The following is a 56805-nucleotide window of genomic DNA, read 5'->3' as shown; positions in this document are numbered from 1 at the left end:
GGCGGCGTAGGTACGCGTCAAATCCGCCGCGTAGCCGTTGTACTCAGCCCCGGCGTCGAGCAGGAAACTGCGCATTTCGGCTGGCGGTTGGTGGTCAAGCTTGGTGTAATGCAGCACCGCCGCGTGCTCATTCAATGCCACGATGTTGTCATAAGGCACGTCAGTGTCGCGATGGCCGGTCGCCGTAAGGTAGGCAAGGTTGATGTCGAACTCGCTCATGCCGGACAAAAAGGCTTCCTGCGCGGCGCGATGACCACTGACCGCCACCTTTTGCGCTTCACGCATACAGGCAATTTCATAGTCAGTTTTATAAGCGCGGTGGTAGTGCAGGTAGTCCAGCACGGCTTTCGGGTTGACGTTATCTGCCGCCACGCCCAGATTAATCGCCCGCTGCGGGCTTGAGCCAATGTAAGCTACGCGCTTCAAATCAGCAGGAAGTTGGTTTTTGATGTCGTCGGCTTTGGCCAGCGGCGACAGCGACACTTCGTGCGTCCAGAAAGAGTCAGGCAGAGGCTCTACCTTGTGCCAGTAGTCCACCGGCGAGTAAAACCAAAGTTTTGGTGCATTAACTCCATCGACCCACAGCCAGCAGTTCGGCACTTTGGTGACCGGCACCCAGGCTTTGAATTGCGGGTTCACTTTGAACGGATAGCTGTGGTCATCGAGGAAGGTCGTTATTAGATCACCGGAGTGAATTAATAACGCATCAAGTTGATTACGTTGCAGTATTTCACGCGCACGTTGCTGTAGCGTGGCAATATGTTCTTTGTAAAGCGTAGTAAGCGATTCCATCAAACGGTCCTTTTTTCCTGCAAAACGATGGCGCATCTTATCACAGCCGCGCACAGGTCGTAGCCCCGGAAGGTTTGTGATCCCTCCAGCAAATTACACTCATCTCATTTGCAAATTATTAACATAAAAACCACACTCCATTCATCTGGTCATACCAGATCATCCCAGATGATTCAGGAGAGACACATGCTCTACCAAGGCGAAACATTACACCTGCACTGGCTCCAAGACGGCATTGCCGAGCTGGTGTTTGATGCTCCAGGCTCTGTTAACAAGCTCGACACCCGCACCGTGGCTAGCCTCGGCGAAGCCATTAGCGTGCTTGAGAAGCAAACTGATCTGAAAGCTCTGCTGCTCAGTTCGGCCAAACCGGCGTTTATTGTCGGGGCTGACATTACTGAGTTCCTTTCCCTGTTCAATGCTCCAGCCGAAAAACTGCATCAGTGGCTTAATTTTGCCAATAGCATCTTTAATCGTCTGGAAGATCTTAACGTTCCGACGCTTTCCGCTATTACTGGCTATGCGCTGGGCGGCGGCTGCGAATGCGTGCTGGCGACGGATTTCCGTATCGCCACGCCGGACGCCCGTATCGGCCTGCCGGAAACTCGCTTAGGCATTATGCCGGGCTTTGGTGGTTCAGTGCGCATGCCGCGCCTGCTGGGTGCCGACAGCGCGCTGGAAATTATCGCCGCCGGTAAAGACATCAGTGGCAAAGACGCATTAAAAGTCGGATTGGTCGATGCCGTGGTGGAAGCCGAAAAACTGCGCGACGCCGGGCTGAACATGCTCAAGCAAGCCATTGCCGGCAAGCTCGACTGGCAGGGCCGCCGCGACGTGAAGCGCCAGCCGCTGAAACTCAGCCAGATTGAAGCCACCATGAGCTTCAGCGTGGCCAAAAGCATGGTGCTGCAAACCGCAGGCAAACACTACCCTGCGCCAATGACCGCGGTGAAAACCATTGAAGCCGCGGCCAAGCTTGGCCGCGACGAAGCCCTGGAACTGGAAACCGCCAGCTTTGTTCCCCTCGCGCAATCCAAAGAGGCCCGCGCGCTGGTTGGGATCTTCCTCAATGACCAATTCATCAAAGGCAAAGCCAAGAAATTGGCGAGCGAAAGTGAGAAAACCACGCAGGCTGCGGTACTGGGTGCTGGGATCATGGGCGGCGGCATTGCCTATCAGTCAGCCCTGAAAGGCGTGCCGGTCATTATGAAAGACATTAATGATAAGTCGCTGACGTTGGGAATGAATGAAGCGGCCAAGCTACTGAATAAACAGCTGGAACGCGGCAAACTCGACGGCCTGAAGATGGCGAAAGTGCTTTCTACTATTCAGCCAACCCTGAGCTACAGCGGCATCGAACGCGCCAAAGTGGTGGTTGAAGCCGTGGTCGAGAATCCAAAAATCAAATCTGCGGTACTGGCCGAGGCAGAAGCCCTGCTCGACAGCGACGCCGTGCTGGCGTCCAACACCTCGACTATCCCTATTGACCAGTTAGCCACGGCGCTGAAACGCCCGGAAAACTTCTGCGGCATGCACTTCTTCAACCCGGTGCACCGTATGCCGCTGGTTGAAATCGTCCGTGGGGCCAAAACCTCCGAGAAAACGCTGTCGCGCATCGTCTCTTATGCTCTGAGCATGGGTAAAACGCCAATTGTGGTGAATGACTGCCCGGGCTTCTTCGTCAACCGCGTGCTGTTCCCTTACTTCGCAGGCTTCAGCCTGCTGCTGCGCGACGGCGCGGACTTCCGCCAAATCGACAAAGTGATGGAGAAGCAGTTCGGCTGGCCGATGGGCCCGGCTTACCTGCTCGACGTGGTGGGTATTGATACCGCGCACCACGCCCAGGCCGTAATGGCGGCAGGCTTCCCGGACAGAATGGCGAAAGACTATCGCGATGCGATCGACGTGCTGTTTGATAACCAGCGCTTTGGGCAGAAAAACCAGCTGGGCTTCTATCGCTACAGCGAAGACAGCAAAGGCAAGCCGCGCAAAGAGAATGACGAGCAGGTGGATAAGCTGCTGGCGGGCCAAAAAGCCGAGTTCGCGCCGGATGACATTATCGCCCGCATGATGATCCCGATGATCAACGAAGTGGTGCGCTGCCTGGAAGAAGGCATTGTCGCCAGCCCGGCCGAGGCCGATATGGCGCTGGTGTACGGCATCGGCTTCCCTCCGTTCCACGGCGGCGCGTTCCGCTATTTGGACACGCTGGGCACCGCCGCGTACCTGAAACTCGCCGAACAATATTCGCATCTGGGTGCGCTGTATCAGGTGCCAGAGGGTTTACGCGCTAAAGCGAAAACCAATGACACTTACTATCCGGTCGCAACTCCGCTGGAAGACTTCAGCACCGGCACTCAGGCATAAGGACCGAAATCATGGAAAACGTAGTCATTGTTGATGCAGTCCGCACCCCGATGGGCCGCTCCAAAGGCGGGGCGTTTCGCAACGTGCGCGCTGAGGACCTGTCCGCGCACCTGATGCGCGCCATCGTGAGCCGCAATGCGGCGCTCGACCCGAAAGAAATTGATGATATTTACTGGGGCTGCGTCCAGCAGACGCTGGAACAAGGCTTCAATATTGCCCGTAACGCCGCGCTGCTGGCGGAGATCCCGCGCAATGTGCCCGCTACCACGGTGAACCGCCTGTGCGGATCTTCCATGCAGGCGCTGCACGACGCGGCACGCGCCATTATGGTGGGCGATGCACAGGTCGGCCTGATTGGCGGCGTTGAGCACATGGGCCACGTGCCGATGAACCACGGGGTAGATTTCCATCCGGGCCTGAGCCGCACCGTCGCCAAAGCGGCAGGAATGATGGGGCTGACCGCCGAAATGCTGGCGAAAATGCACAATATCAGCCGCGAAATGCAGGATGAGTTTGCCGCACGCTCTCACCAGCGCGCGCACGCGGCGACCGTAGCCGGGCACTTCGCCAATGAAATCATTGCCACCGACGGCCATGACGCCGACGGCGTGCTGACCAGCTATAGCTATGATGAAGTGATCCGCCCGGAAACCACGGTAGCAACCCTGTCTACACTGCGCCCGGCGTTCGACCCGGTGAATGGCACCGTGACGGCAGGCAGTTCGTCGGCGCTGTCCGATGGCGCTTCGGCGATGCTTATCATGAGCGAGTCCAAGGCCAAGTCTCTGGGTTTACAGGCTCGCGCGCGCATCAAGTCGATGGCGGTGGTCGGCTGCGACCCTTCAATCATGGGTTACGGCCCGGTTCCGGCAACGCGTTTGGCATTGAAACGTGCCGGATTGAGCGTGCAGGACATCGGCCTGTTCGAGCTGAATGAGGCATTCGCCGCGCAGGCTCTGCCATGCATGAAGGATCTGGGCTTGCTGGAAACCATGGAAGAGCGCGTGAACCTCAACGGCGGCGCGATTGCCCTCGGCCACCCGCTAGGCTGCTCCGGCTCGCGTATCTCCACCACCCTGCTCAACCTGATGGAACGCAAAGACGTGCAGTTCGGCGTCGCCACCATGTGTATCGGTTTGGGTCAGGGGATCGCCACGGTATTCGAAAGAGTCTGATAATCTGATGAAAAGCAAAAAGCGGGCAATAGCCCGCTTTTTTAATGACGATTTGATGCTCATTCCTGTTGTATCAATGCGGCAACTGAGTGAACCCCAGGAGCTTACACAAGTAAGTGACTGGGGTGAGCGAAGGCAGCCAACGCCGAGACAGCGCGAAGGATGACTCAATCGCTTTCCCTAAATCATTCGTGTTGTATCAAGGCGGCAACTGAGTGAACCCCAGAAGCTTACATTAGTAAGTGACTGGGGTAAGCGAAGGCAGCCAACGCCGAGACAGCGCGAAGGATGAAGGGAAATTAGATGAAGGAGAAAGCGTCTCCAAACATCCGGTCTTCCTGCGCTGCGCGCTCGGCAACAAAACGCTCGCGAGCGATTTTCGCCATTTCAAAACGTCCGGCAATGTAGATATCGTGACCCGCCAGCGAGGAGAAGTCCTGTAAAACGGCGCTCAGGACGGTGCCGCTTCGGCCCTGCCAACCTGCTTCCGGCTGCTCGACCACCGGGATCACTTTCAGATTCGGGTGATTCACGCTCAGCGCTTCCAGCTCGCCCAAGTCATAAAGATGCTTCAGCTCGCGGCCACCCCAGTAGATGGAGATATCGCGGTTTGGCTGCTGCTCGAGCGCGGCGACCAGAATGGAGCGCGCATAAGAGAAGCCCGTGCCACCGGCAATCAGCACCAGCGGACGCTCGCCGTCTTCACGCAGCCAGGCATCACCGTGGGGAATATCCACGGTAATAGATTTCTCTTTCAGGATGCGATCCATTACTGCCATGGCATACAAATTCAGCTCGGAGGCACCGATGTGTAACTCGATATCGCTCCCCTCGCCCGGCGTAGAAGCCAGAGAGAACGGGCGCTTGTCGCGCTCGTCCATCACCACCATCAGATACTGACCGGCACGGAAAGAAAAAGGCGTTTCCGGCGATAACCGAACCCGATACACAGTATCAGTAATGGCCTCAACCGAGGTGACTTTACAGCTCAATGTGGTCATGCATTCCCTCTGTGGGTCATTTTGCAAAGCGTTAGGGCGCGGCGAGAGTGATCACCAAGCCGCAACCTGCGTTATTTTTTAGGCTTAGGCGCTTTATGCGCGTATTTCTCGTCAGCGAAAATACCCAAGTCATCCCAAATCGCGTCTACTCGCGCAGTCACTGCGGGATCTTTCACAATCGGACGTCCCCACTCGCGCTGCGTCTCACCCGGCCATTTGTTAGTGGCATCAAGCCCCATCTTGGAGCCGAGCCCGGAAACCGGAGACGCAAAGTCGAGGTAGTCGATTGGCGTATTTTCTACGAGCACCGTGTCGCGCGCAGGGTCCATCCGCGTAGTGATTGCCCAGATAACATCATTCCAGTCACGAGCATTCACATCGTCATCACAGACGATAACAAACTTGGTGTACATAAACTGACGCAAGAATGACCAAACACCCATCATGACGCGCTTGGCATGGCCTGCGTACTGTTTCTTCATCGTAACGACAGCAAGGCGGTAAGAGCAACCCTCTGGCGGCAGATAAAAATCAACAATTTCTGGGAACTGCTTTTTCAGAATGGGCACGAAGACTTCGTTTAGCGCCACACCCAGTACTGCTGGCTCATCCGGCGGACGGCCGGTATAAGTCGAATGGTAAATCGGGTTTTTACGCTGCGTGATGTGCGTGATCGTAAAGACCGGGAAGCTGTCTACTTCATTATAGTAGCCCGTGTGGTCGCCATAAGGCCCTTCGGGTGCCGTTTCGGCCGGGTCGATAAAGCCTTCAAGCACGATTTCAGCACTGGCGGGCACTTCGAGATCGTTGGAAATACACTTCACGACTTCGGTTTTATTGCCGCGCAGCAAGCCCGCAAAGGCATATTCTGACAGGGTATCTGGCACTGGCGTGACCGCACCGAGAATGGTGGCCGGGTCGGCACCCAAGGCGACGGAAACCGGGAAACGCTGCCCCGGATTCTGCTGGCACCACTCTTGGAAGTCTAACGCGCCGCCTCGATGGGACAGCCAGCGCATAATGACTTTGTTCTTGCCCAGCACCTGCTGGCGATAAATACCCAAGTTCTGGCGCTGCTTGTGCGGGCCGCGAGTGACCGTCAGGCCCCAGGTGATCAGCGGCGCGGCATCTTCTGGCCAGCAGTGCATAACCGGAATGCGCGTCAAATCAACGTCATCCCCTTCCCAAACCTGTTCCTGACAAGGTGCTGAGTGCAGCACCTTGGTCGGCATATTCATCACTTGTTTGAATTTGGGCATTTTGTCGTAGAAATCGCGGAAGCCGCGCGGCGGCTCAGGCTCTTTCAGAAACGCCAATAATTCACCGACTTCGCGCAACGCACTGACATCCTCCTGCCCCATCCCTAACGCGACGCGCTCGGGGGTGCCGAAAAGGTTGCACAGCACCGGCATGTCGTAGCCTTTAGGATTTTCAAACAGTAATGCAGGGCCACCGGCACGCAGGGTGCGGTCTGCAATTTCAGTCATTTCCAGATAGGTATCGACAGGCTGAGTAATGCGTTTCAGCTCGCCTCGCTTTTCAAGTAACGAGATGAAGTCTCGTAAATCACGGTATTTCATGCTGATTTTTATCGCCAAATTGAAGGAGAGCATTATAGAGCCTCTCCAGGGTTGTTGCTGCCTTTTTGTTATCAGTAGGTAAAAAGTAATAACAAAAAGGCAGTGTAACCGTCAGTCAGCAAGCTGGCTAAACTGACGGTGCGAAAATTTCATGCGCCTAGCCTATTAGAGACATTCAAATGGAACCAGTGCGCTAAGTGCCTTGGTGTCCTGATATTCCTGCGTCTCGTGGCCATGGCGGAAGACTTTAAAGCCCTGACCTTTGGCGCTGAAATAGCTCAGTTGATCACCCGACACGTGTAGCAGGCTGCCTTCACGCAGCGCCACCACGGACTCACTTGGGTTTACCGCGCAGAACTCGGCAAGACGCTCGTCGCGCGTCTCGCCCATGTGACCACTTAGGTGGGCATCTATGTAGTGCGGATTGATTTGCACCGGAAACAGGCCCAGCGCGGGCAGCACGACGGAGTTGCTGACGGGCATATCATTAGTGGTGCGAATGCTTGGCGTAGCCACGTTGCAGCCCGCACTCCAGCCAATGTAAGGCACATTGCGCTCACGCACGGCGCGCTGGATCGGCACGATCAGGCTGTTGGCGTGCAGCATATGGTTCAGCATCCAGGTATTCCCGCCGCTAATCAAAATGCATTCGGCGCTGGCGATAGCCTCTGCGGGGGAATCAGCGTGATGAATACTTTGCACTTGGATACCCAGCGCCTGCTCGAGATCTTGCGCTCGGGCGTCGTAATCGCTGCGGATTAAGGCGTAAGGGATAAGGATGGCTGAGGAACTCTTGCGGGCTTTCAACATCGCCTGAATGTGTTCGCTAGCGTAACCTAACAGGGTTGACTCATCTGAAAGCTTACCGTTACTCAGCAAAAACAACTCCATGATGCTTCTCCGTATTGTCATTTGATTCAGAATGTAGAGACCAGATCTCGCGAGTTGGCGAGGCATCTGTCTATCGCTAGCCACTTTTGCTATGCTTCATGGCTAAGTTTGAAGGCGTATGAAACTATGGAATCCTGGTACTTATTATATTGCAAACGCGGTCAGCTTCTGCGCGCTAAAGAACATTTAGAGCGCCAACAGGTTAACTGTTTAACTCCAATGATCACACTGGAAAAAATGGTGCGTGGCCGCCGTACTCCGGTCAGTGAACCCCTGTTTCCAAACTACATGTTCATCGAGTTTGACCCAGAGAGCATCCATACCACGACCATTAGCGCCACGCGCGGCGTTAGCCACTTTGTTCGTTTTGGCAACCGACTGGCGACGGTACACCCCGAGGTTATCAAACAGCTGATGACCCAGCCTATGCCGGATGTGCAGGACCCTGATACCCCTCACCCCGGTGACGTGGTGGTTATCACCGAAGGGATGTTCGAAGGTCTTGAAGCCATTTATACCGAACCGGACGGCGAAGCCCGCTCGCACCTCCTGTTGAATTTGATTAACCAGCAAGTGAAGCAAAGTTTAGATAACAAACACTTCCAAAAACTCTAACCAGCTCAAAGGCGCATGATTGCGCCTTTGCCGCGATCACAGGCCAAACAGGCCGCGCGCATTACTCTCGGTTTTCTCCGCCAGCCACGCTGGATCCTCTCCGCGCCACGTCGCGACCTGCTTAATGATATGCGGTAAGAACGCTGGCTCATTGCGGCGGTTCTTCGGCTTTTCGGGCATATCACGAGGTAATAGATAGGGCGCGTCGGTTTCCAGTAATAGCCGGTCAGCAGGAATGCAGCCGAGCATGTCGCGCAGTTCCAAACCGCGCCGCTCGTCGCACACCCAGCCCGTGATGCCGATATACAGCCCCAGCGATAGATAGAGCTCCAGCTCTTGCTGGCTGCCGGTAAAGCAGTGAACCACCGCGCCGGGAATTTTTCCCAGCCAAGGGGTTAACAGCTCAGCAAAGCGTGGATGGGCATCGCGGCAATGCAGAAACAGCGGCATGCTCAGCTCCGCGGCTAAAGCCAACTGGGCGCTAAAGGCAGACTCCTGCTGGTCGGCCGGGGAGAAGTTACGGTTGAAGTCCAAACCACACTCACCCAAGGCGACCACCTGCGGCTTAGCGGCAAGCTCCCTTACGGCTTCTTCAGTTTGGATGTTCCATTCACTGGCCTGATGGGGATGAACCCCCGCCGTCGACCAGCAAAAGTCAGGATACTGCGCGGCAAGCCGTTGAGCCTCAAGGCTCTCTTCGGCCGATGTCCCGGTGATTAACATCCCAGAAAGCCCAGCCTGTCTTGCTCGCGCAACGACATCATGGCGGTCTTTATCAAACTGATTGCTGGTCAGGTTTACGCCTATCTCAAACATATAACGTCCTAAAAAAGAAACCGCCCTGCTGGGCGGTTTTTTACTTCAATGATTCTGTTACGACGCTGAGTCTTGCTCATCATCTTCGACGTCTGAACGACGGCGTTTACCCACATAGAAACGGGCAAAGAACACGCCGATTTCAAACAGCAGGTACATCGGGATCGCCAGCAGCGTTTGCGAGAAAACGTCCGGTGGCGTCAGCAACATACCGACAACGAAAGCACCTACCAGCACATACGGACGCTTTTTCTTCAGATCTTCCGGCGTGGTCACGCCGCTCCAGCACAGCAACACGATAGCAATCGGCACTTCAAACGACACGCCGAAGGCCATAAACAGCGCCATGACGAAATCGAGATAGTTGTTGATGTCGGTCGCTATCTGCACGCCGGCCGGGGCCGTTTTCGCAAAGAAAGCGAAAGCCAGTGGGAAGACGATGAAGTAGGCGAAAGCCATACCGAGATAGAAGAGCGCGGAGCTGGAAAACAGCAGCGGCATCATCAGGCGGCGTTCATGCTTGTAAAGAGCCGGCGCAACAAAGCCCCACACCTGATACAAGATGAAAGGGGCAGACACGAACACCGACACAATCATCGTCAATTTTATTGGCGTGAAGAATGGCGATGCCACGTCGGTGGCAATCATGCTGGCGCCCAGCGGCATCTGTTTGATCAGCGGAGCAGAAACCAGATAGTAAATGTCGTTAGCAAAGTAGGCCAACGCCAAGAACACCACCAGAATACAGATGATGGAGTTCAGCAGACGCTTACGCAGTTCTATCAGATGGCTGATAAGCGGTTGGGTATCTTCAACAGCCATGTTTTAACGTTCGCCTGTAGATTGAGTTGAAGGAGCCGGTTTAACCGTGGCGGCCACTTCTTCAGTAGCGACTGGGGTTTCAACCGTTTTTGGCTTATCCGCAGGGGCTTCTGGTGAAGCTTCTGGCGCGTGAGCCGCCTGATGTTCAGCAGCTTGCGCGGCATGCGCCGCCTCAGCCTGTTGCACAGGTTTATGCGAGGCTACGGCAGCTTCAACGGCATTGCTTGGAGCCTGTGCCGGAGCAGAAGCCATGTGTTCCGCCGTCGCAGGTGAGATACCTTCGTCATGTAGCGCTTCTGCTTCCTGAACAGCCGGATTGTGAATGGTATTGCCTGCGGACTTAGCAGCCTCGATAGATTGCTCCAGCTCGCTCTTTTCCGTGGCGAAAGAGCGTTTCATTGACTCAGCGGCTTCTTTCAGCTCATCCATTGAGGCTTTGATTTCTGGCGTCAGATTCTTAAGACCGGCTTCTTCAGCTTTCTTAAGGCTATCCTGCAATTCCTGAAGTTTCAGTTCTTGCGATAACTCATTCTGTACAGAGGCGGCCATGGCGCGCAGTGCGCGGATCCAGCCAGCGACTGTTCTGACGGCCACTGGTAAACGTTCCGGCCCCAGTACTACCAGGCCAATCACCAATACCAGTAACAGTTCACTAAATCCAATGTCGAACACGGCTTATACCTGCTCTTTGTTTTGGCTCTTGGTCTCTTCTGCTTTAACTTCCGGTTTTACCTCGATAGGTTTTGCCGTGAAGTCAGCATCAGCACTCTTTATATCGCTCTCTTTTTGCGCTTTGGTGGTGGTGTCATCGTCATTCATGGCTTTCTTAAAGCCTTTGATTGAAGACCCCAGGTCCGAGCCCAAGCCACGCAGTTTTTTGGTACCGAACAGAAGTACCACGATCACCGCGATGATCAGAAGTTGTGTAATGCTAATACCGCCCATTTTCTTCACCTCAATATGAAGGGAACTACATCCATTACCGCCAGAGGCGGCGCTTAATTTCACAATCGAAGAGTTACCGCGCGCGAAACTCAGTTAGCGGCTGCGTCTCCAGCCGATAATCCATGAAACGACTCCTGCGGCGATAAGCCAGGCAGGATAAACCTCTACTTTACCTAGCAACAGCGCAGTACCGCTAAGCAGCAGGGTGGCACCAATACCCAAAAGATATCTTGATTGCCCCTGCCTCACTCCCTGTTGTTGCATCTGCGTAGAGAGTTTTTCGAGGTTGAACTGCAAAAGCTTGTGCTGCTGAAGGCTTTGGTACACCAGATCTGGAAGTTCAGGCATTTTTTCTATCCAGAATGGCGCTTTCTCTTTGAACGCTCGCAGCATGGCGGGTAAACCCACCTGGTCTTTAACCCAACTTTCAAGGAAGGGTTTTGCCGTGGTCCAAAGATCGAGCTGAGGATAAAGCTGACGCCCTAAGCCTTCAACATACAGCAGTGTTTTTTGCAGAAGAACCAGCTGCGGCTGTACTTCCATATTAAAGCGGCGTGCCGTGTTAAACAGGTTTAACAAGACATTACCGAAAGAGATTTCCGCCAGCGGCTTCTCGAAGATAGGTTCACAAACGGTACGAATAGCGAACTCGAACTCTTCGACATTGGTATCACGAGGAACCCAGCCAGAATCGACATGTAACTCTGCCACTTTACGGTAGTCGCGGTTAAAGAACGCGATAAAGTTCTCAGCCAGATAACGTTTGTCATCTTTGTTCAAAGAACCAACTATGCCGCAATCAATGCCTATGTAGCAAGGGTCTTCCGGCGTGTCGTAGCTGACGAAAATGTTACCGGGATGCATATCAGCATGGAAGAAACTGTCGCGGAAAACTTGGGTAAAGAAGACCTGCACGCCGCGTTCTGCCAGCAGTTTCATATTGGTACCCTGCTTTTCTAACGCAGCAACGTCAGAAACCGGGATACCGTAAATACGCTCCATGACCATCAGGCGCTCGCTGCAATAATCCGGATAGACTTCCGGTACATAGAGCATCGGGCTGCCGCTGAAATTTCGGCGCAGTTGAATGGCGTTAGCCGACTCGCGCAGCAGGTTCAACTCATCCAGCAGCGTCTTTTCATATTCACGCACCACTTCACGCGGTTTAAGGCGACGGCCATCAGGCAGCAGGACCGGCACCCAGCCTGCCAAGCGAGACATCAGGCGAATATCGGCCTTAATGATTGGCAAGATATCCGGGCGAATCACTTTCAGCACCACCGGCTTGCCATTCTCTTTCAGCGTGGCGGTGTGCACTTGGGCAATAGAGGCTGATGCCAGAGGAGTTTGGTCGAAATCGTCGAACCAATTTTCCAGCGGGCCACCCAAGGCCACCTCAATTTGCTTACGGGCCAAGGCACCGTCGAATGGCGCAACGTGGTCTTGCAATAGCGCCAGTTGGTCAGCGATATGAGGAGGGAAGAGGTCGCGGCGAGTCGAGAGCATTTGGCCGAACTTGATCCAAACCGGGCCAAGCTGCTCCAACGCCATACGCAGACGCGTGCCCAGCGGCTTATCTTTGTGGCGATGGGGCAGCCAGAAGAACAGGTATCTGCCTAAACGTAACGGCAGCGTGAGGCGAATCTTGGGGATTAGCTCATCCAGGCCGTAAGTCAGAAACATGCGAATGATCAGGTACAGGCGTCGCATTTCACCTGGAGTCATAGTTTGTCCTCCAGTTTTTCGAAACGTTTATCCAGCGCGTCCAGTTCGCGGGTTAATGCAGAGACTTCTTCACTAAACCAGACGACTTCTAACGGGCCGGGCGCCAGCTTCCACTCTTCCGTCAAGGTCTGAGCAACATAGCTTTGCTGCTGCTTAACGCCATGACGCAGAAAACGTAAACCACCGCTGATAGCTTGCGAAATGCCCTGAGCCGCAACATCCCCCAGATAAGGAGCCAGCAGCTCGGCAGGCTCCCACTCGACCAGTTCAAACAACGCAGAAAATTGCTGCACGACGGAGATATCACCTTCAACGATAAGCTCGCCGCTGCGCATGAGAGGAGAAAGCTGCTGTCTGTCGCACAGTTTTTGCAGGACGGAGAGCTTTGTTGACACGGTGCAATCCGCCTCGCCGTCCCACTGCCCGAGCACATCGATTTTCTGCTCGCTGAACACGAAGGTCAGCGGAGCATTCAGCTCTTGCAGCTCAATTCGCAGCACTTTTCCTACTAAGCGAGTGCGTGCAGCCTTCAGCCCACGCTCTCTGAACAGCAGATAATTCAGCGAGGTTTCAATCCCAGCGGTCAGTAACGGCGTCAACAACATCGGCTTATCCATCTTAGAACTTGAAACCACGGTGCAGAGCTACGATGCCGCCAGTCATGTTGCTGTAGGTCACATTCTCGAAACCGGCATCCGCCATCATCCCTTTCAGAGTTTCCTGATCAGGGTGCATACGGATGGATTCGGCCAGATAGCGATAGCTCTCTTCGTCCTGAGCAACCCATCCGCCAATACGCGGTAAAATATGGAAAGAGTAGGTGTCATAGGCTTTGCTCAATGGGGCCAGCAGGGGCTTGGAGAATTCCAGCACCAGCAGACGGCCACCCGGCTTCAGCACGCGGAACATCGAGCGCAGAGCTTTTTCTTTTTCGGTAACGTTACGCAAGCCGAAAGAGATGGTGATGCAGTCAAAGTAGTTGTCTGGGAACGGCAAGGCTTCGGCGTTGGCCTGCACGTAATTGACGTTACCGACGATGCCCAGATTGCGCAGCTTCTCACGGCCCATTTTCAGCATAGAGTCATTGATATCAGCCAAAACGACTTCGCCCTGCTCGCCCACTAAGCGCGAGAACTTGGCCGTCAGATCGCCGGTACCGCCAGCTAAATCCAACACGCGCTGGCCGCGACGAACACCGCTGCTATCAATGGTGAAACGCTTCCAGATACGGTGGATGCCGAAGGACATCAGGTCATTCATCAAGTCATATTTAGCGGCAACGGAGTGAAAGACCTCTGCGACCATTTCTGCTTTTTCATCTTTGGCTACGGTACGAAAACCGAAATGGGTGGTTTCCTGCGTCTGCTTTTCCATATTTTATGCCCGCTTATTCAGTCAAACTATTGGGGAAAGTGTACCAGAACCCCAAGGAAAGCCCCATCACCGATGCTGATAGAAAAGCCAAAGATATTCACTAATCGCATCCTTGGCTAATAGCAGTGAGTGAAGCCGTTATTCGCGCGCCGGGAAGTTCTCCTCCGGCTGCTGGTCTGAACGACTCAATGGAAGATTGTTTTCGTCATCGGCCAGCGGCTCGTCGAGAGCCTCCGTGGCTTCTGGCTCATGCTCAGAAACAGCCTGTTCAGCCAGAGAAGGGCTGATGGGGCGCTTAACTTCCACACCCAGGGTACGGAAACTTTCCACCTGCCCGACCAGATTGCCCCTGCCCTGCGCCAATTTATTCATAGCCAGTCGATAACTGCCCTGCGCTTTCTCAAGGCTTTGACCAATAGACTCCATGTCATCAACAAATAGCCGAAGTTTGTCATAAAGCTTGGCGGCGCGGTCGGCGATGCGTTTGGCATTCTGACTTTGATGCTCGTAGCGCCACAGGTTGCTGATGGTGCGCAGGGCCACCAGCAGGGTGGTTGGGCTGACCAGCATAATATTGTGCTTGAGCGCCTCGCTGATAAGCTCCGGCTCGCGGTCAATCGCCAGCAGGAACGCCGGCTCCACCGGGATAAACATCAAGACATAATCCAGACTGCGTAGCCCCGGCAGCTGCTGATAATCTTTACGGCCCAGGAGGCGAATGTGCCCGCGCACCGAAGCAATATGCTCGTTCAGGGCGATTTCACGCTCGGTGTCGTCCTGACTGTTGAAGTAGCGCTCATAGGCTACCAGCGTCATTTTGGCGTCAATCACCACGTCTTTGTTTTGCGGCAAACGGACAATCACGTCCGGCTGCATGCGGCTGTTGGTATCAACCTGCACGCTGACCTGCGTTTGGTACTCATAGCCTTCGCGCAGGCCAGAGGCTTCGAGCACCCGGCTGAGTACCACTTCCCCCCAGTTACCTTGCGTTTTATTGTCGCCTTTCAAGGCCTTGGTGAGGTTGATAGCTTCGCGCGCCATCTGCTCATTCAGCTGCTGGAGATTGCGAATTTCATGGGAAAGGGTATGGCGCTCGCGCGCTTCCTGCCCAAAGCTATCCTGCACCTGACGGCGGAACCCATCGAGCTGTTCGCGCAGGGGCAGCAGAAGCTTATCGAGGCTCTGCTTGTTTTGCTCGTCGGCCCGACGCCCATTGTGTTCAAAGATACGGTTAGCCAGATTTTCAAACTGACTGGTGAGGCGTTGTTCACTGTTGATCAGCAAACGCTGTTTATCTTCCGCGGCCATGCGGGTTTCATCCAGACGGGTAGAAACTTCGCGCAGCTCCGCCTCTTGGGCGCTGTTAATCTCGCGCTGGGCGCGTAGCTCCTGATTGAGCTGTTCACACTCACTTTGCCAGTGAGCCAGCCCTTGCAGCTTTTCACGGTTAGCCGCGACTTGGCTATGCAGTTGGCGAAGCTCAAGCTCGGCCTCGCGCTGTTGCTGCTGCGACTGCTGGCGCTCGACTTTCAGCTGGTCGATCTCCGCCTTTTGCTGGTCAACGGTTTGCTGAATCAGCCGACGCTGAGTCTCATGCTCACTTTGATTCTTTTGTTGGCGCAAACTGGCAATCAGCCAGCCTAATAGCAAGCCCGCCAAAGCCCCGCCCACGAGGTATAAAATGCTGATATCCACGCGCTCTCCATCTCAATCGATTCTTGCGGTCAAGGTAATGTCACACTGTATGCATGTCCAGCACATTATGCATCAGTGAGAAGCTTTGCGAGGCGTCTCGCAAGAGTGGATTTATCCCACTCTTCCCTCTTGTGCCGCAGCATTCCCGACGGCAGGATTAGAACCAGTGACTGAGCCACTGGATGCCAAAAGCGCCCGGCGCCAGCACGCCAAAGGCCCAAATCAGTGCTGATGAAATGTTGGCGATTTGGAAATAACGTTGCGGCATGCCGCAAATTCCCGCCACCAGCGGCACCACGGCGCGCAGTGGTCCGAAGAAGCGGCCAATAAAGGCCCCCGGCATACCCCACTTTTCAAAGAAGGCGTGCCCGCGTACCAGCATTTGCGGGTGTTTGGAGAAGGGCCAGAAGTTGCCGACGCGATCCTGAAAATGCGCGCCAACCCAATACGAGAGCCAATCGCCGAAGAAAGCACCGGCGGCCGCAGCTGCCCAAATCGGCCAGAATGGGATGCCGCTTTCGCCAATCAGCGCCCCAAGCCCGAGCAAAATCACCGTGGCAGGCAAAAGCAGTGAGAGGAAGGCCAATGACTCACCGAATGCCAGAAAGAAGACAATGGGTATGGCCCACGGCTCGTGCGCCCGAACAAACTCAGTAGTGAGGTGGATTACGTCATTAATGGTCAAAGGGCTTCCTTGTGAGTATCGTCAGGCAATATCAATAATATCAGCAAAATAGAGGCAGTTACTCGAGATAACGATCGCGCAGGTTCTGGCGCAACTCAGCCGTTAATCCGTACTCTTTCTCTAACCAAAGGTCGGTTGAGCCATAGAGGTCATCAATGGATTTTAACGCCGTGTCCATAAACGCTTCCCGCACGGAGAGGACATAACCGAACTTCTCCAGCGCCTTGTCATTCAGTTTTATCGACATTTTGTTGAGCATGTAGGTGCGGAAAGGCGCGAGGGTGGTTTCTGTCAGCAGATAATCTTCCAGCACCGTGTTGCGATCGGCCCCCAGCGCGAACAGCACCAGCGCCGAGCCTATGCCCGTGCGATCTTTACCCACGGCGCAGTGCTGAACAATCGCGCCGCCGTTTGGCTGGGTCAGCAGGGTTGCCAACTGCTGATAAGCCGGATTATTAAAAGGCAAGCGACGATACAGCTCGAGCATAAAGGTTTCAGGGTCGAAGGCGTCGATGGTCTGCTGGGTCAAATGTTCGAGGTTGGCGCTCACTTCGTGACTCAGAGGGTTGGCGGGCGCGTGGTGATACTGGACACCTTGCCAAAGCACGTCGGGCTTGGCCGCCACTTCGTCGGCGTCGCGATAGTCGAGAATATGGGCCACCGGCACCTTGCTTAAGAAGTCGCAATCTTTCGGCGTGAGTGAGTCGAGGGAGCCTGAACGATAGAGCCAGCCGCGCTTGATGCGTCGGCCATCGGCAGCCGTGTTGCCGCCAAGTTCGCGAAAGTTAATGCCTCCCTCAAGAGGAGTCAGCGAAGGATGAAGCAGGATAGTTGCTGTCATAACAGGCCCTTTTGTTGGAATTTTTCTTCCCAGACCTTAACAGATTCGGTTTATAAGATAAAAAAATGGGCCGCCGAAGCAGCCCATAGAAATGTTACATTTCGCTTAGATCAGGCGACGTGCAGCTTCAACAACGATTTTAACCGCGTGGCTCTCGGTCTTTTTCATGGTTTCAGCATTTGGGATCTCTTGCTGAGTACGGTTGACGATAACGCCCGCCACCATACCGGCACGTAAGCCCTGACTTGCACACATGGTCAGCAAGGTGGCTGATTCCATTTCGTAGTTCATCACGCCCATCTCCTGCCACTCTTTCATCGACTCTTTAAAGCGACGAACCACGCGGCCGGAGTAGGTGTCGTAACGTTCCTGACCCGGATAGAAGGTGTCAGAAGAAGCCGTCACGCCAATGTGAGGTTCAGCGCCCACTTCTTTGGCTGCTGCCACCAGCGCAGTGGTACAGGCGAAATCAGCCACCGCTGGGAATTCCATTGGTGCAAAGTGCAGGCTCGCGCCATCAAGACGGACAGCCGCGGTAGTCACCAGTACGTCACCGACATTGATGTGTGGCTGAATGGCACCCGTAGTCCCGACACGCAGGAAAGTACGGATACCCAGTTGGGCCAACTCTTCAACCGCGATAGAAGTGGATGGGCCACCGATACCAGTAGAACACACGATCACTGACTTGCCATCCAGCTCGGCACGCCATGAAGTAAATTCGCGATGAGAAGCCAGACGCACAGGGTTCTCCATCAGGTTGGCGATTCTTTCAACGCGCTCAGGGTCACCTGGGACGATTGCCAAGGTAGCGCCATTCAAATCTTTTTTGGTCAGGCCAAGGTGGAAAACATCAGACTGAGACATAACAAACTCCTCTTATTTAAGGTCATCTTTTCGCAGGAGGACACCCAGCTACTCTACCGTTCATTGTGACGCTTTTTCGTGACAAAGGTCACTTTGATGTAATAACCAAAACATCGCATACATTAAAAATGTGATTAAAATCACATTAGAGAGCTGATTTGATGATTTTTCAAACGGCGTCAGACACTGCATCCAGACAAACAATTAAGGCATTGGCGTTAGCCGCCAATGCCTTGTCCTTGTAAAACAGAGAGTATAGAGATCTTAATGCTAGAAATCAGGCTGGAACGCTTTCAGCCTTAGCACTTCTGGACCAAATGCGGTGTTTTGCCATCTCTTGCAGGAAGCTTTTTAGTAACGCCCCCTCGGCTTTATTCGCTTCTACTATCCCCTCTTCCGCCGCCTTATCTTCAAGACCCAGCAAAGGTTTGAAGCGACGAGCATCACCACTTAAACCAATGACTTTCAGGTGCTTATAAGCCTCGAGGACATAATGGCGCGCATCACCACTCATCAGCAGCGCATCAATATGACCATGTGGCACCAGCACGGCGTCAACGGTAATGGACGGCGAACCGGCAAAAGTGGCATCAATCGGCAAGGTTGAGCCGTCGTCCGCAACAATATTGCCTAAGTGACTGGCTAACAGTTTCGGATGTACGCCCTCGGCCTGAAGAGCCTGCAACGCATTGAGCACGTCGGCGGCATTCACGCCGTCGCTGAGCAGAATCGCCACCTGACGCCCTTTGATCACCCCTTTGCCACTGGCATACAGGCTGAGCGATTCATCCTTGGTCAAACCATTAACCGGCTTCGGCGGCTGAGTCTTCAACGCGTCGTCAGACAGCGCGATACCCAGATTTTTCGCCACTTTTTGTGCCAGCGTGACATCAATGCGGGTCAGCAAATCGACCACGCGTTCGCGAATATAAGGCCGGGCCACTTTGGATAACTCAAAGGAGAACGCCGCGACAATGTGATCCTGCTCGGTTGGCGTCTGGCTAAGCCAGAACAGGCGCGGCTGTGAGTAAAACTCGGCAAAGGATTCGCTGCGCTGGCGCACTTTGTCGCCATCGACTCGCTCATGGTAGCTCTCAAAACCGCCACCTTTAGCCGCCGGAGGGGTTTCGCGCGGCCAGTTGTCATTGAGTGAATTCGGCTCGTAGTTGGCCGGATTGGTATCAATGTCCTGCCGATGCATGCCGTCGCGCTGGAAGTTGTGGTACGGGCAGGTCGGGCGGTTAATCGGGATTTCGTGGAAATTCGGCCCGCCAAGTCGGCTGATTTGGGTGTCGGTGTAAGAGAACAGACGCCCTTGCAGCAGTGGGTCATTACTGAAATCGATGCCCGGCACTACGTGGCCTGGGTGGAAAGCCACCTGCTCGGTTTCCGCAAAGTAGTTGTCCGGGTTGCGGTTGAGCACCATTTTGCCGACGATTTCGACTGGCACCAGCTTCTCAGGGATCAGCTTGGTGGCGTCGAGCAAGTCAAAATCAAATTTGAATTCATCCTCTTCCGGGATCAGCTGCACGCCCAGCTCATACTCTGGGTAATCCCCGGCTTCAATGGCTTCCCACAGATCACGGCGATGGAAATCAGCGTCTTTCCCCGCCAGCTTCTGCGCCTCATCCCACAGTAGCGAGGCTTTACCCGCCAGCGGCTTCCAGTGGAATCGCACGAAGGTCGATTTCCCTTCGCCATTGACGAAGCGGAAGGTGTGAATGCCAAAGCCTTCCATGGTGCGATAGCTGCGCGGGATACCGCGATCTGACATCGCCCAGAACACGTTATGCAAGGTTTCAGGTTGCAGAGAGATGTAATCCCAGAAGCTGTCGTGGGCGCTGGCCCCCTGTGGGATTTCGTTGTGCGGCTCGGGTTTAACCGCGTGGACGAAATCGGGGAATTTGTGCGCATCCTGAATAAAGAACACCGGCGTGTTATTGCCGACTAAGTCATAGACGCCTTCTTCGGTATAGAACTTAGTGGCCCAGCCGCGAATATCGCGCACTGAATCCGCCGAGCCGCGCGAGCCTTGTACCGTGGAGAAACGGACAAAAACCGGCGTTTTCTTATTAGGATCGGAGAGGAAATCCGCCTTGGTGACATCGGCAAGGCTGCGATAAGGCTGGAAATAGCCGTGAGCCGCCGCGCCGCGCGCGTGAACGATACGCTCGGGGATGCGTTCGTGGTCAAAATGGGTGATTTTCTCGCGCAGGATAAAGTCTTCGAGCAGCGTCGGCCCGCGCGAACCTGCGGTTAATGAGTTTTGATCGTCAGAGATTTTGGTGCCTTGGTTGGTGGTCAGGGCACGCTTTTCACCATTCTTACGGTGGACTTCAAGGGAATCTAATTTTGCGTTGCTGTTCTCAGGGCTTTTGGCACTGCCGGGAGCAGTGGGTTCTTTTCCTGGCGGTGTAGGTTTAGCGCTGGGCTTCTGTGAGCCGTCAGCCGGGGCAAGGCTTCCTAGACCGGGTTGTGTAGATTCAATGCCCGTGGCGGGGGCGCGGCTGACCTGTTTCTTCTCACTCTTTTTATTAGATGTAGATTTCGACATTGAACATGACTCCTCTTGTTTCGGCTTCTATTCGTTCGGGATTTGTGAGCACCTGTCTTGAGACTTTTTTTGCTCAATCTCTAACTATAGGATATGTCTAGTACCTTGCCGTCGTAGGTTTGCAGCTATAGTTTAAAAACAATAGCGCCACTCATTAGATAAGAAATGCATGGAGACCGAGATGAAGAACGACGATTTACCTGTACCCACTCCACAAGTAAAACAGGCTCCAACAAGCTTCGCACCTGCCGTAACTCCCGTGGCCAGCACCACGCTACACACAGATACTGAAGGGCTGCACGCCGGGCAAACCACTATTCCCTCTCAAGGAGAGGACATGCCGGCCTATCTGGCGCGCCCGGAAAACTACACCGGAAAATTACCTATCGTGCTGGTGGTACAAGAAATTTTTGGCGTCCACGAGCACATTCAAGATATTTGCCGCCGACTGGCGAAACAGGGCTATATGGCGATCGCGCCTGAGCTTTATTTCCGTCAGGGCGACCCGCGTGACTACACCGAGGTCAGCGATATTATCAGTAAAGTGGTCGGCAAAGTGCCGGACAAACAGGTGCTGGCTGACCTCGACCACACCGCGCACTGGGCCACTCAGCACGGCGGCGACAAGTCAAAACTGGCGATCACCGGCTTCTGCTGGGGCGGTCGCATCACTTGGCTGTATGCCGCACACAACCCGCAGCTGAAAGCCGGCGTGGCGTGGTACGGCAAGCTGGTGGGCGATAAAACCCTGACAAGCCCGAGCCATCCGGTTGATAAAGGAGTGGATTTGAGTGCGCCAGTGCTGGGCCTCTACGGCGGCGCGGATGCGGGTATTCCACTCGAAAGCGTAGAAACCATGCGTCAGGCATTGCGCGCGGCAAACGCCACGGCTGAAATCGTGGTCTATCCAGAAGCAGGTCACGCTTTCCATGCTGACTATCGCCCAAGCTACGACGCAGAAGCCGCCGCCGATGGCTGGCAGCGTATGTTGCAGTGGTTCGCGCAATACGGAATCAAGTAAAACGTGGGAAGGGCTGCCCGCCGGACAGCCCTATTAACCAGATTAAGTCACCTGATTAAGCCTGCTGCGGCTGGCCGTTGGAGGCCATCAGGCCACCATCGACCGGCAGGTTAACCCCGGTAACAAAGCGCGCATCGTGGCTTGCCAGGAAGGCAATCACGTCGGCAATCTCTTCTGGCTCGGCGCCGCGCCCCATCGGAATGCGTTCTGCAAATTTATCCAACAGCGGCTGGTTGTCTTTAATGTCTTCAGCCATATCGGTAAAGGTCAGCGACGGACATACCGCATTGACCCGCACGCCGTCTTTGCCGTGGTCCATCGCAATTGAGCGCGTGAAGTTGCTCACCCCGCCCTTCGCCGCATTATAGAAGCTCATGCCCCAGTCGCCGCCCATGCCCGAGACCGACGAAATATTCACAATATTGCCCCTGCTCTTAATAAGCGCTGGCATGAAGAAGCGGGTGCAGTAAAAGACGCCGCTGAGATCGATTTCAATCACCTTATGCCAGTCTTCGAGGCTGGCCTCGGTGACTTTACCCTGCGCCACCACGCCCGCGCCGTTGACCAACACGTCAACCCGGCCAAATTTATCGTTGATAACCGCCGCCATGCGCTCGACGTCCTGCGCTTTCGACACGTCGGCAATATGAATGTAGTACTGCGTGCTGCTCAGTGACTGGGCGACTTTTTCCAGCTTCTCTTTGGTGCGCCCGACCAGCACCACAATCGCACCCTCACTGGCAAAACGCCTTGCCGTTGCTGCCCCCATACCTGAACCAGCCCCGGTCACGACGACAACTTTGTCTGTGAATCTGCTCATTGTTCTCTCCTTGTTTAGTCTCAGTAAAGTCTTTACTAAGCCTAGCGGGGAATAAGGGAAAACGAGCGAAAACGGCGGCTTTTGGGAGCATTCCGGCCCATAAAAAAGGAGCACCGGAGTGCTCCTTAACATTCATAGGGACGGTTTTAGTGCCAGATTAGAGCTGCTCGGCGCGCAGGCGTTTTGCCGCTTTCACCATGTTTTCCAGTGACTCGCGGGTTTCGGCCCAGCCACGGGTTTTCAGGCCGCAGTCTGGGTTAACCCACAGCCGCTCGGCCGGAATGCTGTCGGCGGCTTTGCGCAGCAGGTTCTCAATCCACTCGACGCTTGGCACGTTGGGTGAGTGAATGTCGTAAACTCCCGGCCCGATTTCGTTGGGGTAATCGAACTCTTTGAAGGTTTCGATCAGCTCCATATCCGAACGTGAAGTCTCAATGGTTATCACATCCGCATCCAGCGCGGCGATGGAATCCATGATGTCGTTGAACTCGCAGTAACACATATGGGTGTGGATCTGCGTGTCATCTTTGGCAATCGCGGCGTTCAGTTTGAAGGCGTCGACGGCCCAGCGCAGGTAGGCATTCCACTCCGACTGGCGCAGCGGCAGCCCTTCGCGCAGCGCGGGTTCGTCAATCTGGATGATGCCGATACCGGCGTTTTGCAGATCTTCCACTTCGTCGCGCAGCGCCAGGCCAATCTGCTTGGCGATGGTTTCGCGGCTGACGTCTTCACGCGGGAAAGACCAGCAGAGAATGGTGATGGGGCCAGTCAGCATGCCTTTCACCGGGCGCTCGGTCAGAGACTGGGCGTACTTGGCCCACTCCACGGTTATAGCCTGTGGGCGGCTAACGTCACCAATAATCACCGGCGGTTTAACGCAGCGTGAGCCGTAGCTCTGCACCCAGCCGTTTTGGGTGAAGACGAAACCGTCCAGATGTTCGCCGAAGTATTCCACCATGTCGTTGCGCTCGGCTTCGCCATGAACCAGCACGTCGATATCCAGACGCTCCTGCTCTTTAATCGCCTGTTTGATGTGCTCGCTGATGCCAGTGCGGTAGTTGGCGTTGTCCAAACGGCCTTGTTTGAAGTCCAGGCGCAGGCCACGGATTTCAGTGGTTTGCGGGAAAGAGCCAATGGTGGTGGTTGGCCATAAAGGCAGTTTGAAGCGCGCCCGCTGGGCTTCGGCGCGTGTGGTGTACACACTCGGCCGCTCAATGTCTGCGGCAGTGATGGCGGCGACGCGTTGGCCAACGGCGGCGTTATTCACACGCTTGGAGTCACGGCGGGCGCGGATTGGCGCGCTATATTGGGCCAGTTTATCCAGCGTCTCTGGTTTAGGGTCATTGAGAGCAGACGCCAGCAGCGCCAGCTCGGCACATTTTTGCAGGCCGAAGGCGAACCAGCTTTTCACTTCTTCATCCAGACGCGTTTCCACGCTCAGGTCGATTGGGCTGTGCAGCAGTGAACACGAGCTGCCTAGCCAGACATTGCGGCCAGCCACCAGCGGCTTGAGGCGCTCGAACCAGGTGCTCAGGTCGGCGCGCCAAACGTTACGGCCATTGATCACCCCAAGAGAGAGCAGCCACTCTTTTGGCAGTTGATCAGCCACGGCGGCGAGATCGTCGCGCCCCGCCACGGCGTCGATGTGCAGCCCCTGCACCGGCAGTTGGCGAATGGTATCAATGTTGTGGCCCACGCTGTCGAAATAGGTAGTCAGCAGCAGTTTGGTTTTGCCCTGAAGCTGCTCATAGGCTGGCTTGTAAGCATCCAGCCAGGCTTTAGGCAGTTCCAGAACCAGCGCGGGTTCGTCGATTTGGACCCACTCGATGCCGCGCTTAGCCAGTTCAGACAGCACTTGCTGGTAAACCGGCAGAATGTCGTTGATCAGGGAAAGACGGTCAAACTGCTCGCCTTTCACTTTACCCAGCCACAGATAAGTCAGTGGACCGAGAAGCACGGGTTTTACTTTGTGGCCGAGCGCCAGCGCCTCGTCCACTTCCTCCAACAGTTGGGTCCAGGTCAGTTTGAATTGCTGCCCCTTCACGAATTCAGGGACCATATAGTGGTAGTTGGTATTGAACCATTTGGTCATTTCCGCCGCCGCAGCGGGTTTCCCAGTGGGTGCGCGACCGCGCCCCAGACGGAACAGGGTATCGAGATCGACAGAGCCGTCGGCGTTCTGATGACGCGCTGGCACGTTACCTAGCAGCAGGCTGGTGGTCAGAACGTGGTCGTACCAAGCGAAGTCGCCGACGGGGACCAGATCCACGCCAGCGTCGGCCTGCTGTTTCCAATGACGGGCGCGCAGTTCGCGGCCGGTGGCCAGTAATTCTTGCTGAGTGCTGTTGCCAGCCCAGTAACTCTCTTGTGCTTTTTTCAGTTCACGACGCAGACCGACACGAGGGAAACCGAGGGTATGGTTCAAAATGGTCATCTTTATCTTCCTGTTTAGCCGTCCAGATGTTTACACATCCATAATCCGCAGGTACTGTATATTCCACAAGCGCAAATAATTCATGACACGGTGAAGGACTCTCATGATTGAACTGAAACACCTGCGGACCTTACAAGCTCTACGTAATACCGGGTCGCTGGCCGCTGCCGCCGCGCAGCTACACCAGACACAGTCTGCCTTATCGCATCAGTTCAGCGATTTGGAGCAGCGTCTGGGTTTCCGCCTATTCGTGCGAAAAAGCCAGCCGCTACGCTTTACGCCGCAGGGTGAAATCATGCTTAACTTGGCTGAACAGGTTCTGCCGCAAATCCAGCAGGCGCTACAGGCTTGCAGCGAGCCGCATCAGGCGTCATTGCGCATCGCGATTGAGTGCCATAGCTGCATTCAGTGGCTGACACCGGCGCTGGATAACTTCCGCCTGCGCTTCCCCAATGTGCTGATGGATTTCAAATCTGGCGTCACTTTCGACCCGCAGCCCGCGCTACAGCAGGGCGAGCTGGACTTGGTGCTGACCTCCGACATCCTGCCGCGCAGTGGTCTGCACTATTCGCCAATGTTTGATTTTGAAGTGCGTCTGGTGCTAGCGCCGGACCATCCGCTGGCCAAGCAGGCGATTATCACGCCGGAAGATTTAAGTGCGGAAATCCTGATGATCTACCCGGTTCAGCGCCAGCGTCTGGATATCTGGCGTCACTTCCTGGAACCGGCAGGCGTCAGCCCGGCGCTGAAAAGCGTCGATAACACGCTGTTGTTGATTCAGATGGTGTCGGCCCGCATGGGGATTGCCGCGCTGCCCCACTGGGTGGTGGAGAGCTTTGAACGTCAGGGACTGGTGGTCACTAAAACGCTGGGAGATGGCTTGTGGAGCAGGTTGTACGCCGCCGTGCGTGATGGCGAGCAGCGCCAACCTATTGTGGAAGCTTTTATTCGTTCGACCCGGCAGCACGCGTGCGACCATCTGCCGTTTGTCCGTGATGCCCTAAAACCCAACGTCGGTGCACCCACAGTGAAGCCATTATCACTGCCGCACCAATAATAAAGCTCGGCCAGTGCGGCTGCTGTTGCCAAATGGCGAGGTTAACCAGCAGCCCGGCCGGGACGTGGAAGTTGTTCATAATCCCCAGCGTTCCCGCGTCCACCTGCGTCGCGCCGTAGTTCCACATGAAATACCCTAAAGCCGAAGCCCCCACGCCGAGCCAGATCAGAATGCCCCATTGCAGGCCGGTGGTGGGCAGCTTTTGCGGATTGCCCCACAGGAACCACGCCACCACAGCGCAAATCAGCGCGCCGATGTAGAACCATGAAAACGCCGTGTGCTGCGGCATCGGGTGGGTTTCCATCAGGCGTTTATAGCCCACCTGACCAATGGCGAAACAGATATTCGCCGCCTGCACCAACAGCAGGCCAATGATGAAATGTTCGCTGATATGGTCATAGCGAATGATAGCCGCGCCGACCACTGCCAGCAGGGCGCACAGGGCATAGCCTTTGCGGATTTTACGCCCGCTGATCAGGTCATAAATCAGCGTCACGTAGAGCGGCGTCATCACCGTGAACAGCAGGAATTCCGGCACCGACAGGTACAAATAGGCTTCGAAGCTGATCAAATACATGATGCCGAGCTGCATCGCGCCGACGGCCATGTACATCAGCAGGGTTTTTACTGGATAACCCTTCCAGCGCAGAAACGGCAAAAACACCAGCGCGGCGAGGCTCAGCCGCACCAGCACGGAGAAGACGCTGTCAACCTGACCCGCCAGATAGACGCCGATGAGGCTAAATGAAAAAGCCCACAAAATGGTGGTAATAACGAGTAACGGCACGAAGTTCAGCCTGAAAAAGTAAAAGATAGGCTGATTGTAACGGATGTTGCAAAGTAGAGAACCTGAAAGTAGGTTTACCACTGTGCGTTTATTGACCTAACGAGACCTGACCCACGCTTTGAGCGTTCCGTGCCATGGGGGACCACACAACCCGGTGATATGTCGTAGACTTAAATCATGACTGACTGGAGGATCACCTGATGAAACGTTGTTATGGGCTCGTAGCCGCTATTCCCCTGCTTTTCGCCGTTCAGGCCGCCTCGGCGAACACCGTGTCAGTGCCTGACCGCAACCAACAGCTGCTGAGTAACCCTTCGCAAGAACGGATGCAGCAGCAGCAACAAACCAATTCGCAGATCCAGCAGCAGAAATTGCAGCAAGACCTGCGCAATAACCAGCAGCAGCAACAGCTCAAACTGCGCTCGCAAATTCAAAGCAACCAGCAGCGTCTGCAGACCCAGCAGCTAAATCGTCCGGGCCAGCCGCTGCAGCAGAATTAAGTCAGAGTTTTACCCCGCTGTTTAACGCGGCGGGGCAAAAAACTCACTGATTTTCAGTAATATTCCCCAGCGGCAGAAATGTCTTCACCGCCTCCAGCACATGTTCCCGCTGCTCATTTTTCCGCGTCGCCAAATAGACATCAATATTCAGCTGGCTCGAAGTCTGCTCATCCAGTTTGCGATAACACAGCCCTTCTCTGGTCGATAAACACATGGATTGTGGCATCAGCGCCATACCGTTTCCCCGCGCCACGTTGGCCAAAGTCAGCAATGAATCCTCGGACTCTGGTTTGAACTGCAAAGCAAAAGGCAGCGCGTTAAACACCTGCTCGCATTTGTCGTAAAAACTCGGATTTGCACTGCGCGAAAACCAAAACAGGGCTAAGTCGGCGACGTCCTTCAGCGACACCCGCTCCTGAATACTTGCCGGGTGCGATGAAGGCAAAGCCAGCATCAGCGGCTCCTGGTGCAGCCAGAAGAAGTCGAACTCGTCGTCATGCCCCGAGGACTTTTCTCCCGTAAAGACAATGTCCAGACTCTGGCTATCGAGCATTTTCAACAGCTGGCGAGAATTCAGATGGTAAGAGAGTACCTCGTCGATATTCATCAGGGCGGCCAGATGCGCATGAATCGAGGGGATGAGGGTGAAATCCAGCGCGCGGGTCACGCCCACTCTGAGCTTTTCACTTTCTACTTTGATCTCTTTTACCAAACGTGAAAGTTGTTCAATCAAAGGTTTAGCTTGACGCTGCAACTGCTTACCGGCCTCGGTTAGCTGCACCTGATGGGTATTGCGGATAAACAGCGGCTGACCAAGAAGGGCTTCGAGGGTCTGAATCTGCCGGGTCAGCGGCGGCTGGCTCATTTTCATCTGCTCGGCGGCACGGCGAAAATTCAATTCATGCGCCACGGCGATAAAGCACTGTAACTGCTTAATCGTAGGCAGATTTACGCTGAAATCATTCACGTGCAACTCCCGCTGTTATTCACTGAGACCCAATGTCCCCAAATTAGCACTTGTCTCGCCCTTGGTGATACCTAATTGATATTACAAAACTAACAATTCTCTAAAAAATCGCCGTGCGTATGGTGGGAGGTGAAAACCAATCCAACATTTCCCACTTATCAGGAGAAGCAGCATGAAATCAGGTAACGAACTCACCGAGTATGGCCGTGCGATTATGGAAAAACTGGAGCCGGGTTTGGCGGACGCCGTGGGTGCGCGTTTGGGCGAACTGGACCCCGACCTGCCGCGCCTGATCACTGACTACGCCTTTGGCGCGGTAGTCGGGCGGCCGGGGATCGATTTGAAAACGCGCGAGATGCTGACCGTGGCGTCGCTGATCACGCTAGGCCATGCCCAGCCTCAACTGGAGCTGCACATGCGCTGCGCGATGAATGTTGGCGTGACCAAGGAGGAGTTGCTGGAGATCGTGATTCAGATGGCAATTTACGCCGGAGTGCCCGCCTGCATGAATGCGATCACCGCTTATCGTGCCGCGCTGGCGCAGTCTCAAGCCCGCTAATAAAATGAAAAAGGGGATATCAGCAGTGCAGATATCCCCCTCTTTTCGAACTCAATTTTTACGCAAAATCTGGGCCGATATCGTCAATAGCATCAGTACAGATACAATCAACGCCCCATGCCAGCAGGGTGCGGGCGCGGTCTGGCGAGTTAACGGTGTAGACCAGAATGTGCAAACCGGCGTCTTTCAGGGCTTTCACTCGCGCTTCGGTCAGCTCTTTATGGTTGATATGCAGGGAAACGCACTCCAGTTGGTCAGTCAGCGTTTTCCAGTCATCACGCCACTCGTCGAGCAGTAAACCGCGCGGCAGCTCGGGAACGGCCTGCTTGGCCGCCAGCAGAGCGTCGAACTCGAAAGAAGAGAGCAGCGGCGGCGCAGGGTGGTCGCGCCATAGCTCTTTGGCCGCCAGCGCCACTTTACTCCCCGTCTCGGTATTCGTGCCGGTCGTCGGTTTAATCTCAATGTTCGCCATCATGTTGTGGCGCGCGCAGCGCTCGGCCACTTCTGCCAACAGCGGCAGTTTTTCGCCTTTGAACGCCGCGCCGTACCAGTCACCGGCGTCCAGTTGGCGCAATTTGTCCCAGCTCAGCTCACCCGCCACGCCCCAGCCGTTGCTGGTGCGGTTCAGTGTGTCGTCGTGCAACAGGAAAATTTCGCCGTCCTGCGCCAGCTTGGCGTCGAACTCAATCATGGTGTGGCCGTACTTGGCGCCGACATCAATGGCAGCAAGGGTGTTTTCCGGGGCCAAAGAACCACCGCCCCGATGCGCCACAATCCGTGGATAAGGCCAAACTGTCATGTTTACTCCATTCTTAAACCGCTGTTTGAATCGAAAAAGTGTAGCGCGTTCGTCGGCAAAACCAAACGCAACTGCGTGCCCGGCTCAGGGCAAACTTCGTGATTAAGACGCACCACCACACCAGCACCGGCCCATTTGCCGTGCGCCAGGTTGTCAGCGCCGAGCAGTTCCAACGTGTTGAGGTTCATTGGAATACCGGCCTGCGGGTCGTCAGTCAGCTGAATATGCTCCGGTCGAATACCCACCGTCAACTCTCGTCCGCCCCACTCCGGGCGCGGCTGGCTGAGGGGCAGCTCGAAACCGCCCTCCATCACCAGCGAACTGCCGTTGCTGGCTAGCGTGCCCGGCAGCAGGTTCATGGCCGGAGAGCCAATGAAGCTGGCAACAAATAGCGTTGCCGGGCGGCGATAAACTTCTGACGGCGTACCAATCTGCTCGGCAATGCCTTTGTTCATCACGATCACCCGCTCGGCCAGCGTCATGGCTTCAACCTGATCGTGGGTCACGTACAAACTGGTGGTGCGCAGGCGGCGGTGCAGCTGTTGCAGCTCGAGGCGCATCTGCACGCGCAGCTTGGCGTCAAGGTTAGACAGCGGTTCGTCGAACAGGAAGACCGCCGGTTCACGCACGATTGCGCGCCCCATGGCGACGCGCTGACGCTGGCCGCCGGAGAGTTCGCGCGGCTTGCGTTTCAGCAGCGGGCCGAGTTCCAGAATACGCGCCGCTTCTTCAACTCGCGCCTGAATCTGCGCCTTGCCGAAGCCGCGAATTTTCAGGCCATAGGCCATGTTGTCGTACACGCTCATGTGCGGGTAAAGCGCGTAGTTCTGGAATACCATCGCGATACCGCGATCTTTGGGTTCCAGCTCGGTAACGCGCTGATCATTAATATAAATATCGCCGCTGGTGGTGCGTTCTAAACCGGCTACCATGCGCAATAGAGTAGATTTCCCACAGCCCGACGGACCGACCATCACGATGAATTCGCCATCGGCGACGTTCAGGTCGATGCTTTTAATAATCTGATTTTTACCGTCGTAGGACTTAGTGACTGCCTGTAGTTTTAAATTTGCCATGTCGTATTACTTCTCACTGTCTACCAGACCGCGCACAAACCAGCGCTGCATCAGGAGCACCACCGCAAGCGGGGGCAATAAAGTCAAAATCATCGCTGCCATGACCTGATTCCACTGGGTGGAACCGTCGCCGGAAGAGATCATGCTTTTAATTCCCGCCACCGCCGTGCCCATCGAGGCGTCGCTGGTGATGAGGATCGGCCACAAATACTGGTTCCAGCCGTAGATAAAGGTGATAACGAACAGCGCCGCCAGATTGGTTTTCGATAACGGCAGGACGATGTCCCAGAAGAAGCGCATGGCGCTCGCGCCGTCGATACGCGCGGCCTCCAGCAGCTCGTCCGGCAAGGTCATAAAGAACTGGCGGAACAGGAAGGTGGCGGTGGCCGAGGCCATCAGGGGCAGCGTCAGGCCGGTGTAGCTGTCCATCATGTTCAGGTTGGAAATCACCTGAATAGTCGGGAAGATACGCACTTCTACCGGCAGCATCAGCGTCAAGAAAATCAGCCAGAAGAATAGGTTACGCAGCGGGAAACGGAAGTAGACGATGGCGTAAGCCGACAGCATCGACACCGAAATCTTACCGATAGTGATGACCATCGCCATGATAAAGCTGTTCACCAGCATGCGACCAAAGGCCGGGCTGCCGTCGCCCACGCCCTGCGTCCAGATAGTGCGGATGTTGTCCCACAGGTGTGAACCCGGAATGAGCGACATCGGCACTTCAAAAATCTGTTTGTTATCCAGCGTTGCCGCGACAAAAGCCACGTACAGCGGGAACAGGATCACCAGCACGCCGAGGATAAGCATGGTGTGGCTGAAAATATCCAGCCCTCTACGGTTCTCAATCATTGGTAACGCACCTTACGCTCGACAAAGCGGAACTGAATAAACGTCAGGCCGCATACCAGCACCATCAACACCACTGACTGCGCGGCGGAGCTGGAGAGATCCAGACCGGCGAAACCTTCGCGGTAAACCTTATAAATCAGGGTGGTGGTCGCCTGAACCGGGCCGCCCGCGGTCGCCGCATCAATCACCGGGAAGGTGTCGAAGAAGGCGTAAACCAAGTTAACCACCAGCAGGAAGAAGCTCACTGGCGAAATCAGCGGCAGCACCAGATTGAAGAAGCGGCGCACCGGGCCCGCGCCGTCAATGGCGGCGGCTTCAACCAGTGATTTAGGGATAGATTGCAGCGCGGCGAGGAAGAACAGGAAGTTGTAGCTGACCTGCTTCCAGACCGAGGCCAACACCACCAAGAACATCGCCTGTCCGCTGTTCTGCGCGTGGTTCCAGTCATAGCCGATTGACCCAAGGAAGTGGGTGATAAGGCCGAGGCCGGGGCTAAACAGGAACATCCAGAGCACGGCGGCCACGGCGGGCGCGACGGCGTACGGCAGGATCATTAGCGTCTGGTAGATGCGGCTGGCGCGCACCACGTGGTCCACCAGCGCGGCAAAAAACAGCGAAACAGCAAGGCCGATAAACGCCACGAGGAAACTGAATTTCAGCGTGGTGTAGAAAGAGTCGAGGTAGTAGGAGTCATGAAACAGCTGTTTGAAGTTGCTCAGTCCGACAAACTCACTCGATAAACCGAAAGGATCCAGCGTTTGCACCGAATACCACAAGGCTTGACCGGCAGGCCATAAAAAGAAAATCACGGTGATCAGCAGTTGCGGCAACACCAGCGCGTAAGGCAGCCAGCTACAACCAAAACCGGGGCGATGTGAACTCATAGTGGGTTACTCGTTAAAGCGAAAAGACAAGAGATAGAATCGAAGAAAGGCAACTCGGTACGAGGCGTAGCGAGCAAAGCCAGACTGGGTGCGGACAGCGCGCAGAAACCACAGTGGACATTGAGTCCATGAGGATTTCGAGCACTGCCCAATCCCAGACTGGCGAAGCGCAGTAGCCGATAGTTACTTAGTGGAAGCTTCGAAGCGACGCAATAACAGATTACCGCGCTCTACAGCTGAATCCAGAGCCTGCTGAGCCGTCTTCTTGCCGCTCCACACGCTTTCCAACTCTTCGTCTACGATGGTACGAATCTGTGGCATGTTGCCCAGACGCAGACCTTTAGTGAACGGCAATGGTGGCTTGTTCAGCATCTGGCGAGTCGCTACGTCAGAACCTGGGTTCTTCTCGTAGAAGCCTTGTTGCTTAGTCAGCTCATAAGCCGCGGTCGTCACTGGCAGGTAACCGGTTTTCTGGTGCCATTCAGCGGCGATAGCCGGAGTAGTCAGGAATTGCAGGAACTCAGCAACGCCTTTGTAAGTTTCTTTATCTTTACCGTTCATCACCCACAGGCTTGCGCCGCCGATGATGGCGTTCTGTGGCGCATCTTTCACGTCTGCGTCGTAAGGCATCATGCCCACGCCGTAGTTGAATTTAGCGTACTGACGGATGTCAGCCAGTGAACCTGAAGACGCGGTGGTCATCGCGCAGTCACCGTTGTAGAACTTGGCGGTAGACTCGTCTTTACGACCCAAGTAGGTGAAATCACCCTTCTTGTTCATGTCTTCCAGCATCTGGATGTGCTTAACCTGCAACGGTTTGTTGAATTCCAGAACCGCGTCAGTGCCATCGAAACCATTGTTTTTGGTGGCGATTGGCAGAGCATGCCATGCGCTAAAGTTCTCAATCTGAATCCAACCCTGCCAGCCGCTGGCGTAGCCACATTTCACGCCTGACTGACGCAGCTTCTCAGTGTAAGCCGCCATGTCCTGCCAAGTTTTTGGCGGTTGATCAGGGTTCAGGCCAGCCTTCTTAAAGGCGTCTTTGTTGTAGTACAGCACCGGCGTGGAGCTGTTGAAAGGCTGTGACAGCAGGCGCCCTTTAGAATCCGAGTAATAGCCCGAGACAGTCGGAACGAACTGGGAAACGTCTTCTTTGATGCCCGCGTCGGAAAAGACTTCGTAGACCGGCTTGATCGCTTTACTCGCCATCATGGTCGCCGTGCCTACTTCATAAACTTGCAGAATGGCTGGCGCTTTGCCGCTACGGTAAGCCGCGATGCCTGCTGCCAGACTTTCATCATACTTGCCTTTGTAAACCGGCACGATTTTGACGTCAGGATGAGCCTGATTAAAACGGTCGGCCAGAGAGTTCACCTCTTTGCCCAACTCGCCGTCCATTGAGTGCCAGAAAGGTATTTCCGTTACCGCCATCGCCTGGGTGCTGAACGCGAATGCCAGTGCAATGCAAAGTGTCGTTTTTGTAACAGCGTGCTTAAGCATGCTTGTCTCCTGAAGAGGGCTGTGTAGTGACGGTGTCGTAAGGATCTTCTTATTCGGGAGCTAACATGACATGCATAAATGACAGAAAAATAATGATTTAGTTACAGGCAGGTGACAGCGGAGTTACGAAAGAGAGAAAAATAAAAGTAAAAAGGACATCCGAAGATGTCCTTTAATTGGCAGAGAATTTTAATTAAGCGCCGAGATAAGCAGATCTAACAGCTTCGTTGGCTAATAGAGCTGCGCCACTGTCCTCCAGCACCACGTGGCCGTTTTCCAGCACGTAGCCACGGTCCGCCAGCTTCAAGGCCTGATTGGCGTTTTGCTCGACCAGGAAGATAGTCATCCCCTCTTCACGCAGCTGTTGGATAGTGTCGAAAATCTGCTGAATGATAATTGGTGCTAAACCTAGCGAAGGCTCGTCGAGCAGCAGCAGGCGCGGCTGGCTCATCAATGCCCGGCCAATCGCCAGCATCTGCTGTTCCCCGCCGGACATGGTGCCGGAACGCTGAGCGCGACGCTCTTTCAAACGTGGGAACAGCTCGAACACGCGCTGGAGGCGCTGCTGATACTGGTCGCGGGTGGCAAAGAAGCCGCCCATCGCCAGATTCTCCTCTACCGTCATGCGCGAAAACACCCGACGCCCTTCCGGCACGATGGCGATATCGCCACGCATGATTTTGGCGGTCGGCCACTGGGTGATGTCCTGACCTTCAAAAACAATAGAGCCATGGCTGGCGCGAGGCTCGCCGCACAGGCTACCCAGCAGCGTGGTTTTGCCCGCGCCGTTGGCCCCGATAAGGGTAACAATTTCACCCTTATTGATGTGCAGGCTGACTTCGTGCAGAGCCTGAATTTTGCCGTAATGGGCGGATACCTGATTAAATGACAACATCGCGTTCTGCCCCTTACCCTTCGCCCAAGTACGCACGAATGACGTCTGGGTTATTACGAATTTCTGCCGGAGTGCCCTGTGCCAGCGGCGTTCCCTGATTCACCACATAGATGCGGTCCGAAATGCCCATCACCAGCTTCATGTCATGTTCGATCAATAAAACTGACACATTGTGCTGGTTACGCAGCTCGGCGATCAGCTGGTTTAGCTCTTCCGTTTCGCGCGGGTTAAGCCCGGCGGCGGGTTCGTCGAGCATCAGGATTTCAGGGCGCGTCACCATACAACGGACGATTTCCAGACGGCGCTGCTGGCCGTAAGCCAGATTCCCCGCCTGACGGTTGGCCAGTTCGAGCAAGCCGACGCGCTCCAGCCAGTCTGCGGCGCGGTCCAAGGCTTCTGCCTCGGCTTTACGAAAGCCCGGCGTCTTAAACAGGCCAGCCAGCATGCCGCTTTTAAGGTGTTGATGCTGGGCTACCAGCAGGTTTTCAATCACGGTCATTTCGCGGAACAGGCGCACATGCTGGAAGGTTCGCACCACGCCCATGCGGGCAATCTTCTGGCCCGGCAAACCCTCGAGATGCTGGTCGCGCAGCTTGATGGTGCCGCCGCTTGGCTTATAAAAACCGGTCAGGCAGTTAAACACCGTGGTTTTACCGGCGCCGTTGGGGCCAATCAGCGAGACGATTTCGCCCTGATTGAGGTTTAACGCCACGTTGTTCACCGCCAGCAGGCCGCCAAAACGCATCATCAAACCTTCTACTGACAAGAGAGGTTGCCTACTCATGCTTGCTCTCCTTTGTCGGCGATTTGTCTTTTAGACAATTTTAATTTCAACTGTGGGCGTTTCATCGGCAACAGGCCCTGTGGACGCCAGATCATCATCAGAACCATCAATGCACCGAGCAGCAACATGCTGTATTCATTCAAATCACGCATCAGTTCGCGCGACACCACCAGCAAAATCGCCGCCAGAATAACCGCAAACTGCGAGCCCATACCGCCCAATACCACGATTGCCAGCACGAAGGCGGACTCGACGAAGGTGAAGGATTCCGGGCTGACGAAGCCCTGACGCGCGGCGAACAGCGTCCCGGCGAAACCGGCAAACGCGGCGCTGATAGTAAAGGCGGTGAGCTTGATGCGCGTCGGGTTAAGGCCCAGCGAGCGGCAGGCGATTTCATCTTCACGCAGGGCTTCCCACGCGCGGCCCAGCGGCATGCGCAGCAGGCGGTTGATGACGAACAGGGTCAAGACCACCAACAGCAGCGCCACCATATATAAGAAGATGATGCGATCGCTCGGGTCATAGGCCACGCCAAAGAAGTTACTGAAGGTGTCCCAGCCGCCGTCGCGCGGGGTGCGGCTAAATTCCAGACCAAACAGCGTCGGTTTTGGAATTTGGCTAATGCCGTTCGGCCCGCCGGTGATCGAGGTGTTGTTCAGCAGCAGAATACGGACAATTTCCCCAAAGCCGAGGGTGACGATCGCCAGATAGTCGCCACGCAGCCTGAGCACCGGGAAGCCAAGCAGGAAGCCAAAGGCGGCAGAAACCAGACCGGCCAGTGGTAACGCTTCCCAAAAACCGATGCCGTAATAGTGATTCAGCAGCGCGTAGGTGTAGGCACCGATGGCGTAAAAACCGCCGTAGCCCAGCACCAGCAGGCCAGACAGGCCAACCACCACGTTCAGCCCAAGGCCAAGCATGATGTAGATCAGGGTCAGGGTGGCGATGTCCACCGTGCCGCGTGAGACAATAAAAGGCCACGCGATAGCGGCAATAATCAGCACCAGCGCCAGCAGTTTCTGCTTCGGCGTTGAACCATCAAAGCTCGGCAGGACAAAGCTTGGGCCAGAAATTTTCTTCAGGCCGCTGCTCATTAACGGGCGGAACAGCTGGAAGACGAACACCACGGCGCAGCCGATGGCAATCCACGTCCAGCGCACTTCGCCTGCGCCGTTCACCACCAGCTTGGTGCCATCAAGGCTCAGTTGCAGCCCCATGATAAAGGAGGCTAAAACCAATAAAACGAAGGCGGAGAGCAGCGCGTTAAACAGGTTGAGATGCTTCATACTTTCTCAACCTCCGGGCGACCCAAGATGCCAGTTGGCAACACCAGCAACACCACGATCAGCAGGGCAAACGACACCACGTCTTTATATTCGGTGCTGAGATAGGCCGAGGTCAGGGCTTCGGCTACGCCTAAAATCAGGCCGCCAATCATCGCGCCCGGAATGCTGCCGATGCCACCGAGAACCGCCGCGGTGAAGGCTTTCATCCCCGCCATAAAGCCAATGTACGGGTTAATCACGCCGTAGAATTGCCCCAGCAGCACGCCCGCCACCGCCGCCATTAATGCGCCGATAACGAAGGTCAGGGAGATCACGCGGTCAGTGCTAATGCCCAGCAGGCTGGCCATTTTCAAATCTTCGGCGCAGGCGCGACAGGCGCGACCCATGCGGGAATAGCGGATAAACAGCGTCAGGGCCAGCATGGCGACAAAAGTTACAATCCAGATGATGAGCTGCATGGTGCTGATAGTCGCGGCAAAGCCGTTGGCGACGCCAAGCGTCCACTGGCCGGTGACCAAGCTTGGCAGCGCGAGGTCGCGCGAGCCTTGGGTCAGGCTGACGTAGTTTTGCAGGAATATCGACATCCCGATGGCGGAGATCAGCGCAATCAGGCGTTTAGAATTTCGCACTGGCTTATAGGCCACGCGCTCAATGCTCCAGCCGTAGGCACTGGAGATCACAATCGCGGCGATGAATCCGGCGCCGATCAGCAACCAGCTGGCGTCGATCCCCATCATCATTAACGCGGCGATGACAATAAAAGAGACATAGCTGCCGATCATATACACCTCGCCGTGGGCGAAGTTGATCATGCCGATAATGCCGTAAACCATGGTGTAGCCAATGGCGATCAGCGCATAGGTGCTGCCCAACGTCACGCCGTTGAACATCTGCTGAATGAAATATAGGAACTGCTCTGACATACCCTATCCTTTTACTTCAAGGGTTTGATAACTGGTGCAACTCCCTCCCCCTGCGAAGGGGAGGGAGCGAAGAACCACTTTGCTGCGGTTATGGTTTAATTGGGGTAGAAGTGCCGTCTTTGTGCCATTCGAATACACCGAACTCGAAGCCTTTCAGGTCGCCCTTCTCATCCCAGCTCAGCGGGCCCATCACGGTATCCACGGATTGAGATTTCAGGTTTTTGGCGATGTCAGCCGGTTCCATACTTCCGCTGCGTTCCATACCGGTCGTCAAAGCTTGCAGCGCGGCGTAGGTGGTCCAGACGAATGGGCCAGTTGGGTCCAGTTTCTTGGCTTTCAGCGCATCAACGATTGGCTGGTTAGCAGGAACCTGATCATAACGTTTTGGCAGAGTCACCAGCATGCCTTCGGAAGCATCACCGGCGATGTTGGACAGGGAAGAGTTACCCACGCCTTCCGGACCCATGAATTTCGCATTCAGACCGGCTTGTTTTGACTGACGCAGGATCTGGCCCATTTCCGGGTAGTAACCGCCGAAGTAAACGAAATCGACGTTCTCTTTCTTCAGACGCGCCACCAGCGTGGAGAAGTCTTTGTCGCCTGCGGTGATACCTTCGAACAGCACCACGTTACCGCCGTTTTTCTTCAGGCTATCCTGCACGGAGCGCGCCAGACCTTCGCCGTACTGCTGCTTATCATGAACCACGGCAATGCGCTGTGGCTTGATAGTATTGAGGATGTATTTCGCCGCCGTTGGGCCCTGATCGGAGTCCAAACCGGTAGTGCGCATAATCAGCTTGTAGCCACGGGTGGTCAGGTCAGCGTTGGTCGCGGCAGGGGTGATCATCAGCACGCCCTCATCTTCATAAATGTCAGAAGCGGGCTGAGTAGAAGAAGAGCACAGGTGGCCGATAACATAACGGATACCGTCGTTAATCACTTTGTTGGCCACCGCCACGGCTTGTTTCGGGTCACAGGCATCGTCGTATTCCACGCCAACCAGTTTGTCACCCTTGATGCCACCTTTAGCATTGATATCAGCGATAGCTTGTTTTGCGCCGGTGAACTCCATGTCGCCGTATTGCGCTACCGGGCCTGACATGGCGCCGACGATGGCGACTTTGATGTCTTTCGCCACGGCGGCTTGGCTCATTGCCAATGCGATACAGCCGGCCAGCAATACTTTTCCTGATTTCATATTCATCCTGATACCCCATCTAATGATTTGTGATGTGTGTTTGTTGTGTTGTTTTGGCATTTCTCGCCTGCTTAAAATATCGTCACTTAAGAAATTTGTTATAAGTTATAATACGTTAGCGGCTTATCGGGTCTTATTTTCAAATAAGACTTTATTTTTCATGCCATTAAACAGGAATATTCTGCTGCAAATCAAATGTCACAATCAGAAACAAGAGGTGTAAACAGAATTTTATTTGGGTATAAATGCGGCTATGGGCAACGACTACAGCGGTTAACGCTGCCTTTACTGATTAAAGCCAACATTTATCGCTTATAGTTGGATCGCCGAAAAAGTTTTTGCTCTGTTACTGTACAAAAAAAGTTACGCGCCCCGCTGGCGGTCAATCCGCTATAATGTGCGCCTGTTTATCTGCCTGTTCGCCTCATGAAATTAACCATTCAAAAACTCGATTCGCTTAGTGCGCAAGACTTGATAGATCTGGCAAAAATCTGGCCGGAGCATTCTCCTGCCGAGTGGCAAAGCTGGCTCAGTGGGAACCGCGCCCTGTTCGCTGCAAAATTTAACGAGCGTCTGTTGGCGGCGGTTAAAGTCAGCCTGACAGGCGAAAGTGCTGAACTGCAGGATTTGCTGGTGCGCGAAGTGACCCGTCGCCGCGGCGTGGGTTTATATCTGGTAGAGGATACGCTGGCGCAGATGCCGGAAATCACCCACTGGACGATGAAAGCCGAAGCTGACCCAGTCCTCGATGCCTTTATGCTGGCCTGTAAATTCCATAAAACCGCCGATGGCTGGGAATGGAATCGCTAAACGGCTTGAACGCTGAAATTTAGGCATAAAAAAAGCGACCCGCAGGTCGCTTTTTCTTTATTTGCTGAAGTACAGCGGCTGAAGAGCTGCTTAGGCTTCAATCGCCAAACGCAGTTTCTTCATCGCGTTCTTCTCAAGCTGACGAACACGCTCTGCGGAAACGCCGTACTTGTCGGCCAGCTCCTGCAAAGTGGTTTTGTTGTCGTCATCTAACCAGCGGGCGCGGATGATGTCCTGGCTACGCTCGTCCAAACCTTCCATTGCATAGGTCAGTTTGTCGGTCGCGTCGCGATCCCAGTTATCTTCCTCGATACTTTCTGCAAAGTCTGAACTCTTATCTTGCAGATAAAGCATCGGCGCCATCGCGGCACCGTCGCGTGGTTCATCGTCCGGAGTCGGGTCAAACGTCATGTCCTGTGCGGCCATGCGAGATTCCATTTCCAGAACGTCTTTGCTGGTGACACCCAGCTCGCGAGCAACGTGCTCCACTTCGTCATGGCTGAACCAGCCCAGACGCTGTTTGTTTTTACGCAGGTTGAAGAACAACTTGCGCTGCGCCTTAGTGGTAGCGACTTTCACGATACGCCAGTTACGCAGCACGTATTCGTGAATCTCTGCTTTGATCCAGTGCACCGCGAAGGAGACCAGACGCACGCCCACTTCTGGGTTAAAGCGGCGAACCGCTTTCATCAGGCCGATATTACCTTCTTGGATAAGGTCAGCCTGTGGCAGACCGTAGCCTGAATAGTTGCGGGCGATGTGAGCAACAAAGCGCAGGTGAGACAGGATCAGATGTTTCGCTGCTTCCAGATCACCATCGTAATGCAGCCGTTCAGCCAGCGCCCGTTCTTCCTCTGCGGTGAGCATAGGATAAGTATTGGCGGCCCGAATATAGGCTTCCAGACTACCTTGGGGAACTAATGCTAAAGTTTGCATTTCTTTTGTCATTCAAAGCCTCTCATGTATGACGTTATGCAGGTTTTATACTGCGTTGCTGCGGAGTGAATACCGCATTGCCCTAACGGCGTACTAACAAAAACAACGCAGAGCCCTTCATATTTACTGCTTTTCTGAATACTGCTTTTCTCACTCATCTTTGCTGCATGTCTGGTGAGAGTCAGTGCGCCCATTCACCGCCAGCAGGTAAATTTTTACCACACTCTAAGACCGCGAATTGCACGTAAAGTTCCTAATCTGCGCAATTGCAGCTTAGCGACTTTATGTGACGAACTGGCTACCGGATAGGGAATTCGTGCTTTCAGGGAGGAAGAGATGTAAGACAAGATGTTGGAACGCTAAATCAGCTCTTCCCCTGCACAGGATCCTTTGCAGCAGGAGAAGAGTATACCAAAAAATCGCTATTGTGGTGTAAATCGCCGTAAATGTTGTACGGTTGCCAGCCAGGCTGCGATCCAGCCAATCATCGCGGAAATCAGCAGTAATAGCAGGCTTTCATCCCACGCGAGACCGTGCAGGTCAAAGGTGGTGCCGAACACTTTCGCCACCTGCGTCACCACGCTTTCTAAGCGCAAGACTAAGGCTTCGGAAAGGATCAGTGACAGCAAGGCACCACAGAAACCAAGCATCGCGCCGCCGTTAAGGAAAGGCCGCAGGATAAAGCCGTCGGTCGCGCCGATGAGCTTCATCACGTTAATGGTGTCGCGGCGGCTAAAGATGCTTAACCGCACGCTGTTACCGATAACCAAGAACACCGCGACAATCATCAGCACGCCAATCATCGCCGCCACCTGCCCGACGAGGCCAGTGAGCGCCGCCAGCCTTGCGAACCAGCTGTCATCCATTCGCACTTCATCGACCCCCTGCACGGCCGCCACGCGGTCGCGTAAGGTGTTGAGCGTGTTGGAGTCCTGGAAATTCATCTTCGGCGTAATGATAGCCACGGCGGGCAGTGGATTCTGCTCCAGCATGTCCATCGCGCCGCCAAAGCCAGACCAGTTGCGGAACTCGCCCATGGCTTCGTCGCGTGACAAGTAGTTGACCTTGTCGACACCCGCCTCGGCTTTCAATGCCTTAATGACATTTTCGGCCGCATTGTCATCCAGGGCTTTGTCGAGGTAGACCGTCAGCTGTGGCGTCGGATACCACTGCTCGGCGGCGGTACTGACGTTTTTCCACACCAAATAACAGACGCTCGGCAGAGTCAGGGAAATTGCGATAACCATGATAGTCAGCAAGGTCGCCAGAGGCTGACGCATCATGTCGGCCAAGGCGTTCATCCACGCGTAGCGCCACTGCTCACGCCAGCCGCCCTGTAGGGCTTTGCTTTTCGCGACGCGCGCGCTTTTGGCTGTTTTGGTCGGCTTAGGGCTATTGGCCATAATGCGAGCCTCCCGCCATACGCCCCTGACTCAGGGTCAGAGTACGGTAGTTACGACGGGCAATCAGTGCCATATCATGAGTTGCCATTAAAACGGTCACGCCTACACGGTTGAATTCTTCAAACAAACGCAAAATGCCTTCCGAAAGCGCATCATCAAGGTTACCGGTCGGTTCATCCGCCAGTAATACCGCAGGTTTATTCACCACGGCGCGAGCGATGCCGACACGCTGCTGTTCACCACCGGAGAGTTGAATCGGGAAGTTCTTCGCTTTGTCGAGCAGCCCCACTTTGTCCAGAGCGGCGGAGACGCGGCGGCGAATATCTTCACTGCTGGCCCCGGCGATGATCAGCGGCATCGCCACGTTGTCATACACCGTGCGGTCCATCAGCAGGTGGTGGTCCTGGAAAATCATGCCAATCTGGCGGCGCAAAAACGGCACTTCGCTGGCTTTCAGGCGGCTGATGTCGTGACCGCCAAACAAAATGTGTCCGGCACTTGGGCGTTCAATCCCACATATCAATTTCAGCAGGGTACTTTTACCCGCGCCGGAATGACCTGTCAGGAAAGCCATCTCAGCTTGCTGGATGTGAAAATCGACGCCTTGCAGCGCCTGTCGCCCGCCTAGATAAGCTTTACTGACCTGTTCAAAGCGAATCATCCGTATTAATCCTCTCGGGCAAAAAGTGCCTCAATAAAATCGTCAGCCTTAAATGGCCGTAAATCTTCGATGCCTTCACCTACCCCGATGTAACGGATAGGAATTTCAAACTGGTCGGCGATGGCGAAGATAACCCCACCTTTGGCAGTACCGTCCAGTTTAGTCAAAGTAATACCGGTCAGACCCACGGCTTCATTGAATAATTTTGCCTGACTCACCGCATTCTGGCCTGTGCTGGCATCGAGCGTCAGCATAACCTCATGAGGGGCGTCTTCGTCCAGTTTTTTCATGACGCGGACAATCTTCTTCAGCTCTTCCATCAGGTGCGATTTATTCTGCAAACGCCCGGCGGTGTCGGCGATCAACACGTCGATGCTACGGGCCTTGGCGGCCTGAATGGCGTCGAAAATTACCGAGGCGGAATCTGCACCAGTATGCTGGGCAATCACCGGGATCTTGTTGCGCTGTCCCCACACTTGCAGCTGTTCTACTGCCGCCGCGCGGAAGGTATCGCCCGCCGCCAGCATCACCGATTTGCCTTCGGCTTCAAATTGGCGCGCCAATTTACCGATAGTGGTCGTCTTACCCACGCCGTTTACGCCAACCATCAGAATGACATACGGGCTTTTGCCACTGACATCCAGCGGTTGATCGACTTTGGCCAGAATTTCGGACATTTCTTCCTTCAGCTTGCCGTACAGCGCGTCCGCGTCTTTCAACTGCTTGCGGCTAGCGTGTTCGGTCAGCGAAGTGATGATTTTACGGGTGGTTTCGACGCCCACATCGGCAACGATCAGCTGCTCTTCCAGCTCCTCGAACAGATCGTCATCGATCTTCTTGCCGCGGAACAGGCTGATAAAGCCTGAGCCAAGATTTTGCTTAGTTTTAACCAGACTGCGCTTAAGGCGGGCGAAGAAGCCCTCTTTGGTCGGGCGATCTTGCTCAGTTTCGCTGGCTGGCAGGGTGATGATAGGTTCCAGCGCGACAGGCAGCGGCTCTTCTTCCGCCAACTCTTTGGCAATGATGGCATCGTCGATGGTGTCGAGGTCGTCCTGATGCTGGTCAGCGGCGATTTCCACAGCGGATTCAACGAACTCGTCTTCCACCAGTTCTTCATGCTGCTCGACGGCAACCTGCTCGGTGACAGCAACAATCTCTTCTGCCAACTCTTCAGCGGCTAAATCTTTAGCCACTGCTTCTTCGGCAGACACTTCATCAAGCACCGGCTCGGCAGGAAGTTCATGCACGGGTTCATAGATAGGTTCGATTTCCACCGCGGCTTCGGCGCTGGTGGTGGTGGTGGTGTCCCACTCGCCGGGGCGATCCTCGACCGGAACCCCGGGAGCTTCGACTTGTTGAGTCTCTTGCGGATGGGCTTCTACAGGGTGAGCGTCATCTTGCAGAAGTTCTTTTTGCGGCAAGCTGTCTGACGAAGGGGATTCAACAACCGGCTCTGGCTGTTCAATGTGAGCTTCTTGTTCCTGCGCTTCGGTTTTTTGCTGCTCTTCTTCCTGACGGCCACGCCCAAACCAGGAGAAAAAACCGCGTTTTTTATCTTTTGCCATTTTACAACTTCACTCCTCGCCGTTAATTCAGGGCGAACGGATTGTTAATAGGATAATGCCTTGCAGTCTATCACTTTCCACCCGCCCCCTACACACCCGCGTATTGATTTACGGAGAGTATTCAATCAGGAATGTTAAATGTTTCCCCAACGGCGGCACACCAGTAGAATAGCGGCAACTGATTTACTAGCGCGCTGCACAGGCGGCGTAATATTGAAGTGAAATATGGCGAAAAAACCTAATACCGCCGCCGCAGGTCAAATTCGACTGATTGGCGGCCAGTGGCGCGGACGAAAATTGCCGGTGCCGAACAGCCCCGGCCTGCGCCCGACCACCGATCGCGTGCGCGAAACCTTATTTAACTGGCTGGCGCCGATGATTCAAGGAGCACGCTGTCTGGACTGCTTCGCGGGCAGCGGCGCGCTGGGTATCGAAGCCCTCTCCCGCTATGCCGGCAGCGCTACCCTGCTGGAGTTCGAACGCCCGGTTGCTCAGCAATTGGAGAAAAACCTGGCGGTGCTCAATTCCAAAGACGCCACGGTGGTGAACACCAACGCGCTAAGTTGGCTGGCCAAGAACGGCACGCCCTTTGATATCGTGTTTATCGACCCGCCTTTCCGCAAAGGCATTTTGCTAGAAACGCTGACTTTGCTGGAACAGCAGGGCTGGCTGGCTGACGAAGCCTGGATTTATGTCGAAGCGGAAGTCGAGCACGGCGCAATCCCAGTGCCTGCGGGCTGGCGTCTGCATCGTGAAAAAGTCGCCGGGCAAGTGGCTTACCGTTTGTACCATCGAGATATAGCGCCGAACGCTGGCGAAGAAGATTCTGAACAGGAGCAGTAATATGTTAATTAACGTGGGTCGCTTGTTGATGCTGTGCATCTGGGCATTTTTGCTGATGAATATCATTCATCCGTTTCCAAAACCGATGAAGTATTTCCTCGACGTCGCCATGGTGTTCATGTTCTTCATGCACGGCCTGCAAATCATGCTGCTCAAAGCCACTCAGGGTAAAGATCAGAACAAGATTGGTGGCTGGCTCCAGCTGCGCATCTTCCTGTTTGGCGTGTTCGAGCTGCTGGCGTGGCAGAAAAAGCAGCCGCCGCTGCCGCCGAAGAAGTAATTATTTCAACAGGTTATCGCTTTGCGTGTCGTCATCTGCCGCGAAAGCGATAAACCTTGTCCCTTTCACCTGCAAGACTCCCTTCTGGCCCTTAGCCAACCCGTCGTACTCTTTCATTTCGAGTTTTAACTTTATCTCACTGCCGCCGGTCAGGGGCTTAAAGTAAGCTTCATAGTTGCGGTCTTCCACCGGAATCTCCTCCCGCTGGCGCGAGCGACGATTGGGGGAGAGATAGTCCCGTTTGGCCGACACTTCCACGGCAATCTCTTTGAGCGGAGCCGCGTCGTTATCGGCATTTTCGCGGCGCTGGTGCAGGTATTGGCGGGTGGCAAAAAAGGCAATCACCACCAAAACCAGCAGGAAAATCATCGGCGGTTTGCTCATGGTTCAGGTTTCTTCTCTGATGATGGGAACAGTTATTTTGCGTCACTTTAGCGGCAAATGCAGGGCAATTGCACTAATGCAGGGTGGATTCTGATTGTCGGCGAGGCGCGCAGTCTCCTACACTGAAATCAACACAGGACGGTTTCCTGACAGGCAGCTGTTTGCCTAGGTTTTATTTTAAATAAGGATAAACAATGAGTTGGCCATTTCTTGCCGTATTTTTCTCTGGCTGGTTATACGTGGATGCCAGCTACCGTGGGCCGCGCTGGCAGCGCTGGCTGTTCAAACCCGTCACCTTATTACTGCTGCTGCTTTTAGCCTGGCAAGCGCCGGAGCTGAATGTTTACAGCTATCTGATTTTACTGGGTCTGGCGGCGACGCTGGTGGCAGACGGCCTGTTGCTGCTGCCGGAGGAGCGATTCCTCTACGCCATCGGCGCCTTCTTCCTGTCGCATCTGCTCTATACCCTGAGCTTTGCCAGCCAGATGACGCTGACCTTTTTCTGGCCGCTGCCGCTGGCGCTGATTGTGATTGGCGCGGTACTGCTGGCGGTGATCTGGTCGCGGCTGGCGGAACTGCGCTGGGCGGTGTCCACTTACATCGGCATGACGCTTCTGATGGTGTGGCTGGCGGGTGAGCAGTATTTCGCGCGCAGTACCGATCTGGCTTTCTCCCTGCTGTGCGGCACCCTGCTGCTGTTACTTGGCAACGTGTTCTGGCTGGTGAGCCGCTATCGCTTCAAGTTTAAAGCGGCAGACGCGCTGGTGGCAGCCTGCTATTTCGGCGGCCACTTCCTGATTGTTCGCTCGCTCTACCTCTAATCTTCTGCGCGGAGCCGCCCGGCTCCGCCATTTCACGTATCCCATAACGTCCTGTGCTATTTTTCCTTGACCTTGGAGTTGACTCCAAGGATTAGACTGTCGGCAATCCCACTCTGTTTCGACAGGAGGCAGTATGTTACAGCCACAAAAACACGCCACCAGCCGCTGCGGCTGCGCGTCAGACAAATGCGCTAAGCCAACCATGCTGCGCATTAATAAAATCAGTGGAAAGACCCACAGTGAGCCGCATCCGGCTACCTGTTGCAGTGATAAAGCGCCGCTCGCGACGTCAGCTTGCTGCGCATCCGACAGCTGTGCGACACAACCTAGTGAGCACTCACCAACTTCTACAGAAGACGACGGCGGTGGCTCGGCCGACGAAGAGAGCGATCCCAGCGAGCTTGGCCAGCAATTAAGCTGGAAAGTGTCCGGCATGGACTGCCCCGCCTGCGCCCGCACCATTGAAACCGCGGTGGGTAAAATCACCGGCGTAAATAGCGTTAAGGTGCAGTTCTCCACCGAGAAACTGCTGGTGAACGCCGCCACAGACATCTCTCCGCAGGTCCAACAAGCCGTGACGGGTGCCGGTTTCACCCTGCAATCCCTGAATTCGCAGTCTGCGTCGGCACAGGCCGCGCCGGAGAAAACCCCTTCTTTCCTGCAAGAGTATGCACCGCTGCTGGCGTTAATCGCCCTGATGGCGGTGAGCTGGGTGCTGAGCAAAGTCAGCCCGCGCCTGGGAGAAATTGCCTTTATCGCTACCACGCTGGTCGGCCTGTGGCCGGTGCTGCGTCAGGCGATTCGCTCTACCCGCTCCGGTTCGCCATTTACCATTGAAACCCTGATGAGCGTCGCCGCGCTCGGCGCACTGTTTATCGGCGCGACGGCGGAAGCCGCGATGGTGCTGCTGCTGTTTATGATTGGCGAGCGGTTGGAAGGGTTCGCCGCAAATCGCGCGCGCAGCGGCGTGAAGTCGCTGATGGCGCTGATCCCCGATAGCGCGGTGAAAATGGTCGCAGGCAAACCTGTCAGCGTGGCGGTGAGCGACCTGCGCCCCGGCGATGTGATTGAAGTCGCCGCCGGCGGGCGTTTGCCAACCGACGCCCTGCTGCTCGACAGCGCGGCCAGCTTTGATGAAAGCGCCCTGACCGGTGAGTCCGTCCCGGTCGAACGCCAGCCCGGCGAGAAGATCCCCGCCGGTAGCCTGTGCGTGGACCGCGTTGCAAGGCTGAGCGTGGCGTCAGCGCCGGGAGCCAGCGCCATTGACCGGATTCTGCAATTGATTGAAGAAGCCGACGAGCGCCGCGCGCCCATCGAACGCTTCCTCGACACCTTCAGCCGTTACTACACGCCAGCCATCATGCTGATGTCGCTGCTGGTGATTTTGATCCCGCCGCTGGCGATGGGCCTGCCTTGGGAAACCTGGATTTATCGCGGCCTGACGCTGCTATTGATTGGTTGCCCGTGCGCGCTGGTGATCTCCACTCCGGCGGCCATTACCTCCGGGCTGGCGGCGGCCACCCGACAGGGCGCGCTGATTAAAGGCGGCGCGGCGCTAGAGCAGTTAGCCGTGATTCAAACCGTGGCGCTGGATAAAACCGGCACCCTGACCGAAGGCAAGCCAGAAGTCACCGACGTTCAGACGTTCGATGGCGCGAGCGATAACGAGATGCTGAGCCTGGCGGCGGCGGTGGAAGCGGGTTCGCATCACCCTCTGGCGCTGGCCATCATCAACCGCGCGGCTCGGGAAAACCCTCTGCCACTCAATGCGCAAGATCGCCGCGCCTTAGCGGGTTCTGGCGTCGAAGGGGTGGTGTCCGGCAAGAAGATTCAGGTATTAGCGCCGAAGCATCTGGCGAGTGAAAACGTCACTGAGGAGCGCCTGAGCCAAATCGCCGAATGGGAATCTGCCGGTAAAACCGTGGTTGCTGTGCTGCAAGATGGCAAGGCCATCGGCCTGATCGCCATGCAGGACAAGCTGCGCGACGACGCCGTGAGCGCGCTGGCCGAGCTGAAAGCGCTGGGGGTTTCTGCCGTCATGCTGACCGGCGATAACCCGCGCGCCGCCAAAACCATTGCTGACCGACTGGGCATTGATTACCGCGCCGGGCTGCTGCCGGCGGATAAAGTCGAGGCCGTGACCGCGCTGAACGCTAAACATCCAACGGCGATGGTGGGTGACGGTATCAATGACGCGCCGGCCATGAAGGCGGCGCGGATTGGGATTGCCATGGGCAGTGGGACGGACGTAGCGCTGGAAACGGCAGATGCCGCACTGACCCACAATCGCCTGAACGGTCTGGCGGAGATGATTAAGCTGTCGCGCGCCACCCGCGCCAATATCCGCCAGAACATCACTATTGCTCTGGGCCTGAAGGCGATTTTCCTGGTGACGACGCTGATGGGGCTAACCGGGCTGTGGCTGGCGGTGCTGGCTGACTCAGGGGCAACCGCGCTGGTCACCGCCAACGCGTTGCGCCTGCTGCGCAAGAAGAAACAGTAAGCAGTTACTCCGGCTTGAGAAGCCCTTTCGCCAGCAAATAGCGGTACGGCAGCTGTTCAGTGTCGGCCGCTAGCAACGTATGTTCCATAAAACGGCAGAAACCCGGAATGTCGCGGGTGGTTGCGGGGTCATCCGCAATCACCAGCAGGGTTTCGCCATCTTTCATGCCACGCACCGTTTTACGCACCATCATCACGGGCTCGGGGCAGCGCAAACCTAAGGCATCTAACTGGTGGTCAGGGTTCAAAAAGGGATCATTCATGGTCTGTCTCACGTCGTGGGCCCGACTAACATCGCCGCGCTTTGAAGGATGACGAGTATACGCCGCAGATTTTCAGGAGCAACCTGCGCCAACGATTGCGCTAAAATTAACCATTGCATTACCCGTCTAAACAGTTAACATGCGCGCCGCGCGCTTGATTGTTAGTTCACCCTAAGAGTGAATTCACAGAAAGAGTCGCGCACTTAAATCGATAAACATTGGGTTCCCTCACCCCAATCAACCACACTCGACATCATGCGTTGTCGCCCAAAGGCGTCAGCGAGCAGGTGAAGGGTATAAAAAGGCCACAATCTATGTATTCGTTCACTGTGCAACAGCGCTTTAATGCGTTGATATGGCTATCTTTATTCCATATCGCCATCATCACTTCCAGTAACTATCTGGTACAGCTGCCGGTTTCTGCTTTCGGCCTGCACACCACTTGGGGTGCTTTCACTTTTCCGTTCATCTTTCTGGCAACCGACCTGACCGTGCGTATTTTTGGCGCGCCGCTGGCTCGTCGCATTATTTTGTCGGTCATGATGCCCGCGCTGGTGATCTCCTATGTGATTTCCGCCCTGTTCTTTGAAGCACAGTGGCAAGGGTTTGAAGCCCTGAGCAGCGTCAATATCATGGTTGCCCGTATCGCCACCGCCAGCTTTATGGCCTACGTGCTGGGGCAGATCCTCGACGTGCACGTCTTCAACCGCCTGCGCCAGATGCGCCGCTGGTGGATTGCGCCCGCCGCCGCCATGTTCTTGGGCAACATCAGCGACACCCTGTCGTTCTTCTTCATCGCCTTCTACAAGAGCAGCAATGCTTTTATGGCCGATCACTGGGTGGAAATCGCCATGGTGGATTACGCCTTCAAAGTGCTGATCTGTCTGGTGTTCTTCTTGCCGATGTACGGCGTGCTGCTCAATATGCTGCTCAAACGCCTGTCGCAGAGCGGCCATGACACGCGATTTCCACTGAGTTCACACTAATCGCAGGCGACTCAAGGTTTTTAGCTAAAGTCATTGACGTTGTAGCAAGGCAGCAAACGAGAGAATTCCGATGAGCTGACTTAAGTCAGTGATTCGGATGAAAGAGTGCAGCTAACGCGGCTACAACTTCAAGGACGAAAGATAAATCTGACTTGCATTTGTTTACTGGATGAGTTGCCATAGATGCAGTTAAATCAAGAATCTATGGCGCGTTAAAATCAAAGGATGCCTTATGCGTAACTTAGTGAAATTTGCAGGAATGGCGGTGCTGATTGCAGGTCTTGCGGCTTGCGATGGAAATACCAGCGATAAAGCCGCTGCCGACAAGGGCGCGCCTGCGGCGGCTGCCAGCACCACGGCGGTGCCGGTAAGCCTGCTCGACGGCAAAGTGACCTTCTCCCTGCCACAGGGAATGAGTGACCAGAGCGGCAAGCTCGGCAGTCAGGCCAACAATATGCACGTTTACGCTGACAAAACTGGCCAGAAAGCGGTGATTGTTATCCTTGGCGACAACACCACTGAGTCGCTGGAAGTGCTGGCAACTCGCCTGCAAGACCAGCAGCGCGCGCGTGATACCAACCTGCAAGTGGTGACCAATAAGTCGATTCAGATCAACGGGCAGACGTTGCAGCAGTACGACAGCATCATCTCTTCAGCAGGTCAGCAAGCCTACTCTTCCATCATTTTGGGCAAAGTAGACGACCATCTGCTGACCATTCAAATCTCTCTGCCAGCCGATAACCAGCAGCAGGCGCAAACCGACGCTGAAGCTATTATCAATACGCTGAAAGTGCAGTAAGTCAGATTGCGAATTGCCAGAGCGGGGCTTATTGCCCCGCTTTTTACTTTCCAGCTCCCGAGTTCCTGTCACCCCTCCTCACACTAAAACACTACCCTCTCTATGGACTTATTCGCGCAAAAACGAATAAAACCGCGCCACGGTGAATTTCTGCGCAGCTTAAAACCCAGAAATGTGATCTTCGTCGACTAAAATGGGCTATTACGTATTTCCAATTGTTAATCAATCCCGCAAAATCCGCCTCCTGTTTCATAAAACTGTAACAATTCTGTCATCTATCACAGTTCGCATACGCGCATATCGCTAGCATGGCGTTCGTTATAGAACATGAAAGGTTCAGTTTTATCGCCAGTCGCTCACGAGAGTGGCTCTGATCTATGCCATTGGAGGCGTTTATGCTCAGTATCTTTAAGCCCGCAGCCCATAAGGCTCCCGTGGCAGACGACCATGTTGATCCCCTGTACCGCCGCCTGCGCTGGCAGATCTTCATGGGGATTTTCTTCGGCTACGCCGCCTACTATCTGGTGCGCAAAAACTTTGCGCTGGCGATGCCTTACCTGATTGATCAAGGTTTCAGCCGTGGCGACCTCGGCTTTGCCCTGTCCGGCATCTCCATCGCCTACGGTATTTCGAAATTCCTCATGGGTTCGGTTTCTGACCGTTCCAACCCTCGCGTTTTCCTGCCAGCGGGCCTGATACTGGCGGCGGCGGTGATGCTGTTCATGGGCTTCGTGCCGTGGGCGACCTCCAGCATCGCCATTATGTTTGTCCTGCTGTTCCTTTGCGGATGGTTCCAGGGCATGGGCTGGCCGCCGTGCGGGCGCACCATGGTTCACTGGTGGTCGCAGAAAGAGCGCGGGCAGATTGTGTCGGTGTGGAACTGCGCGCATAACGTCGGTGGCGGTATCCCTCCGCTGCTGTTCCTGCTGGGTATGGCGTGGTTTAACGACTGGAAAGCCGCGCTGTATATGCCAGCTTTCGCGGCTATCGCGCTGGCGGTGTTCGCCTTCATCACCATGCGAGACACCCCGCAATCCTGCGGCCTGCCGCCGATTGAAGAGTACAAAAACGACTACCCGCCGGACTACGACAAAGAGAAGTCCGAGGAGGAGCTGACCACCAAGCAGATCTTCATGCAGTACATCTTGCCGAACAAGCTGCTGTGGTATATCGCCCTCGCCAACGTGTTCGTTTACCTGCTGCGCTACGGCATCCTCGACTGGTCACCGACCTATCTGAAGGAAGTGAAGCACTTCGCGCTGGATAAGTCCTCCTGGGCTTACTTCCTCTACGAATACGCTGGGATTCCGGGCACTCTGCTGTGCGGCTGGATGTCGGACAAAGTGTTTAAAGGCAACCGTGGCGCTACCGGCGTGTTCTTCATGGTGCTGGTGACGATCGCCACCGTGGTGTACTGGCTGAACCCGGTGGGTAATCCGGGCATCGACATGGTCTGTATGATCACCATCGGCTTCCTGATTTACGGCCCGGTAATGCTGATTGGCCTGCACGCGCTGGAACTGGCACCGAAGAAAGCAGCGGGTACCGCGGCGGGCTTCACCGGCCTGTTTGGTTATCTGGGGGGTTCGGTGGCGGCGAGCGCCATCGTTGGCTATACCGTTGACTACTTCGGCTGGGATGGCGGCTTTATCGTGATGATTGGCGGCTGCGTGCTGGCGGTTATCCTGTTGATTATGACTATGTTGAGCGAGAACAAACACAAAGCAAATCTAGCAAAAGGAGCATAACGGATGAACCGTTTAAGTAAGATAGTAAAAGGCACCCTGTTGGCGAGTTTGATTGCCACGTCTTGTTACGCCAGCGCAGCAGAGCCGATTGTTATCGCGCACCGCGGCGCCAGCGGCTATCTGCCGGAACATACCCTGCCAGCGAAAGCCATGGCTTACGCGCAGGGCGCTAACTTCCTTGAGCAGGACTTGGTAATGACCAAAGACGACCAGCTGGTCGTCTTACATGACCACTATTTGGATCGCGTCACTGATGTCGCCCAGCGCTTTCCGAACCGGGCGCGCAAAGATGGCCGCTACTACGCCATCGACTTCACGCTGGCGGAAATCAAATCGCTGAAATTCACCGAAGGCTTTGATATTAAAGACGGTAAGCAGGTGCAAACCTATCCGGGCCGTTTCCCGATGGGCAAGTCTGATTTCCGCGTCCACACCTTCCAGGAAGAGATTGAATTCGTTCAGGGTCTGAACCATTCAACCGGCAAAAACGTCGGGATTTACACCGAGATCAAAGCGCCGTGGTTCCACCGTCAGGAAGGCAAGGACATCTCCGCCAAGGTGCTGGAAGTGCTCAAACAGTACGGCTACACCAGCAAAAGCAGCAATGTCTATCTGCAATGCTTCGACCCGAACGAGCTGAAACGCATTAAGAATGAGCTTGAGCCGAAAATGGGGATGGACCTGAAGCTGGTTCAGCTGATTGCCTACACCAAGTGGGATGAGACGCAGGAGCAGAAAGACGGCAAGTGGGTGAACTACAACTACGATTGGATGTTCAAGCCGGGCGCCATGAAGAAGATTGCCGAGTACGCCGACGGTATCGGGCCTGACTACCACATGCTGGTGGAAACCGACTCCACGCCGGACAACGTGAAGCTGACGCCAATGACGGCGGAAGCGCACGCCAGCAACATGGTGGTGCATCCGTTTACCGTTCGCGCCGACGACCTGCCGAAGTACGCCAAAAACGTCGACTCGCTGTATAAGATCCTTTATCAGCAAGCCCATGTAGACGGCCTGTTCACTGACTTCCCGGACAAAGCGGTGAGTTATTTAGAACACCAGCAGACTCAGCCACAGCAGTAAAACGCCATTAAAAAGCGGGCAAGGTTTTCACCCTGCCCGCTTTTTTTTTGCTTTCGTAGAGCCGAATTTACGCTGGTTCGGACAGATACATTTTGCGCAGATAGTGCGGCACGGCGTCATCGGCGTTGGAGCCAATGATTTCAGCATCCGGCATCGCCGCTTTCAGACGCGGCAGCGAACCACTCATCAGGCAACCTTTGCCGGACATGGTTAGCATTTCCAAGTCATTCAAGCCATCGCCAAAAGCGATACAGTCTTGCAGCGAATACCCCATCAGCTTGGACACCTGCTCCAGCGCGTGGCCCTTAGAGACGCCCCCCGCCATCACTTCCAGACAGGTCGGCAGCGAGAAGCTGACGTTAACGCGGTCGCCCCAGCGAGCATTAATCGCCTCTTCCAACGGCAATAATTCTTCGTGACTGTCGCAGGTGAAATAGACTTTGCAGATGCCGTCAGTTTCCAGCAGGCCAGGCTGATAGAGCTTGTATTTGAAGACCGACTCGCGGAAGAACTGGTCCTGATCGTCGCGATCGTGATTCATAAACCACTCGTCGTTGCGATACACGTTGGTCAGGATATTTGGATTGTCATGAACGATGCCGAACAGGTCCCCGGCGATGTCATCATCCAGATTGTGCGAGAAGATCAGCTCGCCTTCGGTGTTATGCACCCGCGCACCGTTGGAGGTGATCATGTAGGCGCTGATCTCAAGGTTGTCGCGAATTTGCGCCACGTCGATATGGTGACGGCCAGTGGCAAAAACGAAGTGCACGCCGCGCTGGGTCAACATCTTCAGCGTCTCTTTGGCATACGGGCTTAGAGTGTGGTCGGGTGACAGCAGTGTGCCATCTAAATCGGAAGCAACAACATGATACATAACGGTAAATTCTAACCTCAGATGGAGTTGTGCACGGCAGTCCGCCGCGAGTTAATGCCGCGCATAAAAGCGCATAATGGCATCGAGCGCCTTTGCCCGCAGGTCGTCCCGTTCAAACAGGATCTCGTGGCGCGCGCCTTCAATGACCAAGGGTCCATCCCCTTCACAGGGGTGCCCCGCCACGGCCATTGCCTGACAAAAAGCAAGATGCGACCGGTTATCCACAACCCGGTCTTCGCTTGCCTGTAATAATAGCAGGGGCGTGGTGATATTTTCGGCTTGTTGCAGAATATGCATCCCCGCCTCGATACCTTCCTTCACCCAGTGATAAGTTGGCCCGCCCACCTGTAGCTCGGGGTAGTCGGCGTAAAAACGCAGATTACGGCGATAACGTTCCCGGCTGTGGGTTAAGCGATTCACCACAAACGGTAGCGGCCGCCAGTGGCCGGTGCCCATCGCATAGCCGTCACGGCGCAGCGGTCGGCGCTCGGCCCAGTGGAGGATGCGGCGCGATATCCAGCCCGGAATGGGCAGATAAATCCCGGTCATCGGCGCACAGAGCGCGGCGGCGTCAAAGGTTTGCGGATACTTGGCGAGGAACAGCGCGGCAATCGCGCCCCCCATCGAATGGGCCAAAATGTACTTTTTACTGTAGTGGCGCGGAGCAATTTCACGCTGGTAAAGCTGGTGAAAATCTTCAATATAATCATCGAAATGCTGCACGTGCCCGCGATGCCGGTCATCCAGCATTCGCCCGGAGCGCCCCTGCCCACGGTGATCGACAATAATCACATCGAAGCCGCACTGGAACAGGTCATAGGCCAGCTCGGGGTACTTTACGTAACTTTCAATACGGCCGGGTGACACCAAAATGATGTTGTCATTACCGATGGCGCTAAAGCGAACATAGCGGATAGGTACGTCGTCCACGCCGGCAAATTCACCTTCTTGGCGCTCGCGCCAGAAATCAAGCAACGGACCCGTAGCAAAGGCAGAAAATTCCTTCTCTCGCGTTAACCACTTTGCAAAATTCGATGCCATGAAATGGTTCCAGAACCCCGTTACAGGAAGGTGAATTAAGTTAATTGTCCGTTTTTAGACAATAGCGTATTGTGCCATACAATGGTCTGTTCAGGGAGTCGCTCGATGACGTTGCACTGGTGGTTAACCTATCTTCTTACCACAATCATTCTCAGTCTTTCCCCCGGCGCGGGTGCGATAAACACCATGAGCACCGGTATTAGTCACGGCTATCGTGGGTCGGTGTTCTCGATTGCCGGCCAGCAAATCGGCTTGGCCTGCCATATTGTGGTGGTTGGCGTCGGCTTGGGCACGCTGGTTTCGCAGTCGGTCATGGCATTTGAAGTGCTGAAGTGGTTCGGCGCGGCTTATCTGATCTGGCTGGGTATCGGCCAATGGCGAGCGGCGGGCGCGGTAGACCTCAATGCCATGGCGAAAACGCTGTCGCCGAATCGGCTATTCAAACGGGCTGTATTTGTGAATCTGACCAACCCGAAAAGCATCGTGTTTCTTGCCGCACTCTTCCCACAGTTCATCCTGCCAGAAGCGCCACAGGCGGGTCAGTACATGGTGCTGGGCGTGACAACCATTGTGGTGGATATCATCGTCATGAGCGGCTACGCCATGCTCGCTACCCATATCTCGGGCTGGATTAAGTCCGCCAAACAGATGAAATTGCTTAACCGTATCTTCGGTTCGCTGTTTATCTTAGTCGCGGTGTTGTTGGCAAGCGC

At 55.0% G+C, this 56805-nt stretch carries 55 protein-coding genes (2 of these 55 running past the window's edge); 17 read left to right on the top strand and 38 right to left on the bottom strand.

The annotated features are described in order from the left end of the window. On the bottom strand, positions 1-792 hold the 5' portion of the coding sequence (pepQ, locus tag ACT3RT_RS20730) for a Xaa-Pro dipeptidase (protein WP_485903941.1). It extends 540 nt beyond the left edge of the window; only the first 792 of its 1332 coding nucleotides appear in the window; the start codon lies at positions 790-792; its stop codon lies off the left edge, out of view. A 186-nt stretch (positions 793-978) separates the two neighbouring features. On the opposite strand from pepQ, the gene fadB reads away from it, so the two are divergent. Beyond that, the gene (gene fadB / locus ACT3RT_RS20725; protein ID WP_496203651.1) at positions 979-3159 is read left to right on the top strand and encodes a fatty acid oxidation complex subunit alpha FadB; all 2181 of its coding nucleotides are present in this window, start codon (positions 979-981) and stop codon (positions 3157-3159) included. An 11-nt stretch (positions 3160-3170) separates the two neighbouring features. Next, entirely contained in the window at positions 3171-4334 is a 1164-nt protein-coding gene (gene fadA / locus ACT3RT_RS20720; protein ID WP_486033894.1) for an acetyl-CoA C-acyltransferase FadA, read from the top strand. A gap of 299 nt (positions 4335-4633) precedes the next feature. On the opposite strand, the gene fre is transcribed toward fadA, so the two are convergent. The 3 genes from fre to pepE all read right to left on the bottom strand — a co-directional run bounded on the left by fre (position 4634) and on the right by pepE (position 7806). Next, positions 4634-5335: an NAD(P)H-flavin reductase gene (fre, locus tag ACT3RT_RS20715; protein ID WP_353504426.1), complete on the bottom strand. Its 702-nt coding sequence runs from the start codon at positions 5333-5335 to the stop codon at positions 4634-4636. A 71-nt stretch (positions 5336-5406) separates the two neighbouring features. Next, complete coding sequence (gene ubiD / locus ACT3RT_RS20710; RefSeq protein ID WP_496203653.1) at positions 5407-6915, bottom strand: 4-hydroxy-3-polyprenylbenzoate decarboxylase; 1509 nt, start codon at positions 6913-6915, stop codon at positions 5407-5409. A 165-nt stretch (positions 6916-7080) separates the two neighbouring features. Next, a complete protein-coding gene (pepE, locus tag ACT3RT_RS20705; protein WP_496203650.1) occupies positions 7081-7806 on the bottom strand; it encodes a dipeptidase PepE in 726 nt (241 codons plus the stop codon). Between the two features lie 126 nt (positions 7807-7932). Here pepE and rfaH point away from each other — a divergent pair, with 126 nt between their 5' ends. Next, positions 7933-8421: a transcription/translation regulatory transformer protein RfaH gene (rfaH, locus tag ACT3RT_RS20700; RefSeq protein WP_034794942.1), complete on the top strand. Its 489-nt coding sequence runs from the start codon at positions 7933-7935 to the stop codon at positions 8419-8421. A gap of 36 nt (positions 8422-8457) precedes the next feature. Here the strand turns inward: rfaH and tatD are convergent, their stop codons facing one another. The 12 genes from tatD to katE all read right to left on the bottom strand — a co-directional run bounded on the left by tatD (position 8458) and on the right by katE (position 20745). Beyond that, a complete protein-coding gene (tatD, locus tag ACT3RT_RS20695) occupies positions 8458-9237 on the bottom strand; it encodes a 3'-5' ssDNA/RNA exonuclease TatD (RefSeq protein WP_485903936.1) in 780 nt (259 codons plus the stop codon). 57 nt (positions 9238-9294) lie between these two features. After that, complete coding sequence (gene tatC / locus ACT3RT_RS20690; protein ID WP_353504423.1) at positions 9295-10059, bottom strand: Sec-independent protein translocase subunit TatC; 765 nt, start codon at positions 10057-10059, stop codon at positions 9295-9297. 3 nt (positions 10060-10062) lie between these two features. Next, complete coding sequence (gene tatB / locus ACT3RT_RS20685) at positions 10063-10731, bottom strand: Sec-independent protein translocase protein TatB (RefSeq protein WP_353504422.1); 669 nt, start codon at positions 10729-10731, stop codon at positions 10063-10065. 3 nt (positions 10732-10734) lie between these two features. Next, a complete protein-coding gene (tatE, locus tag ACT3RT_RS20680) occupies positions 10735-11004 on the bottom strand; it encodes a twin-arginine translocase subunit TatE (protein ID WP_353504434.1) in 270 nt (89 codons plus the stop codon). Positions 11005-11097: 93 nt separating this feature from the next. After that, the gene (gene ubiB / locus ACT3RT_RS20675; protein WP_396132631.1) at positions 11098-12729 is read right to left on the bottom strand and encodes a ubiquinone biosynthesis regulatory protein kinase UbiB; all 1632 of its coding nucleotides are present in this window, start codon (positions 12727-12729) and stop codon (positions 11098-11100) included. Next, complete coding sequence (gene ubiJ, locus ACT3RT_RS20670; RefSeq protein WP_496203649.1) at positions 12726-13334, bottom strand: ubiquinone biosynthesis protein UbiJ; 609 nt, start codon at positions 13332-13334, stop codon at positions 12726-12728. Before ubiJ ends, ubiB begins: the two co-directional genes overlap by 4 nt. A gap of 13 nt (positions 13335-13347) precedes the next feature. Then, positions 13348-14103 carry a bifunctional demethylmenaquinone methyltransferase/2-methoxy-6-polyprenyl-1,4-benzoquinol methylase UbiE gene (ubiE, locus tag ACT3RT_RS20665; RefSeq protein WP_353504419.1) on the bottom strand — a complete coding sequence of 252 codons (756 nt, stop codon included), beginning with the start codon at positions 14101-14103 and terminating at the stop codon, positions 13348-13350. 138 nt (positions 14104-14241) lie between these two features. Continuing rightward, positions 14242-15798 (bottom strand): DNA recombination protein RmuC, encoded by a 1557-nt coding sequence (gene rmuC / locus ACT3RT_RS20660; RefSeq protein WP_496203648.1) that lies wholly within the window; start codon positions 15796-15798, stop codon positions 14242-14244. 157 nt (positions 15799-15955) lie between these two features. Next, positions 15956-16483 (bottom strand): DedA family protein, encoded by a 528-nt coding sequence (locus ACT3RT_RS20655; protein WP_353504417.1) that lies wholly within the window; start codon positions 16481-16483, stop codon positions 15956-15958. A 58-nt stretch (positions 16484-16541) separates the two neighbouring features. Next, positions 16542-17324 (bottom strand): tyrosine-protein phosphatase, encoded by a 783-nt coding sequence (locus tag ACT3RT_RS20650; protein WP_396132634.1) that lies wholly within the window; start codon positions 17322-17324, stop codon positions 16542-16544. Between the two features lie 105 nt (positions 17325-17429). Beyond that, entirely contained in the window at positions 17430-18191 is a 762-nt protein-coding gene (gene udp / locus ACT3RT_RS20645) for a uridine phosphorylase (protein WP_185688811.1), read from the bottom strand. Between the two features lie 277 nt (positions 18192-18468). Continuing rightward, entirely contained in the window at positions 18469-20745 is a 2277-nt protein-coding gene (katE, locus tag ACT3RT_RS20640; protein ID WP_485903932.1) for a catalase HPII, read from the bottom strand. 181 nt (positions 20746-20926) lie between these two features. On the opposite strand from katE, the gene ACT3RT_RS20635 reads away from it, so the two are divergent. Beyond that, on the top strand, positions 20927-21766 hold the full coding sequence (locus ACT3RT_RS20635; protein ID WP_496203647.1) for a dienelactone hydrolase family protein: 840 nt from the start codon (positions 20927-20929) through the stop codon (positions 21764-21766). A 55-nt stretch (positions 21767-21821) separates the two neighbouring features. On the opposite strand, the gene ACT3RT_RS20630 is transcribed toward ACT3RT_RS20635, so the two are convergent. Both ACT3RT_RS20630 and metE read right to left on the bottom strand, forming a co-directional pair. Beyond that, positions 21822-22586, bottom strand: a complete 765-nt coding sequence (locus ACT3RT_RS20630) for a meso-2,3-butanediol dehydrogenase (protein WP_353504413.1) — start codon at positions 22584-22586, stop codon at positions 21822-21824. Between the two features lie 157 nt (positions 22587-22743). Beyond that, positions 22744-25020 (bottom strand): 5-methyltetrahydropteroyltriglutamate--homocysteine S-methyltransferase, encoded by a 2277-nt coding sequence (metE, locus tag ACT3RT_RS20625; RefSeq protein ID WP_485903928.1) that lies wholly within the window; start codon positions 25018-25020, stop codon positions 22744-22746. 103 nt (positions 25021-25123) lie between these two features. Between metE and metR the strand changes: the two genes are divergently transcribed. Further along, positions 25124-26077 (top strand): HTH-type transcriptional regulator MetR, encoded by a 954-nt coding sequence (metR, locus tag ACT3RT_RS20620; protein ID WP_353504411.1) that lies wholly within the window; start codon positions 25124-25126, stop codon positions 26075-26077. Here metR and ACT3RT_RS20615 read toward each other — a convergent pair. Further along, complete coding sequence (locus ACT3RT_RS20615; RefSeq protein ID WP_353504410.1) at positions 25965-26864, bottom strand: carboxylate/amino acid/amine transporter; 900 nt, start codon at positions 26862-26864, stop codon at positions 25965-25967. The two genes, metR and ACT3RT_RS20615, sit on opposite strands and share 113 nt — an antisense overlap. A gap of 200 nt (positions 26865-27064) precedes the next feature. Between ACT3RT_RS20615 and ACT3RT_RS20610 the strand changes: the two genes are divergently transcribed. Further along, positions 27065-27364, top strand: a complete 300-nt coding sequence (locus ACT3RT_RS20610; RefSeq protein WP_353504409.1) for a DUF2756 domain-containing protein — start codon at positions 27065-27067, stop codon at positions 27362-27364. Between the two features lie 43 nt (positions 27365-27407). Here the strand turns inward: ACT3RT_RS20610 and ACT3RT_RS20605 are convergent, their stop codons facing one another. Then, positions 27408-28331: a LysR family transcriptional regulator gene (locus ACT3RT_RS20605; RefSeq protein WP_485903924.1), complete on the bottom strand. Its 924-nt coding sequence runs from the start codon at positions 28329-28331 to the stop codon at positions 27408-27410. A 172-nt stretch (positions 28332-28503) separates the two neighbouring features. On the opposite strand from ACT3RT_RS20605, the gene ACT3RT_RS20600 reads away from it, so the two are divergent. Next, the gene (locus ACT3RT_RS20600) at positions 28504-28890 is read left to right on the top strand and encodes a carboxymuconolactone decarboxylase family protein (protein WP_485903923.1); all 387 of its coding nucleotides are present in this window, start codon (positions 28504-28506) and stop codon (positions 28888-28890) included. Positions 28891-28948: 58 nt separating this feature from the next. On the opposite strand, the gene ugpQ is transcribed toward ACT3RT_RS20600, so the two are convergent. From ugpQ to ACT3RT_RS20550, 10 genes are all read right to left on the bottom strand, one after another. After that, positions 28949-29689 (bottom strand): glycerophosphodiester phosphodiesterase, encoded by a 741-nt coding sequence (gene ugpQ / locus ACT3RT_RS20595; protein ID WP_485903920.1) that lies wholly within the window; start codon positions 29687-29689, stop codon positions 28949-28951. A gap of 2 nt (positions 29690-29691) precedes the next feature. Continuing rightward, positions 29692-30765 carry a sn-glycerol-3-phosphate import ATP-binding protein UgpC gene (locus tag ACT3RT_RS20590; protein WP_353504403.1) on the bottom strand — a complete coding sequence of 358 codons (1074 nt, stop codon included), beginning with the start codon at positions 30763-30765 and terminating at the stop codon, positions 29692-29694. 6 nt (positions 30766-30771) lie between these two features. Then, positions 30772-31617, bottom strand: a complete 846-nt coding sequence (ugpE, locus tag ACT3RT_RS20585; RefSeq protein ID WP_034794869.1) for a sn-glycerol-3-phosphate ABC transporter permease UgpE — start codon at positions 31615-31617, stop codon at positions 30772-30774. Beyond that, positions 31614-32501 carry a sn-glycerol-3-phosphate ABC transporter permease UgpA gene (gene ugpA / locus ACT3RT_RS20580; protein WP_353504402.1) on the bottom strand — a complete coding sequence of 296 codons (888 nt, stop codon included), beginning with the start codon at positions 32499-32501 and terminating at the stop codon, positions 31614-31616. Before ugpA ends, ugpE begins: the two co-directional genes overlap by 4 nt. A 183-nt stretch (positions 32502-32684) precedes the next feature. Continuing rightward, a complete protein-coding gene (ugpB, locus tag ACT3RT_RS20575; RefSeq protein ID WP_185688829.1) occupies positions 32685-34001 on the bottom strand; it encodes a sn-glycerol-3-phosphate ABC transporter substrate-binding protein UgpB in 1317 nt (438 codons plus the stop codon). Between the two features lie 193 nt (positions 34002-34194). Further along, the gene (gene livF, locus ACT3RT_RS20570; protein WP_353504401.1) at positions 34195-34896 is read right to left on the bottom strand and encodes a high-affinity branched-chain amino acid ABC transporter ATP-binding protein LivF; all 702 of its coding nucleotides are present in this window, start codon (positions 34894-34896) and stop codon (positions 34195-34197) included. A 13-nt stretch (positions 34897-34909) separates the two neighbouring features. After that, the gene (gene livG / locus ACT3RT_RS20565; RefSeq protein WP_353504400.1) at positions 34910-35680 is read right to left on the bottom strand and encodes a high-affinity branched-chain amino acid ABC transporter ATP-binding protein LivG; all 771 of its coding nucleotides are present in this window, start codon (positions 35678-35680) and stop codon (positions 34910-34912) included. Next, complete coding sequence (locus ACT3RT_RS20560) at positions 35677-36966, bottom strand: high-affinity branched-chain amino acid ABC transporter permease LivM (RefSeq protein ID WP_100935238.1); 1290 nt, start codon at positions 36964-36966, stop codon at positions 35677-35679. Before ACT3RT_RS20560 ends, livG begins: the two co-directional genes overlap by 4 nt. Next, positions 36963-37889, bottom strand: a complete 927-nt coding sequence (livH, locus tag ACT3RT_RS20555) for a high-affinity branched-chain amino acid ABC transporter permease LivH (protein ID WP_034794855.1) — start codon at positions 37887-37889, stop codon at positions 36963-36965. Before livH ends, ACT3RT_RS20560 begins: the two co-directional genes overlap by 4 nt. Before the next feature lie 88 nt (positions 37890-37977). Next, complete coding sequence (locus tag ACT3RT_RS20550; protein ID WP_496203646.1) at positions 37978-39093, bottom strand: branched-chain amino acid ABC transporter substrate-binding protein; 1116 nt, start codon at positions 39091-39093, stop codon at positions 37978-37980. Between the two features lie 420 nt (positions 39094-39513). Here ACT3RT_RS20550 and panM point away from each other — a divergent pair, with 420 nt between their 5' ends. Beyond that, a complete protein-coding gene (panM, locus tag ACT3RT_RS20545; RefSeq protein WP_353504399.1) occupies positions 39514-39897 on the top strand; it encodes an aspartate 1-decarboxylase autocleavage activator PanM in 384 nt (127 codons plus the stop codon). A 90-nt stretch (positions 39898-39987) separates the two neighbouring features. Here panM and rpoH read toward each other — a convergent pair whose 3' ends face one another. The 4 genes from rpoH to ftsY all read right to left on the bottom strand — a co-directional run bounded on the left by rpoH (position 39988) and on the right by ftsY (position 44462). Further along, a complete protein-coding gene (gene rpoH / locus ACT3RT_RS20540) occupies positions 39988-40845 on the bottom strand; it encodes an RNA polymerase sigma factor RpoH (RefSeq protein ID WP_034794850.1) in 858 nt (285 codons plus the stop codon). Positions 40846-41255: 410 nt separating this feature from the next. Then, positions 41256-42236 carry a permease-like cell division protein FtsX gene (gene ftsX / locus ACT3RT_RS20535; RefSeq protein ID WP_353504397.1) on the bottom strand — a complete coding sequence of 327 codons (981 nt, stop codon included), beginning with the start codon at positions 42234-42236 and terminating at the stop codon, positions 41256-41258. Then, a complete protein-coding gene (gene ftsE, locus ACT3RT_RS20530) occupies positions 42226-42897 on the bottom strand; it encodes a cell division ATP-binding protein FtsE (protein ID WP_396132654.1) in 672 nt (223 codons plus the stop codon). Before ftsE ends, ftsX begins: the two co-directional genes overlap by 11 nt. A 5-nt stretch (positions 42898-42902) precedes the next feature. Next, positions 42903-44462 (bottom strand): signal recognition particle-docking protein FtsY, encoded by a 1560-nt coding sequence (gene ftsY / locus ACT3RT_RS20525; RefSeq protein WP_496203645.1) that lies wholly within the window; start codon positions 44460-44462, stop codon positions 42903-42905. 225 nt (positions 44463-44687) lie between these two features. On the opposite strand from ftsY, the gene rsmD reads away from it, so the two are divergent. Together rsmD and ACT3RT_RS20515 are read left to right on the top strand one after the other, a co-directional pair. Continuing rightward, positions 44688-45305 (top strand): 16S rRNA (guanine(966)-N(2))-methyltransferase, encoded by a 618-nt coding sequence (gene rsmD / locus ACT3RT_RS20520; protein WP_485903911.1) that lies wholly within the window; start codon positions 44688-44690, stop codon positions 45303-45305. Position 45306: 1 nt separating this feature from the next. Continuing rightward, a complete protein-coding gene (locus tag ACT3RT_RS20515) occupies positions 45307-45585 on the top strand; it encodes a DUF1145 family protein (RefSeq protein WP_034794836.1) in 279 nt (92 codons plus the stop codon). Here ACT3RT_RS20515 and ACT3RT_RS20510 read toward each other — a convergent pair whose 3' ends face one another. After that, positions 45586-45969: a DUF2500 domain-containing protein gene (locus ACT3RT_RS20510; protein WP_485903909.1), complete on the bottom strand. Its 384-nt coding sequence runs from the start codon at positions 45967-45969 to the stop codon at positions 45586-45588. A gap of 194 nt (positions 45970-46163) precedes the next feature. On the opposite strand from ACT3RT_RS20510, the gene ACT3RT_RS20505 reads away from it, so the two are divergent. Both ACT3RT_RS20505 and ACT3RT_RS20500 read left to right on the top strand, forming a co-directional pair. Next, positions 46164-46790 carry a lysoplasmalogenase gene (locus ACT3RT_RS20505; protein WP_396132658.1) on the top strand — a complete coding sequence of 209 codons (627 nt, stop codon included), beginning with the start codon at positions 46164-46166 and terminating at the stop codon, positions 46788-46790. A 133-nt stretch (positions 46791-46923) separates the two neighbouring features. Next, a complete protein-coding gene (locus ACT3RT_RS20500; RefSeq protein ID WP_496203644.1) occupies positions 46924-49293 on the top strand; it encodes a zinc/cadmium/mercury/lead-transporting ATPase in 2370 nt (789 codons plus the stop codon). A gap of 4 nt (positions 49294-49297) precedes the next feature. Here ACT3RT_RS20500 and tusA read toward each other — a convergent pair whose 3' ends face one another. After that, positions 49298-49555 carry a sulfurtransferase TusA gene (gene tusA, locus ACT3RT_RS20495; protein WP_485903905.1) on the bottom strand — a complete coding sequence of 86 codons (258 nt, stop codon included), beginning with the start codon at positions 49553-49555 and terminating at the stop codon, positions 49298-49300. A 314-nt stretch (positions 49556-49869) separates the two neighbouring features. On the opposite strand from tusA, the gene ACT3RT_RS20490 reads away from it, so the two are divergent. The 4 genes from ACT3RT_RS20490 to glpQ all read left to right on the top strand — a co-directional run bounded on the left by ACT3RT_RS20490 (position 49870) and on the right by glpQ (position 54174). Next, positions 49870-50541 carry a 7-cyano-7-deazaguanine/7-aminomethyl-7-deazaguanine transporter gene (locus tag ACT3RT_RS20490; RefSeq protein WP_496203643.1) on the top strand — a complete coding sequence of 224 codons (672 nt, stop codon included), beginning with the start codon at positions 49870-49872 and terminating at the stop codon, positions 50539-50541. A gap of 232 nt (positions 50542-50773) precedes the next feature. Then, entirely contained in the window at positions 50774-51340 is a 567-nt protein-coding gene (locus ACT3RT_RS20485) for a DcrB family lipoprotein (protein ID WP_496203642.1), read from the top strand. Between the two features lie 395 nt (positions 51341-51735). Then, positions 51736-53088, top strand: a complete 1353-nt coding sequence (glpT, locus tag ACT3RT_RS20480) for a glycerol-3-phosphate transporter (protein ID WP_353504389.1) — start codon at positions 51736-51738, stop codon at positions 53086-53088. Positions 53089-53091: 3 nt separating this feature from the next. Beyond that, the gene (glpQ, locus tag ACT3RT_RS20475) at positions 53092-54174 is read left to right on the top strand and encodes a glycerophosphodiester phosphodiesterase (protein ID WP_496200944.1); all 1083 of its coding nucleotides are present in this window, start codon (positions 53092-53094) and stop codon (positions 54172-54174) included. A 67-nt stretch (positions 54175-54241) separates the two neighbouring features. On the opposite strand, the gene yigL is transcribed toward glpQ, so the two are convergent. After that, positions 54242-55051 (bottom strand): sugar/pyridoxal phosphate phosphatase YigL, encoded by an 810-nt coding sequence (gene yigL / locus ACT3RT_RS20470; RefSeq protein WP_496203641.1) that lies wholly within the window; start codon positions 55049-55051, stop codon positions 54242-54244. Between the two features lie 51 nt (positions 55052-55102). Continuing rightward, positions 55103-56092 carry a lysophospholipase L2 gene (gene pldB / locus ACT3RT_RS20465; protein ID WP_353504388.1) on the bottom strand — a complete coding sequence of 330 codons (990 nt, stop codon included), beginning with the start codon at positions 56090-56092 and terminating at the stop codon, positions 55103-55105. A gap of 105 nt (positions 56093-56197) precedes the next feature. Between pldB and rhtB the strand changes: the two genes are divergently transcribed. Then, positions 56198-56805, top strand: the 5' portion of a protein-coding gene (rhtB, locus tag ACT3RT_RS20460) for a homoserine/homoserine lactone efflux protein (RefSeq protein ID WP_034794819.1). It continues 13 nt past the right edge of the window; only the first 608 of its 621 coding nucleotides appear in the window; it begins with the start codon at positions 56198-56200; the stop codon falls past the right edge of the window.

Origin of the sequence: Ewingella sp. AOP9-I1-14 (assembly GCF_052375995.1) — a bacterium.
Lineage (GTDB): Bacteria > Pseudomonadota > Gammaproteobacteria > Enterobacterales > Enterobacteriaceae > Ewingella > Ewingella allii.
Note: the sequence above shows the minus strand (reverse complement) of the source record. Positions and strands in the feature narration are given on the sequence as shown.

Bases quoted from the DNA above. Each gene is read 5' to 3' on its own strand.
- fadB (WP_496203651.1), top strand. From the start codon at position 979: ATGCTCTACCAAGGCGAAACATTACACCTGCACTGGCTCCAAGACGGC.
- fadA (WP_486033894.1), top strand. From the start codon at position 3,171: ATGGAAAACGTAGTCATTGTTGATGCAGTCCGCACCCCGATGGGCCGC.
- fre (WP_353504426.1), bottom strand. From the start codon at position 5,335: ATGACCACATTGAGCTGTAAAGTCACCTCGGTTGAGGCCATTACTGAT.
- ubiD (WP_496203653.1), bottom strand. From the start codon at position 6,915: ATGAAATACCGTGATTTACGAGACTTCATCTCGTTACTTGAAAAGCGA.
- pepE (WP_496203650.1), bottom strand. From the start codon at position 7,806: ATGGAGTTGTTTTTGCTGAGTAACGGTAAGCTTTCAGATGAGTCAACC.
- rfaH (WP_034794942.1), top strand. From the start codon at position 7,933: ATGGAATCCTGGTACTTATTATATTGCAAACGCGGTCAGCTTCTGCGC.
- tatD (WP_485903936.1), bottom strand. From the start codon at position 9,237: ATGTTTGAGATAGGCGTAAACCTGACCAGCAATCAGTTTGATAAAGAC.
- tatC (WP_353504423.1), bottom strand. From the start codon at position 10,059: ATGGCTGTTGAAGATACCCAACCGCTTATCAGCCATCTGATAGAACTG.
- tatE (WP_353504434.1), bottom strand. From the start codon at position 11,004: ATGGGCGGTATTAGCATTACACAACTTCTGATCATCGCGGTGATCGTG.
- ubiB (WP_396132631.1), bottom strand. From the start codon at position 12,729: ATGACTCCAGGTGAAATGCGACGCCTGTACCTGATCATTCGCATGTTT.
- ubiJ (WP_496203649.1), bottom strand. From the start codon at position 13,334: ATGTTGTTGACGCCGTTACTGACCGCTGGGATTGAAACCTCGCTGAAT.
- ubiE (WP_353504419.1), bottom strand. From the start codon at position 14,103: ATGGAAAAGCAGACGCAGGAAACCACCCATTTCGGTTTTCGTACCGTA.
- ACT3RT_RS20650 (WP_396132634.1), bottom strand. From the start codon at position 17,324: ATGACAGCAACTATCCTGCTTCATCCTTCGCTGACTCCTCTTGAGGGA.
- udp (WP_185688811.1), bottom strand. From the start codon at position 18,191: ATGTCTCAGTCTGATGTTTTCCACCTTGGCCTGACCAAAAAAGATTTG.
- katE (WP_485903932.1), bottom strand. From the start codon at position 20,745: ATGTCGAAATCTACATCTAATAAAAAGAGTGAGAAGAAACAGGTCAGC.
- ACT3RT_RS20635 (WP_496203647.1), top strand. From the start codon at position 20,927: ATGAAGAACGACGATTTACCTGTACCCACTCCACAAGTAAAACAGGCT.
- ACT3RT_RS20630 (WP_353504413.1), bottom strand. From the start codon at position 22,586: ATGAGCAGATTCACAGACAAAGTTGTCGTCGTGACCGGGGCTGGTTCA.
- metE (WP_485903928.1), bottom strand. From the start codon at position 25,020: ATGACCATTTTGAACCATACCCTCGGTTTCCCTCGTGTCGGTCTGCGT.
- metR (WP_353504411.1), top strand. From the start codon at position 25,124: ATGATTGAACTGAAACACCTGCGGACCTTACAAGCTCTACGTAATACC.
- ACT3RT_RS20610 (WP_353504409.1), top strand. From the start codon at position 27,065: ATGAAACGTTGTTATGGGCTCGTAGCCGCTATTCCCCTGCTTTTCGCC.
- ACT3RT_RS20600 (WP_485903923.1), top strand. From the start codon at position 28,504: ATGAAATCAGGTAACGAACTCACCGAGTATGGCCGTGCGATTATGGAA.
- ugpQ (WP_485903920.1), bottom strand. From the start codon at position 29,689: ATGACAGTTTGGCCTTATCCACGGATTGTGGCGCATCGGGGCGGTGGT.
- ACT3RT_RS20590 (WP_353504403.1), bottom strand. From the start codon at position 30,765: ATGGCAAATTTAAAACTACAGGCAGTCACTAAGTCCTACGACGGTAAA.
- ugpE (WP_034794869.1), bottom strand. From the start codon at position 31,617: ATGATTGAGAACCGTAGAGGGCTGGATATTTTCAGCCACACCATGCTT.
- ugpA (WP_353504402.1), bottom strand. From the start codon at position 32,501: ATGAGTTCACATCGCCCCGGTTTTGGTTGTAGCTGGCTGCCTTACGCG.
- ugpB (WP_185688829.1), bottom strand. From the start codon at position 34,001: ATGCTTAAGCACGCTGTTACAAAAACGACACTTTGCATTGCACTGGCA.
- livF (WP_353504401.1), bottom strand. From the start codon at position 34,896: ATGTTGTCATTTAATCAGGTATCCGCCCATTACGGCAAAATTCAGGCT.
- livG (WP_353504400.1), bottom strand. From the start codon at position 35,680: ATGAGTAGGCAACCTCTCTTGTCAGTAGAAGGTTTGATGATGCGTTTT.
- ACT3RT_RS20560 (WP_100935238.1), bottom strand. From the start codon at position 36,966: ATGAAGCATCTCAACCTGTTTAACGCGCTGCTCTCCGCCTTCGTTTTA.
- livH (WP_034794855.1), bottom strand. From the start codon at position 37,889: ATGTCAGAGCAGTTCCTATATTTCATTCAGCAGATGTTCAACGGCGTG.
- ACT3RT_RS20550 (WP_496203646.1), bottom strand. From the start codon at position 39,093: ATGAATATGAAATCAGGAAAAGTATTGCTGGCCGGCTGTATCGCATTG.
- panM (WP_353504399.1), top strand. From the start codon at position 39,514: ATGAAATTAACCATTCAAAAACTCGATTCGCTTAGTGCGCAAGACTTG.
- rpoH (WP_034794850.1), bottom strand. From the start codon at position 40,845: ATGACAAAAGAAATGCAAACTTTAGCATTAGTTCCCCAAGGTAGTCTG.
- ftsX (WP_353504397.1), bottom strand. From the start codon at position 42,236: ATGGCCAATAGCCCTAAGCCGACCAAAACAGCCAAAAGCGCGCGCGTC.
- ftsE (WP_396132654.1), bottom strand. From the start codon at position 42,897: ATGATTCGCTTTGAACAGGTCAGTAAAGCTTATCTAGGCGGGCGACAG.
- ftsY (WP_496203645.1), bottom strand. From the start codon at position 44,462: ATGGCAAAAGATAAAAAACGCGGTTTTTTCTCCTGGTTTGGGCGTGGC.
- rsmD (WP_485903911.1), top strand. From the start codon at position 44,688: ATGGCGAAAAAACCTAATACCGCCGCCGCAGGTCAAATTCGACTGATT.
- ACT3RT_RS20515 (WP_034794836.1), top strand. From the start codon at position 45,307: ATGTTAATTAACGTGGGTCGCTTGTTGATGCTGTGCATCTGGGCATTT.
- ACT3RT_RS20510 (WP_485903909.1), bottom strand. From the start codon at position 45,969: ATGAGCAAACCGCCGATGATTTTCCTGCTGGTTTTGGTGGTGATTGCC.
- ACT3RT_RS20505 (WP_396132658.1), top strand. From the start codon at position 46,164: ATGAGTTGGCCATTTCTTGCCGTATTTTTCTCTGGCTGGTTATACGTG.
- ACT3RT_RS20500 (WP_496203644.1), top strand. From the start codon at position 46,924: ATGTTACAGCCACAAAAACACGCCACCAGCCGCTGCGGCTGCGCGTCA.
- tusA (WP_485903905.1), bottom strand. From the start codon at position 49,555: ATGAATGATCCCTTTTTGAACCCTGACCACCAGTTAGATGCCTTAGGT.
- ACT3RT_RS20490 (WP_496203643.1), top strand. From the start codon at position 49,870: ATGTATTCGTTCACTGTGCAACAGCGCTTTAATGCGTTGATATGGCTA.
- ACT3RT_RS20485 (WP_496203642.1), top strand. From the start codon at position 50,774: ATGCGTAACTTAGTGAAATTTGCAGGAATGGCGGTGCTGATTGCAGGT.
- glpT (WP_353504389.1), top strand. From the start codon at position 51,736: ATGCTCAGTATCTTTAAGCCCGCAGCCCATAAGGCTCCCGTGGCAGAC.
- glpQ (WP_496200944.1), top strand. From the start codon at position 53,092: ATGAACCGTTTAAGTAAGATAGTAAAAGGCACCCTGTTGGCGAGTTTG.
- yigL (WP_496203641.1), bottom strand. From the start codon at position 55,051: ATGTATCATGTTGTTGCTTCCGATTTAGATGGCACACTGCTGTCACCC.
- pldB (WP_353504388.1), bottom strand. From the start codon at position 56,092: ATGGCATCGAATTTTGCAAAGTGGTTAACGCGAGAGAAGGAATTTTCT.